The organism is Streptomyces sp. NPDC096012, from assembly GCF_040426375.1.
GTDB lineage: Bacteria > Actinomycetota > Actinomycetes > Streptomycetales > Streptomycetaceae > Streptomyces.
Map to the genome: position 1 here is coordinate 57,672 of NZ_JBEOTD010000023.1, position 56,399 is coordinate 114,070.

General features: G+C 71.7%; 53 protein-coding genes and 2 tRNA genes (2 of these 55 cut by a window edge). 44 read left to right on the forward strand and 11 right to left on the reverse strand.

The window, feature by feature from the left end:
• Window positions 1-258: the 3' portion of a GNAT family N-acetyltransferase gene (locus ABVB68_RS22055; RefSeq protein WP_353602818.1), read on the forward strand. Its footprint begins 567 nt before the window's first position; the window shows 258 of its 825 coding nt (coding positions 568-825); its start codon lies off the left edge, out of view; the stop codon is at window positions 256-258.
• Window positions 259-273: 15 nt separating this feature from the next.
• Here the strand turns inward: ABVB68_RS22055 and ABVB68_RS22060 are convergent, their stop codons facing one another.
• Window positions 274-798: a DsbA family protein gene (locus ABVB68_RS22060; protein ID WP_353602819.1), complete on the reverse strand. Its 525-nt coding sequence runs from the start codon at window positions 796-798 to the stop codon at window positions 274-276.
• Window positions 799-1,056: 258 nt separating this feature from the next.
• Between ABVB68_RS22060 and ABVB68_RS22065 the strand changes: the two genes are divergently transcribed.
• Window positions 1,057-1,500 carry a hypothetical protein gene (locus ABVB68_RS22065; protein WP_353602820.1) on the forward strand — a complete coding sequence of 148 codons (444 nt, stop codon included), beginning with the start codon at window positions 1,057-1,059 and terminating at the stop codon, window positions 1,498-1,500.
• A 155-nt stretch (window positions 1,501-1,655) separates the two neighbouring features.
• Window positions 1,656-1,808 (forward strand): hypothetical protein, encoded by a 153-nt coding sequence (locus tag ABVB68_RS22070; protein WP_353602821.1) that lies wholly within the window; start codon window positions 1,656-1,658, stop codon window positions 1,806-1,808.
• An 87-nt stretch (window positions 1,809-1,895) separates the two neighbouring features.
• On the opposite strand, the gene ABVB68_RS22075 is transcribed toward ABVB68_RS22070, so the two are convergent.
• On the reverse strand, window positions 1,896-2,456 hold the full coding sequence (locus ABVB68_RS22075) for a CGNR zinc finger domain-containing protein (protein ID WP_353602822.1): 561 nt from the start codon (window positions 2,454-2,456) through the stop codon (window positions 1,896-1,898).
• A gap of 318 nt (window positions 2,457-2,774) precedes the next feature.
• Window positions 2,775-3,188: an SsgA family sporulation/cell division regulator gene (locus ABVB68_RS22080; protein ID WP_004002642.1), complete on the reverse strand. Its 414-nt coding sequence runs from the start codon at window positions 3,186-3,188 to the stop codon at window positions 2,775-2,777.
• A 191-nt stretch (window positions 3,189-3,379) separates the two neighbouring features.
• On the opposite strand from ABVB68_RS22080, the gene ABVB68_RS22085 reads away from it, so the two are divergent.
• The 4 genes from ABVB68_RS22085 (at window position 3,380) to ABVB68_RS22100 (ending at window position 5,094) form a co-directional block, all read left to right on the forward strand.
• Complete coding sequence (locus ABVB68_RS22085) at window positions 3,380-3,850, forward strand: TIGR02611 family protein (RefSeq protein WP_353602823.1); 471 nt, start codon at window positions 3,380-3,382, stop codon at window positions 3,848-3,850.
• An 81-nt stretch (window positions 3,851-3,931) separates the two neighbouring features.
• A tRNA-Val gene (locus ABVB68_RS22090) sits at window positions 3,932-4,003 on the forward strand.
• A 524-nt stretch (window positions 4,004-4,527) separates the two neighbouring features.
• Window positions 4,528-4,983: an SRPBCC family protein gene (locus tag ABVB68_RS22095; RefSeq protein ID WP_353602824.1), complete on the forward strand. Its 456-nt coding sequence runs from the start codon at window positions 4,528-4,530 to the stop codon at window positions 4,981-4,983.
• Window positions 4,984-5,022: 39 nt separating this feature from the next.
• Window positions 5,023-5,094, forward strand: a tRNA-Val gene (locus ABVB68_RS22100).
• A gap of 323 nt (window positions 5,095-5,417) precedes the next feature.
• On the opposite strand, the gene ABVB68_RS22105 is transcribed toward ABVB68_RS22100, so the two are convergent.
• The gene (locus ABVB68_RS22105; RefSeq protein ID WP_353602825.1) at window positions 5,418-6,143 is read right to left on the reverse strand and encodes a 3'-5' exonuclease; all 726 of its coding nucleotides are present in this window, start codon (window positions 6,141-6,143) and stop codon (window positions 5,418-5,420) included.
• A gap of 169 nt (window positions 6,144-6,312) precedes the next feature.
• Here ABVB68_RS22105 and ABVB68_RS22110 point away from each other — a divergent pair, with 169 nt between their 5' ends.
• From ABVB68_RS22110 to thrS, 3 genes are all read left to right on the forward strand, one after another.
• The gene (locus ABVB68_RS22110; RefSeq protein WP_353602826.1) at window positions 6,313-6,879 is read left to right on the forward strand and encodes a DUF4365 domain-containing protein; all 567 of its coding nucleotides are present in this window, start codon (window positions 6,313-6,315) and stop codon (window positions 6,877-6,879) included.
• Window positions 6,876-8,120 (forward strand): hypothetical protein, encoded by a 1,245-nt coding sequence (locus ABVB68_RS22115; RefSeq protein ID WP_353602827.1) that lies wholly within the window; start codon window positions 6,876-6,878, stop codon window positions 8,118-8,120. The genes ABVB68_RS22110 and ABVB68_RS22115 overlap by 4 nt, the downstream gene beginning before the upstream one ends.
• 98 nt (window positions 8,121-8,218) lie before the next feature.
• Window positions 8,219-10,195 (forward strand): threonine--tRNA ligase, encoded by a 1,977-nt coding sequence (gene thrS, locus ABVB68_RS22120; protein WP_353602828.1) that lies wholly within the window; start codon window positions 8,219-8,221, stop codon window positions 10,193-10,195.
• Window positions 10,196-10,222: 27 nt separating this feature from the next.
• On the opposite strand, the gene ABVB68_RS22125 is transcribed toward thrS, so the two are convergent.
• The gene (locus ABVB68_RS22125; RefSeq protein WP_353602829.1) at window positions 10,223-10,885 is read right to left on the reverse strand and encodes a potassium channel family protein; all 663 of its coding nucleotides are present in this window, start codon (window positions 10,883-10,885) and stop codon (window positions 10,223-10,225) included.
• A 67-nt stretch (window positions 10,886-10,952) separates the two neighbouring features.
• Between ABVB68_RS22125 and ABVB68_RS22130 the strand changes: the two genes are divergently transcribed.
• Window positions 10,953-11,510 (forward strand): HIT family protein, encoded by a 558-nt coding sequence (locus tag ABVB68_RS22130; protein WP_353602830.1) that lies wholly within the window; start codon window positions 10,953-10,955, stop codon window positions 11,508-11,510.
• Window positions 11,511-11,629: 119 nt separating this feature from the next.
• On the opposite strand, the gene ABVB68_RS22135 is transcribed toward ABVB68_RS22130, so the two are convergent.
• Both ABVB68_RS22135 and ABVB68_RS22140 read right to left on the reverse strand, forming a co-directional pair.
• Window positions 11,630-13,276: an AbeC-like domain-containing protein gene (locus tag ABVB68_RS22135; protein ID WP_353602831.1), complete on the reverse strand. Its 1,647-nt coding sequence runs from the start codon at window positions 13,274-13,276 to the stop codon at window positions 11,630-11,632.
• A gap of 312 nt (window positions 13,277-13,588) precedes the next feature.
• On the reverse strand, window positions 13,589-15,787 hold the full coding sequence (locus tag ABVB68_RS22140; protein ID WP_353602832.1) for an elongation factor G-like protein EF-G2: 2,199 nt from the start codon (window positions 15,785-15,787) through the stop codon (window positions 13,589-13,591).
• 306 nt (window positions 15,788-16,093) lie between these two features.
• On the opposite strand from ABVB68_RS22140, the gene pgsA reads away from it, so the two are divergent.
• The 15 genes from pgsA to relA all read left to right on the forward strand — a co-directional run bounded on the left by pgsA (window position 16,094) and on the right by relA (window position 31,914).
• Window positions 16,094-16,771: a phosphatidylinositol phosphate synthase gene (pgsA, locus tag ABVB68_RS22145; protein WP_503006212.1), complete on the forward strand. Its 678-nt coding sequence runs from the start codon at window positions 16,094-16,096 to the stop codon at window positions 16,769-16,771.
• Window positions 16,768-17,676 (forward strand): phosphatidylinositol mannoside acyltransferase, encoded by a 909-nt coding sequence (locus ABVB68_RS22150; RefSeq protein WP_353602834.1) that lies wholly within the window; start codon window positions 16,768-16,770, stop codon window positions 17,674-17,676. Before pgsA ends, ABVB68_RS22150 begins: the two co-directional genes overlap by 4 nt.
• Window positions 17,673-18,836 carry a glycosyltransferase family 4 protein gene (locus tag ABVB68_RS22155; protein WP_353602835.1) on the forward strand — a complete coding sequence of 388 codons (1,164 nt, stop codon included), beginning with the start codon at window positions 17,673-17,675 and terminating at the stop codon, window positions 18,834-18,836. Before ABVB68_RS22150 ends, ABVB68_RS22155 begins: the two co-directional genes overlap by 4 nt.
• Window positions 18,837-19,117: 281 nt before the next feature.
• Entirely contained in the window at window positions 19,118-19,660 is a 543-nt protein-coding gene (locus ABVB68_RS22160) for a LemA family protein (protein ID WP_353602836.1), read from the forward strand.
• Between the two features lie 302 nt (window positions 19,661-19,962).
• Entirely contained in the window at window positions 19,963-20,868 is a 906-nt protein-coding gene (gene pdxS / locus ABVB68_RS22165; RefSeq protein WP_353602837.1) for a pyridoxal 5'-phosphate synthase lyase subunit PdxS, read from the forward strand.
• Between the two features lie 20 nt (window positions 20,869-20,888).
• Window positions 20,889-21,491 carry a pyridoxal 5'-phosphate synthase glutaminase subunit PdxT gene (gene pdxT, locus ABVB68_RS22170; RefSeq protein WP_353602838.1) on the forward strand — a complete coding sequence of 201 codons (603 nt, stop codon included), beginning with the start codon at window positions 20,889-20,891 and terminating at the stop codon, window positions 21,489-21,491.
• A gap of 52 nt (window positions 21,492-21,543) precedes the next feature.
• Entirely contained in the window at window positions 21,544-22,296 is a 753-nt protein-coding gene (locus tag ABVB68_RS22175) for a YebC/PmpR family DNA-binding transcriptional regulator (RefSeq protein ID WP_353602839.1), read from the forward strand.
• A gap of 128 nt (window positions 22,297-22,424) precedes the next feature.
• Window positions 22,425-22,964: a crossover junction endodeoxyribonuclease RuvC gene (gene ruvC, locus ABVB68_RS22180; RefSeq protein ID WP_353602840.1), complete on the forward strand. Its 540-nt coding sequence runs from the start codon at window positions 22,425-22,427 to the stop codon at window positions 22,962-22,964.
• Entirely contained in the window at window positions 22,961-23,563 is a 603-nt protein-coding gene (gene ruvA, locus ABVB68_RS22185; RefSeq protein ID WP_353602841.1) for a Holliday junction branch migration protein RuvA, read from the forward strand. Before ruvC ends, ruvA begins: the two co-directional genes overlap by 4 nt.
• A gap of 25 nt (window positions 23,564-23,588) precedes the next feature.
• Window positions 23,589-24,692, forward strand: coding sequence for a Holliday junction branch migration DNA helicase RuvB (gene ruvB, locus ABVB68_RS22190; protein WP_353602842.1), 1,104 nt, complete (start codon window positions 23,589-23,591; stop codon window positions 24,690-24,692).
• 187 nt (window positions 24,693-24,879) lie between these two features.
• Window positions 24,880-25,425: a preprotein translocase subunit YajC gene (gene yajC, locus ABVB68_RS22195; RefSeq protein ID WP_353602843.1), complete on the forward strand. Its 546-nt coding sequence runs from the start codon at window positions 24,880-24,882 to the stop codon at window positions 25,423-25,425.
• Window positions 25,426-25,567: 142 nt separating this feature from the next.
• Window positions 25,568-27,343 carry a protein translocase subunit SecD gene (secD, locus tag ABVB68_RS22200; protein WP_353602844.1) on the forward strand — a complete coding sequence of 592 codons (1,776 nt, stop codon included), beginning with the start codon at window positions 25,568-25,570 and terminating at the stop codon, window positions 27,341-27,343.
• 3 nt (window positions 27,344-27,346) lie between these two features.
• Entirely contained in the window at window positions 27,347-28,453 is a 1,107-nt protein-coding gene (secF, locus tag ABVB68_RS22205; protein ID WP_353602845.1) for a protein translocase subunit SecF, read from the forward strand.
• Window positions 28,450-28,989 (forward strand): adenine phosphoribosyltransferase, encoded by a 540-nt coding sequence (locus tag ABVB68_RS22210; protein ID WP_353602846.1) that lies wholly within the window; start codon window positions 28,450-28,452, stop codon window positions 28,987-28,989. The genes secF and ABVB68_RS22210 overlap by 4 nt, the downstream gene beginning before the upstream one ends.
• Before the next feature lie 378 nt (window positions 28,990-29,367).
• Window positions 29,368-31,914 (forward strand): GTP pyrophosphokinase, encoded by a 2,547-nt coding sequence (gene relA / locus ABVB68_RS22215; protein WP_353602847.1) that lies wholly within the window; start codon window positions 29,368-29,370, stop codon window positions 31,912-31,914.
• A gap of 200 nt (window positions 31,915-32,114) precedes the next feature.
• Here the strand turns inward: relA and ABVB68_RS22220 are convergent, their stop codons facing one another.
• Window positions 32,115-33,344: a DUF349 domain-containing protein gene (locus tag ABVB68_RS22220; protein WP_353602848.1), complete on the reverse strand. Its 1,230-nt coding sequence runs from the start codon at window positions 33,342-33,344 to the stop codon at window positions 32,115-32,117.
• 155 nt (window positions 33,345-33,499) lie between these two features.
• The gene (locus ABVB68_RS22225) at window positions 33,500-34,336 is read right to left on the reverse strand and encodes a peptidylprolyl isomerase (RefSeq protein WP_353602849.1); all 837 of its coding nucleotides are present in this window, start codon (window positions 34,334-34,336) and stop codon (window positions 33,500-33,502) included.
• 169 nt (window positions 34,337-34,505) lie between these two features.
• On the opposite strand from ABVB68_RS22225, the gene ABVB68_RS22230 reads away from it, so the two are divergent.
• The 5 genes from ABVB68_RS22230 (at window position 34,506) to rpsD (ending at window position 40,116) form a co-directional block, all read left to right on the forward strand.
• On the forward strand, window positions 34,506-35,213 hold the full coding sequence (locus ABVB68_RS22230; RefSeq protein WP_353602850.1) for an MBL fold metallo-hydrolase: 708 nt from the start codon (window positions 34,506-34,508) through the stop codon (window positions 35,211-35,213).
• Between the two features lie 13 nt (window positions 35,214-35,226).
• On the forward strand, window positions 35,227-36,489 hold the full coding sequence (gene hisS / locus ABVB68_RS22235) for a histidine--tRNA ligase (protein WP_353602851.1): 1,263 nt from the start codon (window positions 35,227-35,229) through the stop codon (window positions 36,487-36,489).
• A 568-nt stretch (window positions 36,490-37,057) separates the two neighbouring features.
• Window positions 37,058-37,714: a vitamin K epoxide reductase family protein gene (locus ABVB68_RS22240; RefSeq protein WP_353602852.1), complete on the forward strand. Its 657-nt coding sequence runs from the start codon at window positions 37,058-37,060 to the stop codon at window positions 37,712-37,714.
• 89 nt (window positions 37,715-37,803) lie between these two features.
• On the forward strand, window positions 37,804-39,159 hold the full coding sequence (locus ABVB68_RS22245; RefSeq protein ID WP_353602853.1) for a replication-associated recombination protein A: 1,356 nt from the start codon (window positions 37,804-37,806) through the stop codon (window positions 39,157-39,159).
• Between the two features lie 342 nt (window positions 39,160-39,501).
• Window positions 39,502-40,116: a 30S ribosomal protein S4 gene (rpsD, locus tag ABVB68_RS22250; protein ID WP_210922051.1), complete on the forward strand. Its 615-nt coding sequence runs from the start codon at window positions 39,502-39,504 to the stop codon at window positions 40,114-40,116.
• A gap of 21 nt (window positions 40,117-40,137) precedes the next feature.
• Here the strand turns inward: rpsD and ABVB68_RS22255 are convergent, their stop codons facing one another.
• A complete protein-coding gene (locus ABVB68_RS22255) occupies window positions 40,138-42,318 on the reverse strand; it encodes an ATP-binding protein (protein ID WP_353602854.1) in 2,181 nt (726 codons plus the stop codon).
• A 163-nt stretch (window positions 42,319-42,481) separates the two neighbouring features.
• Between ABVB68_RS22255 and ABVB68_RS22260 the strand changes: the two genes are divergently transcribed.
• From ABVB68_RS22260 to nusB, 13 genes are all read left to right on the forward strand, one after another.
• The gene (locus tag ABVB68_RS22260; protein ID WP_353602878.1) at window positions 42,482-42,931 is read left to right on the forward strand and encodes a DUF948 domain-containing protein; all 450 of its coding nucleotides are present in this window, start codon (window positions 42,482-42,484) and stop codon (window positions 42,929-42,931) included.
• 7 nt (window positions 42,932-42,938) lie between these two features.
• Window positions 42,939-43,286 carry a hypothetical protein gene (locus ABVB68_RS22265; RefSeq protein WP_353602855.1) on the forward strand — a complete coding sequence of 116 codons (348 nt, stop codon included), beginning with the start codon at window positions 42,939-42,941 and terminating at the stop codon, window positions 43,284-43,286.
• The gene (gene alaS, locus ABVB68_RS22270) at window positions 43,286-45,958 is read left to right on the forward strand and encodes an alanine--tRNA ligase (protein ID WP_353602856.1); all 2,673 of its coding nucleotides are present in this window, start codon (window positions 43,286-43,288) and stop codon (window positions 45,956-45,958) included. The genes ABVB68_RS22265 and alaS overlap by 1 nt, the downstream gene beginning before the upstream one ends.
• A gap of 15 nt (window positions 45,959-45,973) precedes the next feature.
• Window positions 45,974-46,438: a Holliday junction resolvase RuvX gene (gene ruvX, locus ABVB68_RS22275; RefSeq protein ID WP_353602857.1), complete on the forward strand. Its 465-nt coding sequence runs from the start codon at window positions 45,974-45,976 to the stop codon at window positions 46,436-46,438.
• A 123-nt stretch (window positions 46,439-46,561) separates the two neighbouring features.
• Window positions 46,562-48,241 carry an endolytic transglycosylase MltG gene (gene mltG, locus ABVB68_RS22280; RefSeq protein WP_353602858.1) on the forward strand — a complete coding sequence of 560 codons (1,680 nt, stop codon included), beginning with the start codon at window positions 46,562-46,564 and terminating at the stop codon, window positions 48,239-48,241.
• The gene (locus tag ABVB68_RS22285; RefSeq protein ID WP_353602859.1) at window positions 48,238-49,065 is read left to right on the forward strand and encodes a shikimate dehydrogenase; all 828 of its coding nucleotides are present in this window, start codon (window positions 48,238-48,240) and stop codon (window positions 49,063-49,065) included. The genes mltG and ABVB68_RS22285 overlap by 4 nt, the downstream gene beginning before the upstream one ends.
• 164 nt (window positions 49,066-49,229) lie before the next feature.
• A complete protein-coding gene (gene aroC / locus ABVB68_RS22290) occupies window positions 49,230-50,414 on the forward strand; it encodes a chorismate synthase (RefSeq protein ID WP_353602860.1) in 1,185 nt (394 codons plus the stop codon).
• Between the two features lie 32 nt (window positions 50,415-50,446).
• Window positions 50,447-50,929, forward strand: coding sequence for a shikimate kinase (locus tag ABVB68_RS22295; RefSeq protein WP_353602879.1), 483 nt, complete (start codon window positions 50,447-50,449; stop codon window positions 50,927-50,929).
• Complete coding sequence (aroB, locus tag ABVB68_RS22300) at window positions 50,926-52,017, forward strand: 3-dehydroquinate synthase (RefSeq protein ID WP_353602861.1); 1,092 nt, start codon at window positions 50,926-50,928, stop codon at window positions 52,015-52,017. The genes ABVB68_RS22295 and aroB overlap by 4 nt, the downstream gene beginning before the upstream one ends.
• Window positions 52,018-52,362: 345 nt before the next feature.
• Window positions 52,363-53,286 (forward strand): Pro-rich N-terminal domain-containing protein, encoded by a 924-nt coding sequence (locus ABVB68_RS22305; RefSeq protein ID WP_353602862.1) that lies wholly within the window; start codon window positions 52,363-52,365, stop codon window positions 53,284-53,286.
• Window positions 53,287-53,634: 348 nt separating this feature from the next.
• On the forward strand, window positions 53,635-54,741 hold the full coding sequence (locus tag ABVB68_RS22310) for an aminopeptidase P family protein (RefSeq protein ID WP_353602863.1): 1,107 nt from the start codon (window positions 53,635-53,637) through the stop codon (window positions 54,739-54,741).
• A 44-nt stretch (window positions 54,742-54,785) separates the two neighbouring features.
• Window positions 54,786-55,352, forward strand: coding sequence for an elongation factor P (gene efp / locus ABVB68_RS22315; RefSeq protein ID WP_037742222.1), 567 nt, complete (start codon window positions 54,786-54,788; stop codon window positions 55,350-55,352).
• Between the two features lie 2 nt (window positions 55,353-55,354).
• Window positions 55,355-55,783 (forward strand): transcription antitermination factor NusB, encoded by a 429-nt coding sequence (gene nusB / locus ABVB68_RS22320; RefSeq protein WP_353602864.1) that lies wholly within the window; start codon window positions 55,355-55,357, stop codon window positions 55,781-55,783.
• 209 nt (window positions 55,784-55,992) lie between these two features.
• Here the strand turns inward: nusB and bldD are convergent, their stop codons facing one another.
• Window positions 55,993-56,399, reverse strand: partial view of a transcriptional regulator BldD gene (gene bldD / locus ABVB68_RS22325; RefSeq protein WP_014671524.1) — the 3' portion only. Its footprint extends 97 nt past the window's final position; only the last 407 of its 504 coding nucleotides appear in the window; its start codon lies off the right edge, out of view — the gene reads right to left on this strand; its stop codon occupies window positions 55,993-55,995.

Here is a 56,399-nt window from a genome sequence, read left to right on the forward strand (position 1 = left end):
GAGGGCGTCCGCGTGGGCACGCTCTGGGTGGCGCTGGAGGAGACCACGGCCTTCGTCTTCGACGTCGAGACCGACGCGGCCCACCGGGGGCACGGGCACGGCCGTACGCTCATGCTGCTCGCGGAACGCCAGGCGATCGGGGCCGGGCTGCCGGTCCTCGGCCTCAACGTGTTCACGGACAACACCCCGGCCGAGCGGCTGTACGCGTCACTCGGCTACGAGACGGTGACCCACTCCCTCACCAAGCCCCTCCTGTAGGACGTGCCGTCCGGCTCAGGCGTCCTGTCCGGCCAGCAGCCGGTCGGCGATCTCCTCGATCCGCGCGCGCAGCCCCTCCTGGCTCTTGCCGCCGTCGAGACGCTCACCGCCGATGACGTACGTCGGGGTGCCGGTCACGCCGATGGCCTTGCCCTCCGCCTGGTCGGCGTCGACGATCAGGATGTGCCGGCCGTCGATCAGCGCGGTGTCGAACTCCTCGGCGTCCAGGCCCAGTTCGCGGGCCACCTCGATCAGGAGGGCTTCCCCCGCCCGGTCCAGATCCGCGACCCGCTCCAGCACGGCCTCCACGTACGGCCAGCCCTTGCCCTGCTCCAGCGCCTCCTCGGCGGCCTGGGCGGCGGCGAAGGCGTGCTTGTGCTTCTCCAGCGGGAAGTGCCGCAGACGCAGCTCCAGCCGGTCGCCGTAGCGGGCGCGCAGGGCGCGGACGTCGTCCAGGGCGGTACGGCAGTCGGGGCACTGCAGTTCGCACCAGACGTCGAGGACCGGGGCTTCGCTGCGTGCGGGGGAGGAGTCGCTCATGCGCCCCAGTCTTCCAGGCCGGACGAGGGCCACCCAATCGGGACGCCGAGATCGTGTGGGTCCTCCCCGGTCCCGCGCACGCGGGGCGGTCCTCGGTACCCCAGGAGGAGGTGACCCGGAGATGTCCCTGATGTCCGCCGGGAGCGTGGCGTCACCAGGACCGGGCGGTGCAGGATGGAAGGGACGAAGCGCACCTCGTCGGCACCGGGGCGCGCGTCCTCGCCCTTTCGACCGACCGAACCCGCCCAGGAGGACCGGATGATTGCAGAGACCGTCTGTTCCGCCGTGTCCGCGGCGGGCCTGGGCATCGCGGCCGTCACGGCCTACCGCAGGCGCTTCCTGGCGGCGGCCCGTATCGCGGCCTACTCGCTCGTGCCGGTCGGCCTCGTGATGACCGGCGTCGTCGGCTGGCTCGCCGACACCGCCTTCAGCCCCACCGCATGGGCGGGATTCGTGGTGCTGGGCGCGGCCTGGCTGCTGTTCGCCGGCACCCGTGCCGTGGAGCGCCGGCGCGGCGGCAGCGGATCCGGACGCAAGGCGGCCAAGGGCGCGGGGCGGGAGGCGGTGGCACCCGGGGCCTCGGCACCCACCCTGGGCCAGGGGTCCCCGCCGGCGGCGCGACCGTCCGCGGCGCCCCGGTCCTCCGGTCAGGCCGACGACTTCAGCGACATCGAGGCCATCCTGAAGAAGCACGGAATATGACAGTCGCATGACTGGCTGAGACGACACAGTGAGTCCCGGAACGTCCGGAATCGATCACCAGGTGAACGAGAGATCACGGCATTCGGCGAAGACCCGCAAGATCTTCGTGTGTTGATCGCGCCCGGGCCGCCGGGTGGTCCATCATCGGCCGCGAGATGCTGGACACGAGACAGAGCGAGGCCGCGCCGCCGAAGGACGAGCCGCGCGGGTGCCTCTTCGCCCTTTCCCAACCACCGCTGATGATCTTCCTTGCGGTGATCGGGTCTCTGCTCCTCATGGCTGCGCTGCACGATCTGCTGTTGCTGTGAGCCGTACGCGTCCGTCCCGGCGCCACCCGCCGGGACCGACGTCGCCACGACCGGGGGAGTCCCGAGCGGGCCGGGGCGCCGGGGGTGTCAGCCCGTCGCTTCCTTGCGCCGGGCGCGGTAGGCGGCGACGTGCAGCCGGTTCCCGCAGGTGCGGCTGTCGCAGTAGCGTCGCGAGCGGTTGCGGGAGAGATCGACGAAGGCGCGCCGGCAGTCCGGGGCCTCGCAGCGCCGCAGCCGCTCCTCCTCTCCGGCCACCACGAAGAAGGCGAGGGCCATCCCGCAGTCCGCGGCGAGATGGTCGGCCACGGAGGCGCCGGGCGCGAAGTAGTGCACGTGCCAGTCGTAGCCGTCGTGGTCCGTCAGGCGTGGAGTGGTCCCCGCCGCGGCCACCAGTTCGTTGATCAGCGCTGCCGCGGACCGGGCGTCCGGAGCGGCGAAGATCGCCGCGAACCGCCCCCGGACCCTGCGCACCGCCGAGAGGTCGAACTCCGACAGCACACCGACGTCACTGATCTCGTGCTTTCGCACGAAATCGGCGAGAGCCGGGACGTCGGCCAGCCCGTCCGCCGCCGTGTCGTCCTCCGGCACGGTGTTCACCAGATCCACCACGGCATCGAGGGCACACCGGGTGTCGTGGGTGATCAGCACGTTTCGCTCCCTGGCCTGGGGTCGGGCGGACGCCCGCCGATGCTGGCCGATGGTAGCGACAACCGCGCCCACCACACCGGTCCGCGTCCGACCGTGATTGCCGGTACAACGCCTCCGCGCCGCGAGGGGTTCCCGAACCGCGGACACAGGCCGGCCGCCCGCCACCGCCGGGGGGTGCGCGGGCGGCGCGGGGCGTGCCGAGGCCGGCGCTGTCCCGTGAACACTCACGGTGACCGCGCCGGCCCGTGCCCTATGCGGTTGTCTTGGCCCGAGCCGTCTCCCCGAGTGGACGGCGCCGGGCTGCTCGGAAGGGCCGGCCTAGCTCTCCGCCAGGATGTGCGAGAGCTCCTGATCCAGGTCGAAGTGCCGGTGCTCCGTGCCGGGCGGCACGGCGGCGTCGGTTCGCTTCAGGAAGGACTCGAGGGCCCGCGCCGGGGCCTCGAGAAGGGCCTCCCCCTCGGGGGAGCTGAGGGCGATGCACACGACGCCCTGACCATGACTGCGCGATGGCCAGACGCGGACGTCGCCGGTTCCGGTGGGCCGATGGAGGCCCTCGGCGAGGAGGTCGCGGGCGAACACCCACTCGACGGTCTCCTCGGCTCCGGTGTGGAAGGTGGCGTGCACGGCGTAGGGGTCGGCCGTGTCGTACCGCAGGCCTGCGGGGACAGGCAGGGAGGACTCGCTCGACACAACGAGGCGCAGGTGCAGCTCGCAGCTGACCGTGGTGTTCATAAGCGCCAGGGCCTTTCGCTCAGTGTGCGCTCGGGGATTCGCACGTCGGCGAAATCGACATGCCACCTACGGTGCCGTTGTAAACCCCTCTGAGTGTTTTGCGTGCCTTTACGTAACTCTTCCGGCCGAGAACTCGTACCAGACCTACGACCATTCCGGTGACCGGATTCACTCGGGTAGGGTTTGTCCGTATGAATACGGGGAGTGACCAGCCGGGCGAGATCGCCGCGATGCGTGAGACGGACGAGGCGAAGGCGGACGGGCGAGTGGGCGAGGACGGCGCCGGGCGGGGGCTCGGCTCCCGCGCGCCGGAATTCGTCAGGGCCCGCCCGGCCCTGCACCTGAGCTGGCAGGTCGGTGTCTTCGTGGTCGGCCTCGCGGTCGTCGCCGCCGGCATCGTCATGCTGCCGCTGCCGGGACCCGGCTGGGTGGTGATCTTCGGTGGCATGGCGATCTGGGCGACCGAGTTCGTCTGGGCCCAGCTCGTGCTGCGCTGGACCAAGCGCAAGGTCACCGAGGCCGCCCAGCGTGCCCTCGATCCCAAGGTGCGCCGCCGCAACATCATCCTCACCGTGATCGGGCTGGTGATCGTGGCGGCGCTTGCCGGGTTCTACCTGTGGAGGTTCGGCTTCGTCATGCCGTGGAAGATCAAGGACCAGTGATCGGATCCCCGGGGCCCGGCCGCCGGTCCGGCCCCTGGTCGGAGGTACCCCCTGACATGGGGTAATGTTCTTCCTGCGTCCGGGCGATTAGCTCAGTGGGAGAGCGCTTCGTTCACACCGAAGAGGTCACTGGTTCGAACCCAGTATCGCCCACCCGGACCGACGGCCCACCTGCCCGGCAGGTGGGCCGTCGGCGTTGCGTCATCCTTCGTCGGCGGCCCGGCCCCCCGGGGTGCGGGAACGCCCGGACGGGAAAAGTGACGATCAGTCACCCCACCTCGAGGTCAAGACGTCACTTCCGGACGCGGCAATCCTTCCGGGGGAAGTCGCGTACCCGAGCCACCGGCGGAAATCCACCGGACGCTTTTACGGAATGCGCGGGTTTTCTCCGGAAGTACGACAAGAGACGAATTCCACTCGGCCTCAAGCCCCTGCGCGCACGGGCAATCTGACATCCGATCACTTTCACGGGGAGACCGGCGGGCCGACGGCGGGCGTCCGGGAATTCCGCTCGGTTCGGACACCATGGCGCTCGTCGTCCGCGCCCTCGTGAGGGAAGAGGGGGAGAGCGCCGTCGCACGGGCGGCGGCGCCCGCTCCCGAGTCTCGTAGGCCTCTCGGCACGGCACATGAGTACGCGTACTCAGATCCCGGCGCCCGGCCGGGCAGACTCGGCACATGGACTGGAACGACCGGAACCATTACCGCTTCCGCAGCCTGTGGTCCCTGCCGGCCGCGCCGCCCGCCGTCTTCGCGGCGCTGGAGCGGCCCGAGGACTACCCCCACTGGTGGCCGCAGGTGCGGTCCGTGAGCCGCCTCGACGAGCACACCGGCGTGATCACCATCCGGTCGGTGCTGCCGTACGGCATCACCTCCACCATGCGTGAGACCCGCCGGGACCGGGATGCCGGTGTCCTCGAGGTCACGCTGACCGGCGACATCGCCGGCTGGGCCCGCTGGACGGTCACCGCCGACGGCCCCGGCACGCTCGCCCGGTACGACCAGGAGGTCGACGTCCACAAGGCGCTGCTCCGGCGGCTCGCCCTCCCCGGACGGTCGGTCTTCATCCTCAACCACCGCCTGATGATGCGGGCCGGACGGCGCGGGCTGCTGCGTCACCTGCGAGCGGTTTGAACTGACGGTGCCCGGACCTGTATTGTTCAGTGCGTTCCCGGGCGATTAGCTCAGTGGGAGAGCGCTTCGTTCACACCGAAGAGGTCACTGGTTCGAACCCAGTATCGCCCACCGGGAAGAGCCGGTCTGCGCACGCAGGCCGGCTTTCCGCTGTCCGGTCGTGCGACGCGGGGCAGCGACCGCTGCCCCCCGCCACCGCGGGCCCCGGTTCCCGCACCGTCACGCCGACACCGATCTCCGGCTCCCGCGACGTGACGCCATCGCCGATCTCCGGTCCCCGTACCGTCACACCGGCCACCGGCCACCGGCCATCCGCGCCCGTGACGTGGCGCCATCGCCGATCTCGGGTCCCCGTACCGTCACACCGGCCACCGGCTACCAGCCACCGGCCACCGGCTCCCGCGACGTGGCGCCATCGCCGATCTCCGGTCCCGTCACGCCGCCGCCGGCAGCTCCGGGCGCAGTGGCCACTCCGTGCTGACGATCTCCGCCGAGCCGCTGCGCGCGAACCACGCCTGCAGCCCTCGGGCCTGGGCCGCGTGCCAGTTGGCCTGGAGCGTGTGCAGCTCGGCCGGGGAGAGCCGCTCCAGCCGGGTCGCGAAACGCCGGCCCAGGGCCCGTACGACCTCCAGCGCCGCCAGCGCGTCCGCCGCCGCCTCGTGCGCGCCCTCCAGCAGCACGCCGTAGTGCGCGCAGAGATCGGTCAGCGTGCGGCGGCCCTTGCGGTAGCGGTCCAGATGCTTGTCCAGCACGCGCGGGTCCAGCACCCGCAGCGGCACCGACTCGAACCAGCGCCCCAGCGACGACGCCCGGTGCCGGCGCAACTCCCGGTCCAGCAGCGTCAGGTCGAACGGGGCGTTCATGATCACCAGCGGCCGGCCCATCGCCGCGTGCTCCGCCAGCTGCTCGGCTATCTCATACATCACCGGCGCCGGCCAGCGGCCGTTGTGCTGCAGGTACTCCTCCGTCAGCCCGTGCACCGCGGTCGCCGACCCGGGCACCGGCACACCGGGATTCACCAGCCAGCGGGTGATCCGCGGCCGGGTGCCCGGCGCGTCCTGGACGATGACGGCGGCCGACACGATCCGGTCGGTCTCGACGTCCACGCCCGTCGTCTCCGTGTCGAAGGCGGCCAGCGGCCCCTCGTACCAGGTCGTCATCCCCACACAACTCCTCGTTCACCTACCGCAGATGACATTCCGTCTTCTGCCCGTTTGGTGATACCCGGGCCGTTTGCGGCGTACGCCGGAAGGAGACAACAGGAGTGCGGGTCTTTGCAGTTCAGCGGCTCGCAGCGGGGAATCCCTTGGTTCGGAAGGCTGTTGGGTCATGGCCATAGCGCAGCCCGAGCGGGGCGGGCTGCTGCCCGACCGCACGGGCACCCTCCGCGGCACGCTCGCCACCACCGCCTGCATGGAGACACTGCAGGTCGGCTATCTGCACGCGGTCGCCGCCGCGGCCGGCTGCTCGCTGTCCCAGCCCTTCCCCGACAACGGCATCGACTGGCACGTCAGCCACAGCGCGCCCGGACACACCGTCGACGACGAGGTCACCGTCAAGGTGCAGCTCAAGTGCACCTACCAGATCCCGCCGAACCCACCGGGCCGCACCTTCTCCTTCACCCTCGACAACGACCATCTGCGCAAGCTCGCCCGCACACCCGTCTCGGTGCACAAGATCCTGGTCGTCATGCTGGTCCCGCGCTCACAGGACGACTGGCTGCGCGCCGGGCACGACCGGCTCGACCTTCGGCACTGCTGCTACTGGGTCAACCTCGCCGGCCACCCCGTCACCGGCCGGCACCGGACCACCGTGCGGATACCGACCTCGCGCATCTTCGACGACCGGGCGCTGTGCGAGATCATGACGCGGGTCGGGACGGGAGGCAGGCCATGAGGAGCCGTCCGTACGACGGGCCGGTCCGGCAGGTCCGGCCGCACCCCGACGAAGTCCCCTGGAGCCGCACCCCGGCGCCCGCGGAGGTCGACCCGGCGGTGCTCGGTGCCCTGCTGCACCGGCACGGGTGGCAGCGGCGCGGGGGAGCGGCCGGACGCTATGGCCGGTGGACCCCGCCGGGGCCCGCCGGCGGCGGGACCAGCCTGCTCGTACCCGAGAGCCGCGCCTTTCCCGACAGCGACGACCTGCTCGGCGAGGCCCTGGACGCCCTCGCCCGCAGCGAGACGCCCTCCGCCCGCGAGGTGCTGATCTCCCTCGCCGTACCCAGCGACGAGATCCGCTGGTGGCGGGAGACCCCGAGCGGGCCCGTCGGCGCCATGCCCTGGACGACGGACGAGCAACTGCGCACCGCCGCCCGGCAGATGCTGCTCGCCGCCGCGCTCGCCACCCGTGCGCGTGCCGGTTACCACGGCGCCCGGCACCGCCGCCCGGCGGCCGCGCTCCTGGCGGGCGTCCTCGTCGGCCCCGCCGCCGAGGGCCGCACCCTCACGGCCTTCGCGCCGGTGCCCACCGCCCGCCCCCTCGCCGTCCGCTTCCACCAGGCGCTGTACGCCGTCCGCGAGGCCATCGACTACCGGCGGGCGGCCGGCGGCATGGACGCCTTCGACGGCGCCGTCGAGGCCGGCGTCAGCCGCGAGCTGACCGAGGCGCTCAGCGTGCTCGTCCGGGGCACCGAGGGCGCCCGGGTCGCCGTCGCCTGGGCCCCCGGCGCCGGCGTCCCGGAAGGCTGCGCCCCCTCCGCCGAGCCCGTCGAGTTCTCGCCCGGCGACCTGCCCGTGCTCCGCGAGGCCGCGGCCCGCTACCTGCGTGAGGAACCCTCCGTCCCGGCCCACGTCACCGGCGCCGTCGTCCGGATGCGCCGCTCCGGGCCGGGCGGCGAGGGCACCGTGCGGCTGCGCGTCCTCGCCGGTGCCGAGGTCCCGCACATCCGCGTGACCCTGGACGAGGAGGACTACCGCATCGCCGGCCACGCCCACCTCGTCGGCCTGCCGGTGCGGGTGCACGGCCGGCTGGAGCGGCGCGGCGGCTTCCGCAGGCTCACCGGCGCCTCCGGGGTCGTACCCGTGCAGGTGGACGACGCCGAGCGGGACCGGCTGATGAAGTCCCTCCAGGAGAACCTCGACTATGTCGAGGAGGCGTGCGGGGAAGGGGAGCCGGGAGCGTACGGGGACGAGGACTGAGGGTGACCGTTTCGCGGTCGGTGCCGTCGGGTCGGTACGATCGCCTGTGCGCGCGCTCCGGGTATGGCGCCGCACCCACCTTCAGTCAGGAGAGACCGGTGTCAGACGTCCGTGTGATCATCCAACGCGATTCCGAGCGGGAAGAACGCGTGGTGACGACGGGCACTACGGCCGCCGACCTCTTCGCGGGCGAGCGCTCGATCATCGCCGCGCGCGTGGCCGGCGAGCTGAGGGACCTCAGCCACGAGCTGTCCGACGGAGACGAGGTCGAGGGCGTCGAGATCTCGTCCGAGGACGGCCTGAACATCCTGCGCCACTCCACCGCGCACGTCATGGCGCAGGCCGTGCAGGAGCTGTTCCCCGAGGCCAAGCTGGGCATCGGCCCGCCCGTCAAGGACGGCTTCTACTACGACTTCGACGTCGAGAAGCCGTTCCACCCCGATGACCTGAAGGCCATCGAGAAGAAGATGCAGGAGATCCAGAAGCGCGGGCAGAAGTTCTCCCGCCGCGTCGTCTCCGACGAGGCCGCCCGCGAAGAGCTGGCGGACGAGCCGTACAAGCTGGAGCTGATCGGCCTCAAGGGCTCGGCGTCGCACGACGACGGCGCGGACGTCGAGGTCGGCGCCGGCGAGCTGACGATCTACGACAACCTGGACGCCAAGACCGGCGAGCTGTGCTGGAAGGACCTCTGCCGCGGTCCGCACCTGCCCTCGACCCGCCTGATCCCGGCGTTCAAGCTCATGCGCAACGCGGCCGCCTACTGGCGCGGCAGCGAGAAGAACCCGATGCTCCAGCGCATCTACGGCACCGCCTGGCCGACCAAGGACGAGCTGAAGGCGCACCTCGACTTCCTCGCCGAGGCCGAGAAGCGCGACCACCGCAAGCTCGGCAGCGAGCTCGACCTGTTCTCCATCCCCGAGCAGATCGGCTCCGGCCTCGCCGTCTTCCATCCCAAGGGCGGCATCATCCGCCGGGTCATGGAGGACTACTCGCGCCGCCGGCACGAGGAGGAGGGCTACGAGTTCGTCTACACCCCGCACGCGACGAAGGGGAAGCTCTTCGAGACGTCCGGGCACCTGGACTGGTACGCCGACGGCATGTACCCGCCCATGCAGCTCGACGAGGGCGTGGACTACTACCTCAAGCCCATGAACTGCCCGATGCACAACCTGATCTTCGACGCGCGCGGCCGCTCCTACCGTGAACTGCCGCTGCGCCTCTTCGAGTTCGGGACCGTGTACCGGTACGAGAAGTCGGGCGTCGTGCACGGCCTGACCCGGGCCCGCGGCTTCACCCAGGACGACGCGCACATCTACTGCACCCGTGAGCAGATGTCGGAGGAGCTCGACAAGACGCTCACCTTCGTCCTCGGCCTGCTGCGGGACTACGGCCTGACCGACTTCTACCTGGAGCTGTCCACCAAGGACCCGGAGAAGTTCGTCGGCTCGGACGAGGCCTGGGAGGAGGCGACCGAGACGCTGCGCGAGGTCGCCGAGAAGCAGGGCCTGCCGCTGGTTCCCGACCCGGGCGGTGCCGCCTTCTACGGCCCGAAGATCTCCGTCCAGGCCAAGGACGCCATCGGCCGCACCTGGCAGATGTCGACCATCCAGCTCGACTTCAACCTGCCCGAGCGGTTCAACCTGGAGTACACCGGCCCGGACGGCTCCAAGCAGCGCCCGGTCATGATCCACCGCGCGCTGTTCGGCTCCATCGAGCGGTTCTTCGCCGTCCTCCTGGAGCACTACGCGGGTGCCTTCCCGGCCTGGCTCGCCCCGGTCCAGGCGATCGGCATCCCGATCGGCGACGCGCACGTGGAGTACCTGGAGAAGTTCGCGGCGGCCGCCAAGCGGCAGGGCCTGCGCGTGGAGGTCGACTCCTCCTCGGACCGCATGCAGAAGAAGATCCGCAACGCCCAGAAGCAGAAGGTGCCCTTCATGGTCATCGCGGGCGACGAGGACATGTCGGGCGGCTCGGTGTCCTTCCGCTACCGCGACGGCTCGCAGGAGAACGGCATCCCGTTCGACGAGGCCATCGCGAAGATCGCGAAGGTCGTGGAGGAGCGGACCCAGGTCTGAACCGCCGGCGCGTGAGGGCCCCCGGGATCACCGTCCCGGGGGCCTTCGCTCGTCGCCGTGGCGGGAGAAGGACTGCATCAGCCAGGACGAGAACGACCCCGTGACCGCGCCGAGCAGGCCAAGACCGCAGACCATCATCCCGGTCGCGATCACCCGGCCCGTGGGGGTGACCGGGGTGATGTCGCCGTAGCCGACCGTGCTCAGGGTCGAGGCCGCCCACCACACGGCGTCCCCGAAGGTGCGCATGGTGGCGCCGGGCGCCCCGCGCTCCTGCTGGTAGACCGCGAGCGCGCCGGCGAAGCCCAGCAGCAGGGTGGACAGACTCGCGTAGGCGATCACCCGCGCGTGCAGGGAGAGCCGGGGCGCGCCCTGCCGGGGCTGGATGGCGTCGTAGAGCGGGACGATCCGCAGCGGGCGCAGCAGCGGAAGGACGACCACGACCGTGTGCAGGAAGTGCGAGGAGACGAAGCGCAGGAAGCGCTGCCCTCTCAGACGCCAGCGCACCAGGTAGTCCACCACGAACAGCGCCCAGAGGCCGAGCATCACGAGCCAGCACAGCCGAAGCCAGCCGGAGGCCAGGTCCACCGCCAGGACCCGGGTGGCATAGGCGGCCATGAAGGCCAGCGACGCCACGAAGAGCGGGATCTCGGTGCGCTGCTCCCAGCGGGCGTAGGAGGTGTCGTCGTCCACCGGCCAAGCTTGGCCGGGGACGATCGCCGGGGCGCCCCGGCGACACGCCGCGAACGGGCGAAGCCATATGCTGCCTAGCATGACGAGAGAGCCGGAGCAGCAGATCGGGGTGGGGACGCAGGATGCGTTCCAGCGCTTGTGGACGCCCCACCGGATGGCCTACATCCAGGGCGAGAACAAGCCGAGCGGCCCGGGGGCCGGCGACGGTTGCCCCTTCTGCTCGATCCCGGCCAAGTCCGACGAGGACGGGCTGGTCGTGCGCCGCGGCGAGCACGTGTACGCGGTCCTGAACCTGTACCCGTACAACGGCGGTCACCTCATGACCGTGCCCTACCGGCACGTGGCCGACTACACGGACCTGACCGTGGCGGAGACCGCCGAGCTGGCCGAGCTGACCAAGCAGGCGATGACCGCCCTGCGCACGGCGTCCGGCGCGCACGGCTTCAACATCGGCATGAACCAGGGCACGGTGGCGGGCGCCGGCATCGCCGCCCATCTGCACCAACACATCGTCCCGCGCTGGGGCGGCGACACGAACTTCATGCCCGTGGTCGGCCACACCAAGGTGCTGCCCCAGCTGCTGGGGGACACCCGGAAGATGCTGGCGGAGGCGTGGCCCGCCTAGGGCCTGGACGTACGTCGGTGCCGGGACCGCCGCGCTCAGAGTGCGGGCACGGCGTCCGCGGCAGACGGAGATCGTCGGACAGCCCCCGGCGGCACGGTGCCCTCCGCCGGGGGCACCGCTCACGCGTCGTACAGGTCGGCCTTCCGGGGCGTCGGGTCCTGGACGTTGCCGCTGAGGAACGCCGAGCGGGCACCGAACTTCTCCGTGTTCACGCCGTTCTCCTCCAGGACCTTGATCGCCGCGGAGTGCACCACCCGCAGCACCGGGGTGGCCGCGCGCAGCGCGTCGTCGGCCATGAAGCGGTGCCGCCACGGCTGGTCGGCCCAGGCGTGCCGCAGTCCGAACGGCTCGGGCAGGCCGAGCGAGCCGCCCAGCCACTTGAGCAGCGGCGGGTACCAGGTCAGCGGGGCCCGCGCGGCGAGCCGGACCACCTCGTCGGTGCCGACCAGGGGCAGGTTGATCGTCCGGTTCTCCCAGGGCTTGAAGGACTTGGCGACCTCCTTGGTGGGAGCCGCCGGCCTCGTGGTGAACAGCGGGTTCACCGGTCCCAGCGCATGCCCGGTGACCTCGATGCGCAGCGTCTCGTGCAGCACGGTCACCGTGATCAGCATGGTGATGACCAGCTGACCGTCCCACAGCGTCCACTGCACGCCCAGGTAGTGCCGGTCGCCGCTGCCGAACTGCTGCTTGTTGCAGATCTCCTGTATGGCGTGCGTCTTGACCTGGAAGGCCTCGACATCCGTGCCGCCGGGCCGGGAGACCGCGTCGGCCTTCTCGCCGATCGGCGTGACGATCCAGTGCCGTATCGAGGGCTTCGGGAAGCCGCCCGTGTTCAGCGGGCCGCGCTCCAGCAGGGACAGCTGGTCGTGGATCGAGCGTATGACGTCCCAGCTGCGGAAGGGGTGGATCTCGCGCGTGGGGTCGGCGGGCACCAGGTCCTCGGCGAGCTGCCAGGCGCCCCACCGGGTGCCCATGCCGAGTATGCCCTTGGGACCGGCGTAGAAGACCGAGTTGGACTGCTGCTCGGCGCTCAGCCGGGCCAGCGACTGGCGCAGTTCCTCGGCCGCCGTCTGACCGGGGCCGCGCGGCACGGCCTCCGGGACCTTGGCGCCGACGCTGGTGCCGGAGAGCAGACCGTCCCAGCGGCCCCGCAGGTCCTTGGCGGTCCTCTCGCAGATCTGCTTGGCCCAGAACCAGCCGAGCACGGGCAGGACCACGCAGGCCCGGGCGTACCACGCCCAGAATCCGCCGAACGGCATCTTGACCAGGAACAGCGCGGCGAGCACGCCGACTCCGGCCAGCAGCGTGGTGGCCAGCGGCCCGGCACGCCTGTCGTCGCGCTTGGCGACGAAGGCGCGCAGCTGGAAGACGAGCAGCCAGACGAGCAGCCCGGGCAGGAAGAGCAGACCGCACACGACCGTGACGGCGCTGAGCCGGTTGTCGCGTTCCCTGCGGATGTTGTTCGCCGCCAGGCAGTGCTCCACGACGAACTGCGGCTCGGAGCCGAAGGACTGGATGAGCGGCGCCCGGCCTGGGGCGAGCATGCGGTCCACCACGGCCCGCGAGAACGCCTCGCCGAGATTGGGCCGGAACAGCTTGAGCCGGCCGGCCTTCACGGCCGACTGGTGCCACTCGTTGTCGGCCTTCTTGATCTCCTCGACCGGGCTGTCCCGGTAGGCCGCGGAGGCCAGCGCGGACGTCGCCGCCTGCCCCTCGTCGCCCGAGACGGGCACCTGGGGCCCGTCCCACTCCGTTCCAAACGACATTCCCGCCCCCATCACCGCCGGCGTCGCTCCTGCGGCCTTCCCGACTTCCCTGCCCCGCACACCTGTTGGACCGGCCGCAGAACCGATACCACGCCACTACCGGACGGCTGCGGCACCACGTGATCAGGTGATCAGCGTATCCGCCGCCACCGACAACCGGTGGGCGGACGGCCGAAGCCGCCCGCCCACGCGCTGTCGCGCACCGCGGCATCACGTGGTGCCGGGTGCCGCCGGATCACGTGGTGCCGGGGGAACCGCCGGACCGCCGGGTGCCGGGCGCCCCCGGACCGCGTGGTGCCGGGCGCCGCCGGACTACGCGCCGCCCCCGGCCTGTTCGCGGATGCGCTCGGCGATCTGCGGCGGCATCGGCTCGTGCCGGGCGTACGTCCGGTCGAAGCGGGCCGTGCCGTGCGAAACCGAGCGCAGGTCGACGGCGTACCGGCCGATCTCGAACTCGGGCACCTCCGCCCGGATGAGGGTCCGTCCGGAGCCCACCTGTTCGGTGCCGAGCAGCCGGCCGCGCCGGCTCGACAGGTCGCTCATCACAGCGCCCACGTAGTCGTCGCCGACCAGGACGCTCACCTCGGCGACCGGCTCCAGCAGGTGGATCCTCGCCTCGGTGGCCGCCTCGCGCAGCGCCAGCGCGCCCGCCGTCTGGAAGGCGGCGTCGGAGGAGTCCACCGAGTGCGCCTTGCCGTCCACCAGCGTGACCCGGACGTCGATGAGCGGGTAGCCGGCGGCCACGCCCTTGGCGGCCTGCGCCCGCACGCCCTTCTCGACGGACGGGATGAACTGCCGCGGCACCGAACCGCCGACCACCTTGTCCACGAACTCGATGCCCGAGCCGCCCGGCAGCGGTTCCACCTCGATCTCGCAGATCGCGTACTGCCCGTGCCCGCCCGACTGCTTCACGTGCCGGCCGCGCCCGGCGGCCTTGTGCGCGAACGTCTCGCGCAGGGAGACCTTGTGCGGGACGACGTCGACCTGCACGCCGTAGCGGTTGCGCAGCCGTTCCAGGGCGACGTCGGCGTGGGCCTCGCCCAGGCACCACAGCACCACCTGGTGGGTGTCCTGGTTGTGCTCCAGGCGCATGGTGGGGTCTTCGGCCACCAGCCGGCTCAGCCCCTGGGAGAGCTTGTCCTCGTCGGCCTTGCTGTGTGCCTCGATGGCGAGCGGCAGCAGCGGGTCGGGCATCTTCCAGGGCTCCATCAGGAGCGGGTCGTCCTTCGCGGAGAGCGTGTCACCGGTCTCGGCACGGCCCAGCTTGGCCACGCACACCAGATCGCCGGCGACGGCCTGCGGCACCGGCCGCTGCTGTTTGCCGAACGGCATGGACAGGGCGCCGGTCTTCTCGTCGACGTCGTGGTCCTCGTGCCCGCGGTCGGCCAGACCGTGGCCGGAGACGTGCACCGCCTGGTCGGGGCGCAGGGTGCCGGAGAAGACGCGGACGAGGGAGACGCGGCCCACGTAGGGGTCGGAGGCGGTCTTGACGATCTCGGCGACCAGCGGGCCGTCGGTGTCGCACGGCTTCAGCTCGCGCGGCTCGCCGTCGATCGTGGTGACCCCGGGCAGCGGATGCTCGAACGGGGTCGGGAAGCCTCCGGTGATGAGCTCCAGCAACTCGACGGTGCCGAGGCCCTGCTTGGCGCCCTCCGCGGCCGGCGCGGCGGCCAGGACCGGGAAGAAGCTGCCGCGGGCGACGGCCCGCTCCAGGTCGCCGATGAGCGTGGCCACGTCGATCTGCTCGCCCCCCAGGTAGCGGTCCATGAGGGTCTCGTCCTCGCTCTCGGCGATGATCCCCTCGATCAGCCGGTTGCGGGCCTCCTCGATGCCCGGCAGCTGGTCCTCGCCGGGCTCGGACTCCTTGCGCTCGCCGGACGAGTAGTCGAACAGCTTCTGCGACAGCAGCCCGATCAGCCCGGTCACGGACGCGTGCCCGTCGGGGCCCTCCGGGCCGCGCAGCGGCAGGTACAGGGGCAGGACGGCGTCGGGGTCGTCGCCGCCGAAGGCCTCCGCGCAGACGCGGGTCATCTCCTCGAAGTCCGCGCGCGCGGCCTCCAGGTGCGTGACCACGATCGCGCGGGGCATGCCGACGGCCGCGCACTCCTCCCACACCATCCGTGTCGAGCCGTCCACCCCGTCCGAGGCCGAGACGACGAACAGGGCCGCGTCCGCGGCCCGCAGACCGGCCCTGAGCTCCCCGACGAAGTCGGCGTACCCGGGGGTGTCGAGGACATTGATCTTGATGCCCTCCCATGCCACCGGCACCAGGGAGAGCTGTACGGAGCGCTGCTGGCGGTGCTCGATGTCGTCGTAGTCGGAGACGGTGCCGCCGTCCTCCACGCGGCCCGCCCGGTTGACCGCCCCGGCGGTCAGCGCGAGGGCCTCCACCAGGGTCGTCTTGCCCGATCCGCTGTGGCCGACCAGCACCACGTTCCGTACGGACGTGGGTCGGTCGGCCGTCAGAGCCCTGCCGGCGGCTCCGGGGTGTGTCTGTGTCTTGTCGCCCATGATCCTGCCTCCCGTGCACGGTGAGGTCACTGTGGGCGCGGACACGCGGGACCCGCGTGCACTGGCGGCTCCGGCGACGCCCGCGGTTATTCGAGCTTTCCACTCCCGTCACGTCGCGTCCATACGAACGACCACGCGCCGGCGCCCACCGGCGCCGATCACGCCACACCCGCCCCGTGGGCGGCCGTGCGCACCGGTTCCCGGCGCCGGGTGCGGGTGCCCGCCCGTCACGCACGCGTGCGCGTGGCTACGATGGGCCAGCCGGCGACCACCAGGGCCGCGGCGACACCGACCGTCGGGAAGGCCATGCTGAACAAGTACGCGCGTGCATTCTTCACGCGTGTCCTCACACCGTTCGCCACGTTTCTCATCCGCCGGGGCGTGAGCCCCGACACGGTCACGCTGATCGGCACGGCCGGTGTGGTCGCGGGAGCGCTGGTCTTCTACCCCAGGGGCGAGTTCTTCTGGGGCACGGTCGTGATCACCCTGTTCGTCTTCTCCGACCTGGTCGACGGCAACATGGCCCGCCAGCTGGGCCGTTCCAGCCGCTGGGGAGCCTTCCTGGACTCCACCCTCGACCGGGTCGCCGACGGTGCGATCTTCGGCGGCTTCGCGCTCTGGTACGCGGGCAACGGGAACGACAACGTCCTGTGCGCCGTCGCGATCTTCTGCCTCGCCAGCGGCCAGGTGGTCTCGTACACCAAGGCGCGCGGCGAGTCGATCGGGCTGCCGGTGGCCGTCAACGGACTCGTCGAGCGCGCCGAGCGGCTGGTGATCTCGCTGGTCGCCGCCGGCTTCGCGGGCCTGCACAAGTTCGGTGTGCCGGGCATCCAGTGGCTGCTGCCGATCGCCCTGTGGATCGTCGCCGTCGGCAGCCTCGTCACGCTGGTCCAGCGGGTCGTCACCGTCCGCCGTGAGTCCGCCGAGGCCGAGGCGGCCGCGGCCGGGGAGAACGCGTCCCAGGGGAGCGAGGCGGCGAAGTGAGCACCGCCGAACGGCTCACCGACACGCTGTACGGCCTCGGTTGGAGCACCGTCAAGAAGCTTCCCGAGCCCGCCGCGGTCCGTCTGGGCCGGGCCGTCGCGGACCTCGCCTGGAAGCAGCGCGGCAAGGGCGTGCGGCGGCTGGAGGCGAACTACGCGCGCGTGGTGCCCGACGCGGGACCCGAGCGCCTGGCCGAACTCTCCCGCGCGGGCATGCGGTCGTACCTGCGCTACTGGATGGAGTCCTTCCGGTTGCCCGCCTGGAGCGCCGAGCGCGTGCGGTCGGGCTTCGAGGCCAAGGACCTCCACCACCTGACGGACGGGCTCGCCGCCGGCCGGGGCGTGATCCTCGCCCTGCCGCACCTGGCCAACTGGGACCTGGCCGGAGCCTGGGTCACCACCGCGCTCGAAACGCCCTTCACCACGGTCGCCGAGCGTCTCAAGCCCGAGACGCTGTACGACCGCTTCGTCGCCTACCGCGAGGGCCTCGGCATGGAGGTGCTCCCGCACAGCGGCGGCTCCGCCTTCGGCACCCTGGCCCGGCGGCTGCGCGACGGCGGCCTGGTCTGCCTGGTCGCCGACCGCGACCTGTCCGCCTCCGGCGTCGAGGTCGACTTCTTCGGCGACCGCGCGCGGATGCCCGCGGGCCCGGCCCTGCTGGCCCAGCAGACCGGCGCCCTGCTGCTGCCGGTCACGCTGTGGTACGACGACTCACCCGTCATGAAGGGCCAGGTCCACGCCCCGGTCGAGGTGCAGGAATCGGGCACGCGAGCGGAGAGGACGTCCGTCATGACCCAGGCGCTGGCCGACGCCTTCGCCTCCGGCATCGCCGACCACCCGCAGGACTGGCACATGCTCCAGCGGCTGTGGCTCGCCGACCTCGACCCCGCGAAGGGACCCGCGTGAGAATCGGGATCGTCTGCCCGTACTCCTGGGACGTGCCCGGTGGCGTCCAGTTCCACATCCGCGACCTCGCCGAGTACTTCGTCCGGCTCGGCCACGAGGTGTCCGTCCTGGCCCCGGCCGACGACGACACGCCTCTGCCGCCCTACGTCGTCTCGGCCGGCCGCGCGGTCCCGGTGCCGTACAACGGCTCGGTGGCCAGGCTGAACTTCGGTTTCCTGTCCGCCGCGCGGGTGCGGCGCTGGCTGCACGACGGGGCCTTCGACGTGGTCCACATCCACGAGCCGACCTCGCCCTCGCTGGGCCTGCTGACCTGCTGGGCGGCCTCCGGCCCGATCGTGGCCACCTTCCACACCTCCAACCCGCGCTCGCGCGCGATGATCGCCGCGTACGCGATCCTGCAGGCCGCGCTGGAGAAGATCAGCGCGCGGATCGCGGTCAGCGAGTACGCGCGGCGCACCCTGGTGGAGCACCTCGGCGGGGACGCCGTGGTCATCCCCAACGGCGTCGACGTGGACTTCTTCGCCAAGGCCGACCCCAGGCCCGAGTGGCAGGGCGGCACCATCGGCTTCGTCGGCCGCATCGACGAGCCCCGCAAGGGCCTGCCCGTCCTGATGAGGGCCCTGCCGAAGATCCTCGCCGACCGGCCGGGCACGCGGCTGCTGGTCGCGGGGCGGGGTGACGAGGAGGCGGCCGTAGAGGGGCTGCCGCAGGAGCTGCGCTCGCGCGTGGAGTTCCTCGGCATGGTCAGCGACGAGGACAAGGCGCGGTTCCTGCGCAGTGTCGACCTGTACGTCGCCCCCAACACCGGTGGCGAGAGCTTCGGCATCATCCTGGTCGAGGCGATGTCGGCGGGCGCCCCCGTCCTCGCCTCCGACCTGGACGCCTTCGTGCAGGTCCTCGACCAGGGGGCGGCGGGCGAGGTCTTCGCCAACGAGAACGCCGACGCGCTGGCCGAGGCGGCCGTGCGGCTGCTGGCGGACCCGCGGCGGCGGGCCGAGCTGAGCGAGCGCGGCAGCGCCCACGTGCGGCGGTTCGACTGGTCGACGGTGGGCGCGGACATCCTGTCCGTCTACGAGACGGTCACGGCCGGTGCGGCGGCGGTCCGGGCGGACGAGCGGACCACGGGGCTGTGGGCGCGTTTCGGGCTGGCCCGGGACTGAGGACTTCGGGACCGGCCGGGACCGACCACTGGCCCGGGACCGACCACTCCTGGCCGGCCGGGACCGGCGCGTCCGGGTCGGGGCTGACCACTCCGGGTGTGCCCGGACCCTTCGGCCGGCTCGGGACCGACCAATTCGGCGGGCCGGGACCGGCGAGTTCGGGCCGGCTCGGGACTGACCAACTCCGGGTGCCCGGACCCTTCGGCCGACTCGGGACCGACCACTCCTGGCCGGTCGGGACTGACGACAGGGGCGTGTACGAGGGCCGATAGCCTTCGGCCGTGACCGCAACCCTCATCTGGATCCTTGCCGCACTCCTCGCGATCGGCGTGTACCTGAGCTGGACGGCGGGCCGGCTGGACCGGCTGCACGTACGGATGGACGCCGCCCGGGCCGCGCTCGACGCCCAGCTGGTGCGGCGCGCGTCCGTGACGCAGGAACTGGCGACCTCGGGCGTGCTGGACCCGGCCGCCTCGATCGTGCTGTACGAGGCCGCGCACGCGGCCCGGCAGGCCGAGGAGGAGCAGCGCGAGGTGGCGGAGAGCGAACTGAGCCAGGCCCTGCGGGCGGTCTTCGCGGAGCCGCAGCAGGTCGAGGCGGTACGGGCCGCGCCCGGGGGCGAGGAGGCGGCCCATGAGCTGGCCGAGGCCGTCCGCCGGGTGCCGATGGCCCGCCGCTTCCACAACGACGCCGTGGGGGCCGCCCGCCGGCTCCGCGAGCACCGCAAGGTCCGCTGGTTCCGGCTGGCCGGCCACGCTCCGTTCCCGCTGGCCGTGGAGATGGACGACGAACCGCCGGCGGCCCTGGTGGAACGCGTCTCCTGACCGGCTCGGGGAGGCACGCGGGACGGCGCGGGGAGGCGCGCGGGACGGCGCGGGGAGGCACGCGGGACGGCGCGGGGAGGCACGCGGGACGGCGCGGGGAGGCACGCGGGACGGAGCGGGGGTACGGTGCGCGGGGCGGCTCGGGGTGTGCCCGGGGCGGCTCTGGCTGGGCCCGGCGCGGCCCGTATCCGCTCGGCCTGCGAAAACGAGCCACCGGCTTTCCATTGGCCCTTGCTGTGGCCTGGTCGGCTCACGTTTGCTCGGGGAAGCAGAAACCCTCTTCCCCTTCAGCGAGGTCACCCGTGTCCACCATCGACAACCAGGCTCCCGAGACCGGTACCGCCCGCGTGAAGCGCGGCATGGCCGAGCAGCTCAAGGGCGGCGTGATCATGGACGTCGTCACGCCGGAGCAGGCGAAGATCGCCGAGGACGCGGGCGCCGTCGCGGTGATGGCCCTGGAGCGGGTCCCGGCCGACATCCGCAAGGACGGCGGCGTGGCCCGCATGTCCGACCCGGACATGATCGAGGGCATCATCGACGCCGTCTCGATCCCCGTCATGGCCAAGTCCCGCATCGGCCACTTCGTCGAGGCCCAGGTGCTGCAGTCCCTCGGCGTCGACTACATCGACGAGTCCGAGGTCCTCACCCCGGCCGACGAGGTCAACCACTCCGACAAGTGGGCCTTCACCACCCCCTTCGTCTGCGGTGCCACCAACCTGGGCGAGGCCCTGCGCCGGATCGCCGAGGGCGCCGCGATGATCCGCTCCAAGGGCGAGGCCGGCACCGGCAACGTCGTCGAGGCCGTCCGCCACCTGCGCCAGATCAAGAACGAGATCGCCCGGCTGCGGGGCTTCGACAACAACGAGCTGTACGCCGCCGCCAAGGAGCTGCGCGCCCCGTACGAGATCGTCAAGGAGGTCGCCGAGCTGGGCAAGCTCCCGGTGGTCCTCTTCTCCGCCGGTGGCGTCGCCACCCCGGCCGACGCGGCCCTGATGCGCCAGCTCGGCGCCGAGGGCGTGTTCGTCGGCTCCGGCATCTTCAAGTCCGGCGACCCGGCCAAGCGCGCCGCCGCCATCGTCAAGGCCACCACCTTCTACGACGACCCGAAGATCATCGCGGAGGCGTCGCGCAACCTCGGCGAGGCCATGGTCGGCATCAACTGCGACACCCTGCCCGAGACCGAGCGCTACGCCAACCGCGGCTGGTGACCAACCCAGGTACGGATCCCATGAACACTCCTGTCATCGGCGTCCTGGCTCTCCAGGGCGACGTACGGGAGCACCTCATCGCCCTGGCCGCGGCGGACGCCGTGGCCAGGCCGGTGCGGCGCCCCGAGGAACTCGCCGAGGTCGACGGCCTCGTCATACCCGGCGGCGAGTCCACCACCATCTCCAAGCTGGCCGCGCTCTTCGGTGTGCTGGAGCCCCTCCGCGCGCGCGTGCGCGACGGGATGCCGGTCTACGGCACCTGCGCCGGCATGATCATGCTCGCCGACAAGATCCTCGACCCGCGCTCGGGCCAGGAGACCGTCGGCGGTATCGACATGATCGTGCGCCGCAACGCCTTCGGACGGCAGAACGAGTCGTTCGAGGCCGCGGTCGACGTCAAGGGCGTTCCGGGCGATCCTGTGGAGGGCGTCTTCATCCGGGCCCCGTGGGTCGAGTCCGTGGGTGCCGGCGCCGAGGTGCTCGCCGAGCACGAGGGCCACATCGTCGCCGTCCGCCAGGGCAACGCGCTCGCCACGTCGTTCCACCCTGAACTGACCGGCGACCACCGCGTGCACTCCCTGTTCGTCGACATGGTGTACGCGAACCGGGCGACCGAGTCCTAGTAGGATCTCTGGCGTTCGTTGCAGAGATGGGTTACGCGAAGGAGACAGGCAGATGTCCGGCCACTCTAAATGGGCCACGACGAAGCACAAGAAGGCCGTGATCGATGCCAAGCGCGGCAAGCTCTTCGCGAAGCTGATCAAGAACATCGAGGTCGCGGCGCGGATGGGCGGCGTCGACCTCGACGGCAACCCGACCTTGTACGACGCCGTCCAGAAGGCCAAGAAGTCGTCGGTCCCGAACAAGAACATCGACTCGGCGATCAAGCGCGGCGGTGGTCTCGAGGCCGGTGGCGCCGACTACGAGACGATCATGTACGAGGGTTACGGCCCGAGCGGTGTCGCGGTGCTCATCGAGTGCCTCACGGACAACCGCAACCGCGCCGCCTCCGACGTCCGCGTCGCCATGACCCGCAACGGCGGCTCCATGGCCGACCCCGGCTCGGTGTCGTACCTGTTCAACCGCAAGGGCGTCGTCATCGTCCCCAAGGGCGAGCTGTCCGAGGACGACGTGCTCGGTGCGGTGCTCGACGCCGGTGCCGAGGAGGTCAACGACCTCGGCGAGTCCTTCGAGGTGCTCAGCGAGGCCACCGACCTGGTCGCGGTCCGCACCGCCCTGCAGGACGCCGGCATCGACTACGACTCCGCCGAGGCGAACTTCGTTCCGACCATGCAGGTCGAACTGGACGAGGAGGGCGCCAAGAAGATCTTCAAGCTGATCGACGCTCTCGAGGACAGCGACGACGTGCAGAACGTCTTCGCCAACTTCGACGTGAGCGACGAGGTCATGGAGAAGGTCGACGCGTAACGCATCCGGCCGACCACGGGCCGACGGGACACCTCCCGTCGGCCCGTCGCGCTGCCGGGCGTCGGTGCGAGGCGTTGTCGGTGGCACCCGATAGCCTGCACAAACAGGCGATCGATGGGAGGGGCCCGATGCGGGTGTTGGGGGTGGACCCCGGGCTGACCCGGTGCGGTGTCGGCGTGGTCGAGGGGGTCGCCGGGCGCCCGCTGACGATGCTCGGGGTGGGAGTCGTGCGCACGCCCCCCGACGCCGACCTCAGCCACCGCCTGCTCGCCGTCGAGCAGGGCATCGAGCAGTGGCTGGACGAGCACCGCCCCGAAGTCCTCGCCGTGGAGCGCGTGTTCAGCCAGCACAACGTCAGCACGGTCATGGGCACCGCCCAGGCCAGCGCCGTCGCCATGCTGTGCGCCGCCCGGCGCGGCATCCCCGTCGCCCTGCACACCCCCAGCGAGGTCAAGGCCGCCGTCACCGGCAGCGGACGCGCCGACAAGGCCCAGGTGGGAGCCATGGTCACCCGCCTGCTGCGGCTCAGCGCCCCGCCCAGGCCCGCCGACGCCGCCGACGCCCTCGCACTCGCCATCTGCCACATCTGGCGCGCCCCGGCCCAGAACCGGCTGCAGCAGGCCGTGGCCCTGCACACCGCTCACGCAACGAAAGGCCGTACGGCATGATCGCCTTCGTCAGCGGCACGGTCGCCGCACTCGCCCCGGACGCCGCGGTGGTCGAGGTCGGCGGCGTCGGCATGGCCGTCCAGTGCACGCCGAACACCCTGTCCACGCTGCGGACCGGCCGGCCCGCCAAGCTGCACACCTCCCTCGTCGTCCGCGAGGACTCGCTCACCCTCTACGGCTTCGCCGACGACGACGAACGCCAGGTCTTCGAGCTGCTCCAGACCGCGAGCGGCGTCGGCCCGCGCCTGGCCCAGGCCATGCTGGCCGTGCACACCCCGGACGCGCTGCGCCGCGCCGTCGCCACCGCCGACGAGAAGGCCCTCGTCGCCGTACCGGGCATCGGCAAGAAGGGCGCCCAGAAGCTGCTGCTGGAGCTGAAGGACCGGCTCGGCGAGCCCGTCGGCGCCCCCGCGGTCGGCGCCCCGGTGAGCCAGGGCTGGCGCGACCAGCTGCACGCCGCCCTGATCGGCCTCGGCTACGCCACCCGCGAGGCCGACGAGGCCGTGAACGCCGTGGCCCCCCAGGCCGAGGCCGACGGCACGCCCCAGGTGGGCCGGCTGCTGAAGGCCGCCCTGCAGACCCTCAACCGAGCCCGTTGACCCCGACCCCTGACGAGGCACATTCATGAACTGGGACGACACCGGCGACACCCCCGGTGAGGAGCGGCTCGCCGACCCCGCCGGGGAGCGGCTGGTGGGCTCCGTCGCCGACGGGGAGGACCAGGCCGTCGAGGCCGCCCTGCGCCCCAAGGACCTCGGCGAGTTCATCGGCCAGGAGAAGGTCCGCGAACAGCTCGACCTGGTCCTGCGCGCCGCACGCGCGCGCGGCGCCACCGCCGACCACGTGCTGCTCTCCGGGGCCCCCGGCCTGGGCAAGACGACCCTTTCGATGATCATCGCGGCCGAGATGGGCGCCCCCATCCGCATCACCTCCGGCCCCGCCATCCAGCACGCCGGCGACCTCGCCGCGATCCTCTCCTCCCTCCAGGAGGGCGAGGTCCTCTTCCTGGACGAGATCCACCGCATGTCCCGGCCCGCCGAGGAGATGCTGTACATGGCGATGGAGGACTTCCGCGTCGACGTCATCGTCGGCAAGGGACCCGGCGCCACCGCCATCCCGCTGGAGCTGCCCCCCTTCACCCTGGTCGGCGCCACCACCCGGGCGGGCCTGCTGCCGCCCCCGCTGCGCGACCGCTTCGGCTTCACCGCGCACATGGAGTTCTACGAGCCGCACGAGCTGGAGCGGGTGGTGCACCGCTCGGCGAACCTGCTGGACGTCGAGATCGAGCCGGACGGCGCCGCGGAGATCGCCGGCCGCTCCCGCGGCACGCCCCGCATCGCCAACCGCCTGCTGCGCCGCGTCCGCGACTACGCGCAGGTCAAGGCGGACGGCCTGATCACCCGTGACATCGCGGCCGCCGCCCTCGCCGTGTACGAGGTCGACGCCCGCGGCCTCGACCGGCTCGACCGGGCCGTGCTGGAGGCCCTGCTGAAGCTGTTCGGCGGCGGCCCGGTCGGCCTGTCCACGCTCGCCGTCGCGGTGGGGGAGGAGCGGGAGACGGTGGAGGAGGTCGCCGAGCCGTTCCTCGTCCGCGAGGGACTGCTGGCCCGCACCCCGCGCGGCCGGGTCGGCACCCCCGCCGCCTGGGCGCACCTCGGGCTCACCCCGCCCGGCCCGGCGCCGGCGGCGGCCGCCGGAAACGGACAACAGGACCTGTTCGGGACGTGACGGGGAGGCGATGGCTTCCCGGCGGCGCGGGCATTGGCGGGGTCAGGAACCCAGGTGCCATGCTGAGCGTTGTTCCATGCATACGGACTCGCTTAGACTCCGCCGATGCCGCCCTTGCGGGTGGCGCCGACCACACCCCCATCCAAAGGCCGCTCTCCGTCGCGGTCGCGCGAAGGAACCCCGTCCCGTGAATGCCTTTACCCTTCTCCCCTTCATCGTGCTCATCGCGGCCATGTTCCTGATGACACGTTCGGCCAAGAAGAAGCAGCACCAGGCCGCCCAGATGCGCAACGAGATGCAGCCTGGCTCCGGCGTCCGCACGATCGGGGGGATGTACGCGACGGTCAAGGAGGTGAACGAGGACACGGTCCTCCTCGACGCCGGTCCCGGTGTGGACCTCCTCTTCGCCAAGAACTCGATCGGCGCCGTCCTCACCGACGACGAGTACAACCGCATCGTGCACGGCATCGAGCACGACCTGAAGACCGACGCCGACGTCGTCCCGGACGACGCCTCCTCCCTCACCGAGACCGACGAGGCCGCCGCCGCTGCCGCCGCCTCCGACGACAAGATCGACCTCGGCAAGGACCTCGGTGAGAAGGACGCCGCCGAGCGCGCGGACGACGCGATCCAGGCCGCCGAGGACAAGGCCGACGCGGCCGAGGCCAAGGCCGCCGAGGCCAAGGCGGCGGACGAGCCGAAGAAGACCGACGGCGAATCCGGCCAGAAGTAGTCACGCCCCGGGGGGCGCGGCGGCGCCATGACGACGCGCCGCGCCTCCCGGGCGCGTCTGTTTCCCGCAGGGGAGCCCGACACCATGTCATGGCCGACCGCGCCGACCGGGCGCGGGGCGGCCCGAGAGGGAGTACGAGAAGGTGGCAGCACCTAAGAGGGGCCGAAGCGCGAGCGCCCAGAGCAAGCCAGGGCGCTCGCTGGTCCTCATCCTGATCGCCATCGTGGCGCTCGCCGGAGGGATGTTCGCCTCCGGGCACACCACTCCGCGTCTCGGCATCGACCTCGCCGGTGGTACGAGCATCACGCTCAAGGCGAAGGCCGACCAGGGATCCGCGATCAACAAGGCCAACATGGACACCGCGGTCGACATCATGAACCGCCGTGTCAACGGCCTGGGTGTCTCCGAGGCGGAGGTGCAGACCCAGGGGACCGACAACATCATCGTCAACATCCCCAAGGGCACCAATTCCAAGGAGGCCCAGCAGCAGGTCGGCACCACCGCCAAGCTGTACTTCCGCCCGGTCCTGGCCAGCGAGCCCAGCGGCCCCGCCGGGAAGAGCCCCTCGCCGAGCGCGTCCCCCAGCGGCGGCTCCTCGCCGAACCCGAGCGCGAGCCCCTCGGCCGGCGGCTCCTCGAAGCCGAAGGCGTCCTCGGGCTCCACGTCCCCCACGGCCGGCGCGACCTCCCAGGGCCGGGCCGTCACGGACGCGCTGAAGGCCGGCCCGACCCCCTCGCCGAACAGCTCCTCCTCCGGCAGCCCCAAGCCGTCGGGCTCCCCCTCGGCCGGCGGCGCCGACACCTCCAAGATCCAGGCGCAGTACGCGGCCCTGGACTGCACCAAGCCCGCCGACCGCGCCAACGCCGGCAAGAAGGCCAAGCCCGGTGACATCACCCTGGCGTGCGGCAAGATCAACGGCACCTGGTACAAGTACGTGCTCGGCCCGGCCGCGGTGGACGGCACCGAGGTGAAGAAGGCGCAGGCCGTCTTCGACACCCAGGGCGCCTCCGGCTGGCAGGTCCAGATGACCTTCACCGGCGGCGGAGCCAAGAAGTTCGCGGACATCACCGGCGAGCTGGCCAAGAAACAGCAGCCGCAGAACGAGTTCGGCATCGTCCTGGACGGCGAGGTCGTCTCCAGCCCGTTCGTGCAGCAGGCCATCACCGGCGGCCAGGCGGAGATCTCCGGCAGCTTCAAGCAGGACGAGGCGCAGAGCCTCGCCAACGTGTTGTCGTACGGCGCCCTGCCGCTCTCCTTCCAGGAGCAGTCCGTCACCACCGTCACCGCCGCGCTCGGCGGTGAGCAGCTGCGCGCCGGTCTGCTCGCCGGCGCCATCGGCCTCGCGCTGGTCGTGCTCTACCTGGTGGTCTACTACCGCGGCCTGTCGCTCGTCGCCATGGCCTCGCTGCTGGTCTCGGCGATCCTCACCTACGTGATCATGGCGCTGCTCGGCCCGGCCATCCACTTCGCGCTGAACCTGCCGGCCGTCTGCGGTGCCATCGTCGCCATCGGTATCACCGCGGACTCGTTCATCGTGTACTTCGAACGCATCAGGGACGAGATCCGCGAGGGCCGCACGCTGCGTCCCGCCGTCGAGCGGGCCTGGCCGCGTGCCCGGCGCACCATCCTGGTCTCCGACTTCGTCTCCTTCCTCGCCGCCGCGGTGCTGTTCATCGTCACCGTCGGCAAGGTCCAGGGCTTCGCGTTCACGCTGGGCCTGACCACCCTGCTCGACGTGGTGGTGGTCTTCTTCTTCACCAAGCCGCTGATGACGCTCCTCGCGCGCCGCAAGTTCTTCGCCGACGGCCACAAGTGGTCCGGACTCGACCCGAAGGGCCTGGGTGCCAAGCCCCCGCTGCGCCGCACCCGCCGTCCCGCCGGTCCCCTCTCCGGCCCCGTCGACCCGAAGGAGGCCTGAGCGATGTCGAAACTCGGCAACCTGGGCGCCCGGCTGCACCGCGGCGAGATCTCGTACGACTTCATCGGCAAGCGCAAGATCTGGTACGGCGTCTCGATCCTCATCACCATCACGGCCATCGTCGGCCTGGCGGTGCGCGGCCTGAACATGGGCATCGAGTTCCAGGGCGGCGCGGTCTTCACGACGCCCACCAAGATGAGCACGTCGGTCGGGCAGGCCGAGCGGTACGCCAAGGAGGCCTCCGGCCACGAGGCGATCGTGCAGAAGCTGGGCAACGGCAGTCTGCGCATCCAGATCGCCGGCATCGAGACCAGCCAGTCCGACAGGATCAAGCAGGAGCTGGCCAAGGACCTCAAGCTCGACCCCGAGAAGCTCGCCGCCGACCTGGTCGGCCCGAGCTGGGGCCAGCAGGTCGCCAACAAGGCCTGGGAGGGCCTGGCGATCTTCATGGTCCTGGTCGTGATCTACCTGGCGATCGCCTTCGAATGGCGCATGGCCATCGCGGCGCTGGTCGCGCTGATCCACGACATCACCATCACGACCGGTATCTACGCCCTGGTCGGCTTCGAGGTCACCCCCGGCACGGTCATCGGTCTGCTGACCATCCTCGGTTACTCGCTCTACGACACGGTCGTCGTCTTCGACAGCCTGAAGGAGCAGACCAAGGACATCACCAAGCAGACCCGCTTCACCTACAGCGACATCGCCAACCGGTCGATCAACGGCACGCTGGTCCGGTCGATCAACACCACGGTCGTCGCCCTGCTGCCGGTCGCCGGTCTGCTGTTCATCGGCGGCGGCTTCCTCGGCGCCGGCACCCTGAACGACATCTCGCTGTCGCTGTTCGTCGGCCTCGCGGCCGGTGCCTACTCCTCGATCTTCATCGCCACCCCGCTCGTCGCCGACCTCAAGGAGCGCGAGCCGGCGATGAAGGCCCTCCGCAAGCGCGTCCTGGCCAAGCGTGCCCAGGCCGGCGCCGAGGAGGACCGGGTGGAGGAGCGGCCCGTCGACGGCGACGACCGCGACGCCGCCACCGCGGTCGTGGGTCCGCGCAACCAGCCGGCGTCCCGCACCAGGGGCCGCGGCCGACCCTCGGGGAAGCGCCGATGACCGACATCCAGGAACTGCTCCTCAGCCGCATCCGCGACGTCGCCGACTACCCGGAGCCGGGCGTGATGTTCAAGGACATCACCCCGCTCCTGGCGGACCCGGCCGCGTTCACGGCCCTCACCGACGCGCTGGCCGAGATCGCGGCCGGCACGGGCGCGACCAAGGTCGTCGGCCTGGAGGCCCGCGGCTTCATCCTCGGTGCCCCGGTCGCCGTCCGCGCGGGCCTGGGCTTCATCCCGGTCCGCAAGGCGGGCAAGCTCCCCGGAGCCACTCTGCGGCAGGCCTACGACCTCGAGTACGGCTCGGCGGAGATCGAGGTGCACGCCGAGGACCTGACCTCCGGCGACCGCGTCCTGATCGTGGACGACGTGCTGGCCACGGGTGGCACGGCCGAGGCCGCGGTCCAGTTGATCAAGCGCGCCGGGGCGGAGGTCTGCGGTGTCGCGGTCCTGATGGAACTGGGCTTCCTGGGCGGCCGCGGCCGGCTGGAGCCGGTGCTCGGCGAGGCGCCGCTGGAGGCGCTGCTCCGGCTCTGAGCACCCGGACCGACGTACGGAGCGGCCCACGGCGCCCAGCCGTGGGCCGCTCCACGCTTGTCCGCCCGCATCCCCGCCGGCGCGGGCGGACGGCCCCGCATCCACGCGGGCGGACGGCCCCGCATGCCGCCGGCGCCGGCGGACAGCCCACACCTCGCGGGCGCGGGCCGCCGGGGTGCCGCAGGCCACCGCCGGGACACCTGCCGCACGCGCCTACGGCACGCGCGATCCACCCTCGAGGAATCAGAAGGGGGCCTCACGCGTTGCAGGGGTACACGGCCCGCACACCCGCCTGAAGGCGATGACCGGCCGCAGGATCGCTACCATGGGGTCTCCGGAACCTGACCGGGGGACCCGGATCGCGCACGAGGAGCCCTCTTGCCAGACGAGGCCCAGCCACTCACCGCCGCAAAGCCCGAGCCCGGCTCGGCGCCTGCGGCCAAGCCCGCGCCGAGCGCGTCGCACGCGAAGGGCGCGAAGAACGACGCCCGCGGGCCGGTCGAGCACGCCCAGTCCGCGCCCGTCGAGAAGAGTGCCGAGGCCTCGCGCCCCAAGCCCGTCCCCGCCGAGCGCCCGGCCCAGCCCCCGGTGGTGCGCCAGCCCGCCGCCCCGTCGGCCCGCAGCGGCTCCTCCAACCGCGTCCGCGCCCGCCTCGCCCGCCTCGGCGTGCAGCGCGCGAACCCCTACAACCCGGTCCTGGAGCCGCTGCTGCGCATAGTCCGCAGCAACGACCCCAAGATCGAGAACTCCACGCTGCGCCAGATCGAGCGGGCCTACCAGGTCGCCGAGCGCTGGCACCGCGGCCAGAAGCGCAAGAGCGGCGACCCGTACATCACGCATCCGCTCGCCGTCACCACCATCCTCGCCGAACTGGGCATGGACCCGGCCACCCTCATGGCGGGGCTGCTGCACGACACGGTCGAGGACACCGAGTACGGCCTGGAGGACCTGCGCCGGGACTTCGGCGACGTCGTCGCCCTGCTCGTCGACGGCGTGACCAAGCTGGACAAGGTCAAGTTCGGCGAGGCCGCGCAGGCCGAGACCGTGCGCAAGATGGTCGTCGCCATGGCCAAGGACCCCCGCGTCCTGGTCATCAAGCTCGCCGACCGCCTGCACAACATGCGCACCATGCGCTACCTCAAGCGCGAGAAGCAGGAGAAGAAGGCGCGCGAGACGCTCGAGATCTACGCGCCGCTCGCCCACCGCCTCGGCATGAACACCATCAAGTGGGAGCTGGAGGACCTCGCCTTCGCGATCCTCTACCCCAAGATGTACGACGAGATCGTACGGCTGGTGGCCGAGCGGGCGCCCAAGCGCGACGAGTACCTGGCCATAGTGACCGACGAGGTCCAGGCCGACCTGCGTGCCGCCCGCATCAAGGCGACCGTCACCGGCCGCCCGAAGCACTACTACAGCGTCTACCAGAAGATGATCGTCCGCGGCCGTGACTTCGCGGAGATCTACGACCTGGTGGGCATCCGCGTCCTCGTCGACACGGTCCGCGACTGCTACGCCGCCCTCGGCACCGTGCACGCGCGATGGAACCCGGTCCCCGGCCGGTTCAAGGACTACATCGCGATGCCCAAGTTCAACATGTACCAGTCGCTGCACACGACGGTCATCGGGCCCAACGGCAAGCCGGTCGAGCTGCAGATCCGCACCTTCGACATGCACCGCCGCGCCGAGTACGGCATCGCCGCGCACTGGAAGTACAAGCAGGAGGCCGTCGCCGGCGCCTCCAAGGTCCGCACCGACGTGCCGAAGGCGTCCGGCAAGGACAAGGACGCCATCAACGACATGGCGTGGCTGCGGCAGCTGCTGGACTGGCAGAAGGAGACCGAGGACCCCAGCGAGTTCCTGGAGTCCCTGCGCTTCGACCTCTCCCGCAACGAGGTCTTCGTCTTCACGCCCAAGGGCGACGTCATCGCGCTGCCGGCAGGGGCGACGCCGGTGGACTTCGCGTACGCCGTGCACACCGAGGTCGGCCACCGCACCATAGGGGCGCGGGTCAACGGCCGGCTCGTCCCGCTCGAGTCCACCCTGGACAACGGCGACCTGGTCGAGGTGTTCACCTCCAAGGCGGCCGGCGCCGGGCCCTCGCGCGACTGGCTCGGCTTCGTCAAGTCGCCCCGTGCCCGCAACAAGATCCGGGCCTGGTTCTCCAAGGAGCGCCGGGACGAGGCGATCGAGCACGGCAAGGACGCCATCGTCCGCGCCATGCGCAAGCAGAACCTGCCGATCCAGCGCATCCTCACCGGCGACTCGCTCGTCACGCTCGCGCACGAGATGCGCTACTCGGACATCTCCGCGCTGTACGCGGCGATCGGCGAGGGCCACGTCTCCGCGCCGAACATCGTGCAGAAGCTCGTCCAGGCCCTCGGCGGCGAGGAGGCCGCCACCGAGGAGATCGACGAGTCGGTGCCGCCGTCGCGCGGCCGCAGCCGCAAGCGGCGCTCCAGCGCCGACCCCGGGGTCGTCGTCAAGGGCGTCGACGACGTGTGGGCCAAACTGGCCCGCTGCTGCACGCCCGTACCCGGCGACCCGATCATCGGCTTCGTCACCCGGGGCAGCGGCGTATCGGTTCACCGCAGCGACTGCGTCAACGTCGACTCGCTGTCCCGCGAGCCGGAGCGCATCCTCGACGTCGCGTGGGCGCCCACCCAGTCCTCGGTCTTCCTGGTCGCCATCCAGGTCGAGGCGCTGGACCGCTCCCGGCTGCTGTCGGACGTCACGCGGGTCCTGTCCGACCAGCACGTCAACATCCTCTCGGCGGCCGTCCAGACCTCCCGTGACCGGGTGGCCACCTCCCGCTTCACCTTCGAGATGGGCGACCCCAAGCACCTCGGCCACGTCCTGAAGGCCGTACGGGGTGTGGAGGGCGTGTACGACGTCTACCGCGTGACCTCCGGCCGCAGCCGGTCGTAACCCGCATCAGCGCACGCGCGCACCAGCCACGCGCGCGCACCAGCCACGCACGGCGAACCTGCGCACATACGCAGTGCGCACCACCGCGTGTGCAGCGCACCACCGTGTGTGCGCAGGTGCACACGCGCACTGAGCGCCAGGGCGCACGCAAAGGGCCCCGTACGGGTGTACGGGGCCCTTTCGCACTGGCGGCGGGGGGATCAGCCGCCGAACTCGTGCAGTCCCTTCAGAGCCTGCTCCAGGAGCGCCTGGCGGCCCTCCAGCTCGCGCTCCAGCTTGTCCGCCTTCGCGTTGTTGCCCTGGGCGCGCGCCTGCTCGATCTGGCCCCGCAGCTTGTCCACGGCGGCCTGCAGCTGACCGGTCAGACCCTCGGCACGCGCGCGTGCCTCCGGGTTGGTCCGGCGCCACTCGGCCTCCTCGGCCTCCTGGATCGCCCGCTCGACGGTGTGCATCCGGCCCTCGACCTTCGGCCGCGCGTCCCGCGGGACGTGACCGATGGCCTCCCAGCGCTCGTTGATCGAGCGGAAGGCGGCCCGCGAGGCCTTCAGGTCCGTGATCGGCAGGAGCTTCTCGGCCTCCTCGGCCAGCTCCTCCTTGAGCTTCAGGTTCTCCGACTGCTCCGCATCGCGCTCGGCGAACACCCCGCTGCGGGCGGCGAAGAACACGTCCTGGGCGCCGCGGAAGCGGTTCCACAGGTCGTCCTCGTGCTCACGCTGGGCGCGGCCCGCGGCCTTCCACTGCGCCATCAGATCGCGGTAGCTGGCCGCCGTCGGGCCCCAGTCGGTCGACCCGGACAGCGCCTCCGCCTCGGCGACCAGCCGCTCCTTGATCTTGCGGGCCTCCTCGCGCTGCGCGTCCAGCTGCGCGAAGTGCGCCTTGCGGCGCTTGGAGAACGCCGACCGGGCGTGCGAGAAGCGGTGCCACAGGTCGTCGTCGGACTTGCGGTCCAGACGCGGCAGGCCCTTCCAGGTGTCCACCAGCGCTCGCAGCCGCTCGCCGGCGGCCCGCCACTGGTCGGACTGCGCCAGCTCCTCCGCCTCCGCGACCAGGGCCTCCTTGGACCTGCGGGCCTCGTCGGACTGCTTGGCCCGCTGCTGCTTGCGCTCCTCGCGCCGGGCCTCCACGGTCTGCACCAGCTTGTCCAGCCGCTCGCGCAGCGCGGCCAGGTCGCCCACCGCGTGGTGCGCCTCGATCTGCTCCCGCAAGTGACCGATCGCGGCCTGGGCGTCCTTCGCCGACAGATCGGTGGTCTGCACGCGCTTCTCGAGGAGGCCGATCTCGACGACCAGGCCCTCGTACTTGCGCTCGAAGTAGGCAAGTGCCTCCTCGGGGGAGCCTGCCGCCCAGGAACCGACGACCTGCTCTCCGTCGGCCGTACGCACGTACACGGTCCCCGTCTCGTCGACGCGGCCCCACGGGTCGCTGCTCACAGCGCCTCCTCCACATGATGCCTGCGAGGGGCCTCGGCACCCCCTGGCATCGTCCACAGTTTCGTCACGGCCAACATAGGCGAACAGCCGGTTGCCTGTCCGCATCCAGCACGACCGAAATTCGGCAGTCGGCCCTTGTCGGGTTTACGGCGTCGTCAGGACTTCGCGACGGTCGCCCTGTTGATCACCACGGTCGCGTTCGGAGCCGTGTTCTGCGAGGTCGGGTCGGCCGGCTGGGCACCGGCGGCTGCGATCTTCTTCAGCACCTTCATGCCCGCCGCGTCGATCGTGCCGAACGGCGAGTACTGCGGCGGCAACGGGCTGTCCTTGTAGACGAGGAAGAACTGGCTGCCGCCGGTGTGCTTCTGGCCCGTGTTGGCCATCGCCACCGTGCCCGCCGGGTACGTGCCGCCCTTCAGGCTCGTGTCCTTCAGGTTCTCGTCCGGAATGGTGTAGCCGGGACCGCCCATACCGCTGCCCTGCGGGTCGCCGCACTGCAGCACGAAGATCCCCTGGACGGTGAGGCGGTGGCACTTCGTGTGGTCGAAGTAGCCCTTGTCCGCGAGGAAGGCGAACGAGTTCACCGTGTGCGGGGCCGCCGACGTCTTGAGCGCGATGCCGATGTCGCCGCACGTCGTCGCGAGCTTCATCGTGTACTTCGCCGACGTGTCGATCGTCATCGCCGGCTCCTTCTTCCAGCTCAGCTTCTTCACCGAGCCCGCCGCAGGCTTCGCGCAGGGGTCCGGCGCCTTGCTGGGCGGGGCGCTGGGCGAAGCGCCGGGCGTGGTCTGGGCGCCGGCGTCGGTCTTGCCGTCGTCCTTGAGCACCCCGGTCGTGTACAGCGCGACACTGCCGATCACGACCACGCCCAGTACGGACGCGATCACGGAGTTGCGCAGGCGGGACCTGCGCCGTGCCTCGGTGCGCCGCTGCTGCTGCCGCAAGAACTTCTCCCGGGCGAGCTGACGCCGCCGCTGCTCCTGGCTGACCACCGGGTTCTCTCCTCATGCGAGTCGTGTGTCGAGCGGTACGCGTGCGTCCTGACGGGCCCACCGCTGCGTGTAGCCCCGTACCGTATATGGGTTCGCTGAGGAAACGGCAGCGCCGGTAGGCTCTGACTGCTGCTGAAGCCGCCTGCAACCGACACAACGAAGGACGATCGTGCTCATTGCCGGGTTCCCCGCCGGGGCCTGGGGGACGAACTGTTATCTCGTCGCCCCCGCCGCCGGTGAGGAGTGCGTGATCATCGACCCCGGCCATCAGGCCGCCGAAGGCGTCGAGGAAGCACTGGAGAAGCATCGGCTCAAGCCCGTCGCCGTCGTCCTCACCCACGGCCACATCGACCACGTGGCCTCGGTCGTCCCCGTCTGCGGGGCGCACGGCGTACCGGCGTGGATCCACCCCGAGGACCGGTACATGATGAGCGACCCCGAGAAGGCGCTGGGCCGGTCCATCGGCATGCCGCTGATGGGCGAGCTGGCCGTGGGGGAGCCGGACGACGTCAGGGAGCTGGCCGACGGCGCCGCGCTGGAGCTGGCCGGGCTCACCTTCTCCGTCGCGCACGCGCCGGGCCATACCAAGGGGTCGGTGACCTTCCGGATGCCCGAGACGGCCGACATCCCGTCGGTCTTCTTCTCCGGGGATCTGCTGTTCGCCGGCTCCATCGGACGCACCGACCTGCCGGGCGGATCCATGGAGGACATGCTCGAGTCGCTGGGCCGCGTGTGCCTGCCGCTCGACGACTCCACCGTGGTGCTGTCCGGCCACGGCCCCCAGACGACCATCGGCCAGGAGCGCGCCACCAATTCCTATCTGCGGCAGGTGGCGGCCGGCCAGGGAGCCTTCGACGCTCCCCGACGAGGAATGTGACGAGAGAGCTTCCGTGAGCACCTTCAAGGCCCCCAAGGGCACCTACGACCTGATCCCGCCGGACTCGGCGAAGTACCTCGCGGTCCGCGAGGCGATCGCCGCCCCGCTGCGCAATTCCGGCTACGGCTACATCGAGACCCCCGGCTTCGAGAACGTCGAGCTGTTCGCGCGCGGTGTCGGCGAGTCCACCGACATCGTGACCAAGGAGATGTACGCCTTCGAGACCAAGGGCGGCGACAGGCTCGCCCTGCGTCCCGAGGGCACCGCGTCCGTGCTGCGCGCCGCCCTGGAGGCCAACCTGCACAAGGCGGGCAACCTCCCGGTCAAGCTCTGGTACTCCGGCTCGTACTACCGCTACGAGCGCCCCCAGAAGGGCCGTTACCGCCACTTCTCCCAGGTCGGTGCCGAGGCGATCGGCGCTGAGGACCCGGCGCTGGACGCCGAGCTGATCATCCTGGCCGACCAGGCGTACCGCTCGCTGGGCCTCAGGAACTTCCGCATCCTGCTGAACAGCCTGGGCGACCAGGAGTGCCGTCCGGTGTACCGGGCCGCGCTCCAGGACTTCCTGCGCGGCCTGGACCTGGACGAGGACACGCTGCGCCGCGCGGAGATCAACCCGCTGCGCGTCCTCGACGACAAGCGCGAGTCGGTCCAGAAGCAGCTGACGGGTGCCCCGTTGCTGCGCGACTACCTGTGCGACGCCTGCAAGGCGTACCACGAGGAGGTCCGCGAACTGATCACGGCGGCGGGGGTCTCCTTCGAGGACGACCCGAAGCTGGTGCGCGGCCTGGACTACTACACCCGCACCACGTTCGAGTTCGTGCACGACGGTCTCGGCTCCCAGTCCGCGGTGGGCGGCGGCGGCCGCTACGACGGCCTGTCCGAGATGATCGGCGGCCCCGCGCTGCCGTCGGTCGGCTGGGCGCTGGGCGTCGACCGCACGGTGCTGGCGCTGGAGGCCGAGGGCATCGAGCCGGACGTCCCCGCCACCACCAGCGTCTTCGCGGTGCCGCTCGGCGAAGAGGCCCGGCGCGTGCTGTTCGCGAAGGTCACCGAGCTGCGCAAGGTGGGCATCGCCGCGGACTTCTCCTACGGCGCCAAGGGCCTGAAGGGCGCCATGAAGAACGCCAACCGCAGCGGCGCGCGCTTCACCATCGTCGCCGGCGAGCGCGACCTCGCCGAGGGCGTCGTCCAGCTCAAGGACATGGAGTCCGGTGAGCAGACGGCGATCGGCGTGAACGAGGTCGTGGCGGAACTGGAGTCACGTCTCGGCTGACGCGGAGCGGACCACAGGGGCGCCGGGTTCTCCCGGCGCCCCTTCCGCATGAGGCGCGCCTCGAAGCGGCCGAGGCGCCGTGCCGCCTCGCGGGCCGTCGCCGGACCGGGGGGCGCAGGGCCGTGCCGCCTCGTGGGCCGTCGCCGGACCGGCGGGTGCAGGGCCGTGCCGCCTCGTGGGCCGTCGCCGAACCGGCGGGCGCAGGGCCCGGCCACCTCGCCGACCGTCGTCGAACCGGCGGGCGCAGTGCCGTGCCGTCTCGCAGGCCGTCGCCGAACCGGCGGGCGCGGGGCCCTGCCGCCTCGCCGGCCGTCGTCGAACATGCGCACCCAAGCGCCGCGCCGCCTCGCGGGCCGTCAACTCGGCGGGTGCGGATTCGTCCTGCCGGACGATTCCCGCACGGGACCGCTCACGCGTGTGACATGCCCCCGGACATCGGCCGGAACCGAGCGATCCGGGCCCCTCGCGCGTACCTCCTTATGTCCACCGAACGGTGGACGGACAGCTCTGTGCGGCACAATGGCCCTGCCCGAAGATGGTCCAACTCTCAAGTGACGGAATCGGCGTGATGAGCAAGACGACAGTGAAAGACGTCTCCACGGAGCCCGGTCCCGAGCGTTCCGCCGACGCCCCGCGCGCGGAGGGCGGCAGCCGTGCCTTCGCCCTGCTGCTGGTGATCACCGGCGCTGCCGGACTGCTGGCCGCCTGGGTCATCACGATCGACAAGTTCAAGCTCCTGGAGGCCAAGGTCGCGGGCAAGACCTTCACCCCCGGGTGCAGCCTCAACCCGGTGGTCTCCTGCGGCAGCGTCATGGAGAGCAAGCAGGCCGCCGCCTTCGGCTTCCCGAACCCGATGCTCGGCCTGGTCTGCTACGGCATCGTGATCTGCGTCGGCATGAGCCTGCTGGCCCGGGCCCGCTTCCCGCGCTGGTACTGGCTGACCTTCAACTTCGGCACGCTCTTCGGCGTCGGATTCTGCACCTGGCTGCAGTTCCAGTCGCTGTACCGGATCAACGCGCTGTGCCTGTGGTGCTCGCTGGCCTGGGTCGCCACGATCCTCATGTTCTGGTACGTCACCTCGTTCAACGTCCGCAGCGGCTTCCTGCCGGCCCCGCGCCCGCTGAGGTCCTTCTTCGGCGAGTTCACCTGGGTGCTGCCGGTGCTGCACGTCGGCGTCATCGGGATGCTGGTGCTGACCCGCTGGTGGGACTTCTGGACCAGCTGACGGCTTCGCCGCGGAGCCGGCCGGCGGTCCCGAGGGCCCCGGCCGAAGGCCCGGCGCCGACTGTCAGTGCCGTGTTCTAGGGTTTCAGCGTGGAACCCGACCTCTTCACCGCCGCGGCGGAAGAACGCCAGGAGAAGGACCCGGCAGCCAGTCCTCTGGCGGTGCGGATGCGCCCGCGCACGCTCGACGAGGTCGTGGGCCAGCAGCATCTGCTGGGACCCGGTGCCCCGTTGCGGCGGCTGGTCGGCGAGGGCGGGGGCGGCCCCGCCGGACCGTCCTCGGTGATCCTCTGGGGGCCGCCCGGCACCGGCAAGACGACACTGGCGTACGTCGTGTCCAAGGCCACCGACAAGCGGTTCGTGGAGCTGTCCGCGATCACCGCCGGGGTCAAGGAGGTCCGCGCGGTCATCGACGGCGCCCGCCGCGCCACCGGCGGCTTCGGCAAGGAGACCGTCCTCTTCCTGGACGAGATCCACCGCTTCAGCAAGGCCCAGCAGGACTCCCTCCTCCCGGCCGTCGAGAACCGCTGGGTCACCCTCATCGCGGCCACCACGGAGAACCCGTACTTCTCGGTGATCTCCCCGCTGCTCTCCCGCTCCCTCCTGCTCACCCTCGAACCGCTCACCGACGACGACGTCCGGGGCCTGCTGCGGCGGGCGCTGAGCGACGAGCGCGGTCTGAAGGAGGCCGTCGGCCTCCCGGAGGAGACCGAGGAGCACCTGCTGCGGATCGCCGGCGGCGACGCCCGCCGCGCACTGACGGCCCTGGAGGCCGCCGCCGGGGCCGCCCTGGACCAGGGCGAGGCCGAGATCAGTCTCGCGACACTGGAGCAGACCGTCGACCGGGCCGCGGTGAAGTACGACCGCGACGGCGACCAGCACTACGACGTCGCCAGCGCCCTCATCAAGTCCATCCGCGGCTCCGACGTCGACGCGGCCCTGCACTACCTGGCCCGCATGATCGAGGCCGGCGAGGACCCGCGCTTCATCGCACGCCGCCTGATGATCTCCGCCAGCGAGGACATCGGCCTGGCCGATCCGAACGCGCTGCCCATCGCGGTCGCCGCCGCCCAGGCCGTCGCGATGATCGGCTTCCCGGAGGCCGCGCTCACGCTCAGCCACGCCACCATCGCGCTCGCGCTCGCCCCCAAGTCCAATGCCGCGACCACGGCCATCGGCGCCGCCATGGAGGACGTCCGCAAGGGCTTGGCCGGCCCGGTCCCCCCGCACCTGCGCGACGGGCACTACAAGGGCGCCGCCAAGCTCGGCCACGCCCAGGGGTACGTGTACCCCCACGACCTGCCCGAAGGCATCGCCGAGCAGCAGTACGCCCCGGACGCCCTCAAGCAGCGCGAGTACTACACCCCCACCCGCCACGGCGCCGAGGCGCGGTACGCGGACGCGGTCGAATGGACCCGGCAGCACCTCGGTCGCAAGCGCTCCTGAGCACCCTGTAGAATCCTGCGCAGTGCTGAGTCCCGTGCCCGGACCTCCGCAAGGAGAACCGGCACCACCAGAGCGGGACATCCAGCCGGAACGTCACGACCGCGAGGACGCGAGGTTCCAGGAGCGTCGCGCACCGTCGAACGGTGTCGCGGGCAGCCCACCACCACCCGGTGTCCCGGGACAGGTCGGTGGGCCACTCGCGTGCTGCACGTATGTGCCCAGACCAGGGAGCGGCTGCCCGGCTCGTCCCACGGGACGAAGAGGGTTTCCCCGGCTGCGGATGCGACCTCCCCTAACCCTGGTGAAGCCGTATTCAGACTGATGAACGAGGTGTTCGGTTCCATGGCGAACCAGTCCCGCCCCAAGGTGAAGAAGTCGCGTGCCCTCGGCATCGCGCTGACCCCCAAGGCCGTCAAGTACTTCGAGGCCCGCCCCTACCCGCCGGGTGAGCACGGCCGTGGCCGCAAGCAGAACTCGGACTACAAGGTCCGTCTGCTGGAGAAGCAGCGTCTGCGCGCGCAGTACGACGTCTCCGAGCGCCAGCTCGTCCGCGCCTACGAGCGTGCCTCCAAGGTGCAGGGCAAGACCGGTGAGGCCCTGATCATCGAGCTCGAGCGCCGTCTCGACGCGCTGGTCCTGCGTTCGGGCATCGCCCGCACGATCTACCAGGCCCGCCAGATGGTCGTCCACGGCCACATCGCGGTCAACGGCCAGAAGGTCGACAAGCCGTCCTTCCGCGTCCGCCCGGACGACGTCGTGCAGGTCCGCGACCGCTCCAAGGACAAGACGCTCTTCCAGATCGCCCGTGAGGGTGGCTTCGCCCCCGACGGTGAGACCCCGCGCTACCTGCAGGTGAACCTCAAGGCCCTGGCGTTCCGCCTGGACCGCGAGCCGAACCGCAAGGAGATCCCGGTGATCTGCGACGAGCAGCTCGTCGTCGAGTACTACGCCCGCTGATCCCAGCGCCGGCGCAGCACCTCAGCCCGCCGTCTCGCCGCCCTTCCGGGTGGGCGAGGCGGCGGGTTCGCGTTTCCCGGTCTCCGCGTGCTCCTGCGGCACCCGGCCGCGCGGGGCCGGCAGCGCGTGCAGCGCCCGGCCGCCGTCCTGCCCCAGCGCCCGGGCCACGGCCGCCGGCCGGTCCAGCAGCGCCCCCTCGCGCAGGCCCTCCTCGTACCGCGCGTCGCCCAGCGCGTGCCGCGCGGTCGCCTCGCACTGCTCGTGCGGGGCGTTGTAGTACGCCGAGCCGAACAGCGGCAGCCCCACCGACGGCCACAGCCGGCCCGCCGCGCCCTGCAGCACCGCGGCCTCGGCCGGGTCGCCCTCGGTCGCCGTCACCAGCGCCAGCAGCTCGATCGCCAGCACCGAGCCCAGCAGGTCGTGGAAGGCGTGCGCATGGCCCAGGCAGTCCGCCAGCAGCTCCCGGGCCCGCTCCGCGGCGCCCTCCAGCCAGGCCGCGTACGCGAGCACGTAGAGCGCGTACGACCTCGCCCAGCGTTCCCCGTGGTCCTCGCACACCCGGCGCACGTCCTGGCACAGCCGCACCGCGTCCGGCAGGTCCCCCTGGAAGGCGCGCGTCATCGCCAGCTCCACCTGGCCCATCAGGACGTTGCTGTTGAGTTCGCCGATCTCCCGATAGCGGTCGAGCGCCGACCGCAACAGCGATTCCGCGCGGGCCATGTCATCCGTGACCAGCGCCAGACAACCGGTGCGGTGCTCCGCGTACGCCACCGCCGCCGGGTCGGCCGACCGCTCCGCCTGCTCATGGCACTCACGCAGCGCCTTCAGCGCGGGCACGGTGTCGCCCTGCAGGATCGCCACGTAGCCGAGCACCCACAGCGCCTTCAGCCGGGACTGCTCGTAGCCCGACTCCAGCTCCGCGCTGCGCTCCAGCCAGCGCCGCCCCTCCGCCAGCCGCCCGCAGCCCACCCAGCAGAACCACAGTGACCCCGCCAGGTACTGGGCGAGGTGGGCCTCCGCCGGCCCGGTCAGGCAGCACTCCAGCGCGGCCCGCAGATTCGGCAGCTCCGCCTCCACCCGGTCGGCCACCTCCCGCTGCCTGGGCGAGAACCAGTCCAGCTCGCACCAGGTCGCCAGACCGAGGTACCAGTCGCGGTGCCGCCGGCGCAGCCGGTCCGCGTCCCCGGTCGCCTCCAGCCAGTCGGCGCCGTAGGCGCGCACCGTGTCCAGCATCCGGTAGCGGGGGCCCGCCGGGGTCTCCTCGCGGGAGACGACCGACTGGGCGAGCAGCTCCGACAGGACGTCCAGCACGTCCTCGGCGGCCAGCCCGTTCCCGCTGCACACGTACTCGGCCGCCTCCAGCTCGAAGGTCTGCGCGAACACCGACAGCCGCGCCCACAGCAGCCGTTCCGCGGGTGTGCACAGCTCGTGGCTCCAGCCGATCGCCGTGCGCAACGCCTGGTGGCGGGGCAGGCCGTCCCGGCCGCCGCCGGTCAGCAGCCGGAACCGGTCGTCGAGGCGCTCCAGCAGCTGGGCGGGGGACAGGGCCCGCAGCCGGCCCGCGGCCAGTTCGAGCGCCAGCGGGATCCCCTCCAGGCGGCGGCACAGCTCACGCACCTCGGGCCCGTCGGCCACCCGCAGCCCCTGGGTCAGCGCCCGGTCGGTGAACAGCTCCACCGCCTCGTCCTCGGGGAGCGGCGCCAGCGGGAACAGCCGCTCCCCGGCCAGCCCCAGCGGTCGCCGGCCCACGGCCAGCACGCGCAGCTCCGGCAACTGCCGCAGCAGCTGGGCCGTCAGCTCGGCGCAGGCGTCCACCAGGTGCTCGAACCCGTCCAGCACCAGCAGGGCCGGGCGGCCGGCCAGGTGCTCCAGCAGCGTCTCCCGGGGCAGCCGGGCCGTGTGGTCGGTCAGGTCCAGCGCCTCCAGCACCGCGTACTCCACGAACTGCGGATCGCTCACGGGCGCCAGCTCCACCCGTCCGTGCAGGACGCCGCCCGCCGGGCCGGCGGACGCCCGGCGCCGCACCGCACGCGCGGCGAGCCGGGACTTGCCGACGCCGCCGACCCCCGTCACGGTCACCAGCCGGAACCGGTCCAGTGCCGACGCCAGTTCGGCGAGCTCGGCCGAGCGTCCGACGAAGGCGGTCAGTTCGAGGGACGGATCGGCGTCCGCCCGGGGGCCGGGGCTCTGAGGACCTCGCATGGGACACGGAGCGTACTGAAGTGTGTTCATTCCGTACAATCGCTTCCCGCGACTCCGTCCCCGGCACCGGGGAATCCGGTACGGAGCCGCGGCCCCGGCGCGATAGGCTCGGAGCACTGCTTTTTTCATGGTTCCGATGTTCAGAGCACGTTTCAGGGAGCGGGTGCACACAGTGTCCGGTGGAGAGGTGGCCGGGATCCTGGTGGCCGTCTTCTGGGCGATCCTGGTCTCCTTCCTCGCCGTCGCACTGGCGAGGCTGGCCCAGACGCTCAGGGCGACCACCCAGCTCGTGGCCGAGGTGACCGATCAGGCGGTCCCGCTGCTCGCCGACGCCTCCACGGCCGTGCGCTCCGCACAGACCCAGATCGACCGGGTCGACGCGATCGCCAGCGACGTCCAGGAGGTCACGTCGAACGCCTCGGCGCTGTCGACCACGGTCGCCTCCACCTTCGGCGGCCCGCTGGTCAAGGTCGCGGCCTTCGGCTACGGGGTGCGCCGGGCACTGGCCGGCCGCAAGGACGGCGTGCCGGCGAAGCCGCCCCGGCGCACCGTGATCGTGGGCCGCACCGTTCCCGCCGCCCGACGCAAGCGAGACCGCGGGAAGAGGGACTGACCGAGCGATGTTCCGCCGTACGTTCTGGTTCAGCACGGGTGTCGCCGCCGGTGTGTGGGCCACCACCAAGGTCAACCGCAAGCTCAGGCAGCTGACGCCGGAGAGCCTGGCCGCCACCGCGGCGAACAAGGCCCTGGAGACCGGTCAGCGGCTCAAGGACCGCGCGGTCGGTTTCGCGCTCGACGTCCGCGACAACATGGCCCAGCGGGAGGCCGAGCTGGGGGAGGCGCTGGGCATCGACACCGACCCCGCACTCCCCGCGCCCCGGCGGTACCCCGCCATCGAGAACGACCGCAGCAACCCGAAGTACATCGAGAACACGACGTACTCGCACAACCGGAATGAGGACCACTGATGGAGTCGGCTGAGATCCGCCGCCGCTGGCTGAGCTTCTACGAGGAGCGCGGGCACACCGTCGTGCCTTCGGCGTCGCTCATCGCGGACGATCCGACTCTGCTCCTCGTGCCCGCCGGCATGGTGCCCTTCAAGCCGTACTTCCTGGGTGAGGTCAAGCCGCCCTTCGCGCGCGCCACCAGCGTGCAGAAGTGCGTGCGCACGCCCGACATCGAAGAGGTCGGCAAGACCACGCGCCACGGCACCTTCTTCCAGATGTGCGGCAACTTCTCCTTCGGCGACTACTTCAAGGAAGGCGCCATCAAGTACGCCTGGGAGCTGCTCACCACGCCCCAGGACGTGGGCGGTTACGGCCTGGAGCCGGAGAGGCTCTGGATCACCGTCTACCAGGACGACGACGAGGCCGAGCGCATCTGGCACGAGGTCGTCGGGGTGCCGAAGGAGCGCATCCAGCGCCTCGGCATGAAGGACAACTACTGGTCCATGGGCGTCCCCGGCCCGTGCGGCCCCTGCTCCGAGATCAACTACGACCGCGGCCCCGAGTTCGGCGCCGAGGGCGGCCCCGCCGTCAACGACGAGCGGTACGTGGAGATCTGGAACCTCGTCTTCATGCAGTACGAGCGCGGCGAGGGCATCGGCAAGGACGACTTCGAGATCCTCGGCGAGCTGCCGAGCAAGAACATCGACACGGGCCTCGGCCTGGAGCGCCTCGCCATGATTCTGCAGGGCGTGCAGAACATGTACGAGATCGACACCTCCATGGCCGTCATCAAGAAGGCCACCGAGCTGACCGGCGTGGCCTACGGCGACGCCCACGACTCGGACGTCTCGCTGCGCGTGGTCACCGACCACATGCGCACGTCCGTGATGCTCATCGGCGACGGCGTCACCCCCGGCAACGAGGGGCGCGGCTACGTCCTGCGCCGCATCATGCGCCGCGCCATCCGCAACATGCGCCTGCTCGGCGCCACCGGCCCGGTCGTCAGGGAACTCGTCGACACCGTGATCGGCATGATGGGCCAGCAGTACCCCGAGCTGGTCACCGACCGCGAGCGCATCGAGAAGGTGGCGATCGCCGAGGAGAACGCCTTCCTCAAGACGCTGAAGGCGGGCACCAACATCCTCGACACCGCCGTCACCGAGACCAAGCAGTCCGGTGGCACGGTCCTCTCCGGCGACAAGGCGTTCCTGCTCCACGACACCTGGGGCTTCCCGATCGACCTCACCCTGGAGATGGCCGCCGAGCAGGGCCTGTCCGTGGACGAGGACGGCTTCCGCCGCCTGATGAAGGAGCAGCGGGAGCGCGCCAAGGCCGACGCCCAGGCCAAGAAGACCGGCCACGCCGACATGGGCGCCTACCGCGAGATCGCCGACGCCGCCGGCGAGACCGACTTCATCGGCTACACCGACACCGAGGGCGAGTCCACGATCGTCGGCATCCTGGTCGACGGCGTCTCCTCCCCGGCCGCCACCGAGGGCGACGAGGTCGAGGTCGTCCTGGACCGCACCCCGTTCTACGCCGAGGGCGGCGGCCAGATCGGCGACACCGGCCGGATCAGGGTCGACACCGGTGCCGTCATCGAGGTCCGCGACACCCAGAAGCCGGTCCCGGGGGTGTACGTCCACAAGGGCGTCGTCCAGGTCGGCGAGGTCACCGTGGGCGCCAAGGCGCACGCCTCCATCGACGGGCGCCGCCGCACGGCCATCGCCCGGGCCCACTCGGCCACGCACCTGACCCACCAGGCGCTGCGCGACGCCCTCGGCCCGACGGCCGCCCAGGCCGGTTCCGAGAACCAGCCCGGCCGCTTCCGCTTCGACTTCGGCTCCCCGTCCGCCGTGCCGACGGCCGTGATGACCGACGTCGAGCAGAAGATCAACGAGGTGCTCGCCCGCGACCTCGACGTGCACGCCGAGGTCATGGGCATCGACGACGCCAAGAAGCAGGGCGCCATCGCCGAGTTCGGCGAGAAGTACGGCGAGCGGGTCCGCGTGGTCACCATCGGCGACTTCTCCAAGGAGCTGTGCGGCGGCACCCACGTGCACAACACTGCCCAGCTGGGCCTGGTGAAGCTGCTCGGCGAGTCCTCCATCGGCTCGGGTGTCCGCCGTATCGAGGCCCTCGTCGGGGTGGACGCCTACAACTTCCTCGCCCGTGAGCACACGGTCGTCGCCCAGCTCCAGGAGCTGATCAAGGGCCGGCCGGAGGAGCTGCCGGAGAGGGTCTCCGCGATGCTCGGCAAGCTGAAGGACGCCGAGAAGGAGATCGAGAAGTTCCGCGCCGAGAAGGTGCTCCAGGCCGCCGCCGGTCTCGCCGACTCCGCCAAGGACGTCAGGGGCGTCGCGCTCGTCACCGGCCAGGTGCCGGACGGCACCACGGCGGACGACCTGCGCAAGCTGGTCCTCGACGTACGCGGCCGCATCCGGGGCGGCCGGCCCGCCGTGGTCGCCCTCTTCACGGTCGCGGGCGGCAAGCCGCTGACGGTCATCGCCACCAACGAGGCGGCGCGCGAGCGCGGCCTGAAGGCCGGTGACCTGGTCCGTGCCGCCGCCAAGACCCTCGGCGGCGGCGGTGGCGGCAAGCCGGACGTCGCCCAGGGCGGCGGCCAGAACCCGGCCGCCGTCGGCGACGCCGTCGAGGCCGTCGAGCGCCTCGTCGCCGAGACCGCCAAGTAGGAAGCGGTCCCGGACATGCGCAGAGGACGCCGACTCGCGATCGACGTCGGGGACGCCCGGATCGGGGTCGCCTCGTGCGACCCCGACGGGATCCTCGCCACCCCGGTGGAGACCGTTCCCGGCCGGGACGTCCCCGCCGCGCACCGCCGGTTGCGTGACCTGGTGGAGGAGTACGAACCGATCGAGGTCGTCGTCGGCCTCCCCCGCTCCCTCAAGGGGGGCGAGGGCCCGGCCGCGGTCAAGGTGCGCGCTTTCGCGCAGGAGCTGGCCAAGGGCATCGCGCCCGTGCCGGTCCGGCTGGTCGACGAGCGGATGACGACGGTGTCGGCCAGTCAGGGCCTGCGGGCCTCGGGGGTGAAATCGAAGAAGGGCCGCTCGGTCATCGACCAGGCGGCGGCCGTCATCATTCTGCAGCAGGCCCTGGAATCCGAACGGGTGTCAGCCACACCACCCGGCGAGGGCGTCGAAGTGGTCATCTGATCGCGATACGGTAACGTTCCGCGCGATGCGGCGGTGTTCGAACAGCCGCCGCACAGCAAGAGGCGGAAGGGAAGCCGGCCCGCCGGCCGGGTGACCCGTCGGCTTCGCGGCTCTAGGGGATCGATGACTGAGTATGGCGGGAGCCCGGGCTCCGAACCGTGGCATCCGCAGGACCCGTTGTACGGGGACGGCGGATGGGAAGGGCAGCAGGCGCACGTCGCCCAGCAGTCTGCCTACGGCGGCCAGCCGCAGCAGCAGTACCCGCAGCAGCCGCAGCAGCCGCAGTACGGTGACTGGAACCAGCCGCAGCAGCCCGGATACGACGGACAGCAGCACCCGTACTACGAGGGACAGGGGCACCCGCCGTACGAGCAGCAGTTCGCCGGTCACGGCCAGCAGCACGTCCACCAGGGCGAGTGGGGCGCGGCCGGCGGCTACGGCCACGTGCCCTACGCCGCCGATCCGGGTGATCCCCACAACCAGCAGCCCGTGGCCTACGGCGGTCAGCAGCCGGACCTCTACGGCACCGAGGACGCCTACCCGCCCCCGCAGCCGCCCGGCCGCAGGCGTCCCGATCCGGAACCGCAGACGGAACCCGCGGCCGACGAGGAGGAGCACGCCTTCTTCGCGGGAGGCGGTGACGACCCGGACGGCGAGGAGCACGAGCTCCAGAGCCGGCGCGAACGGCGCGGCAAGGGCCGCAAGCCCGTCAAGGCGAAGAAGGGCCGCACCGGCTGCGCCTGCATGGTGGTCGTGCTCGTCTTCGGCGGCGGCCTCGGCGGAGTCGGATATTTCGGCTACAAGTTCTACCAAAATCGTTTCGGCGCGGCCGCGGACTACGCGGGCAGCGGCAACGGCGAGCAGGTGACGGTCGAGATCCCCAAGGGTGCCGGCGGCTGGGCGATCGGCCAGAAGCTGAAGGAGTCGGGCGTCGTGGAGAGCGCGGCGGCGTTCGTCTCCGCGCTGCAGGCGAACCCCGACGGAAAGTCCCTCCAGGACGGCGTCTACACCCTGGAGAAGGAGATGTCCGCCGCGAGCGCGGTGGAACTGATGCTCAGCCCGAAGAGCCGCAGCAACCTGATCATCGCCGAGGGGCTGCGCAACACGGCGGTCTACGCCCTGATCGACAAGCGCCTCGGCGTGGCGGCGGGCACCACGGCCCGTACCGCCAAGAAGGAGTACAGGCACCTGGGCCTGCCCGCCTGGGCGATGAACCACGCGAGCCTGAAGGACCCGCTGGAAGGATTCCTCTACCCCTCCAGCTATGCCGTCACCAAGGGACAGAAGCCCGAAGCCGTCCTGAAGGACATGGTGTCCCAGGCCACCGCCAAGTACCAGGAACTGGGCGTGGAGAAGAAGGCCAGGGCGCTCGGTCTCGACGGGCCCTGGCAGCTGCTCACCGTGGCGAGCCTGGCGCAGGCCGAGGGCACGAGCCACGACGACTTCCGCAAGATGGCCGAGGTCGTCTACAACCGCCTCGAGCCGGACAACCCGCAGACCTACGGGCGGCTGGAGTTCGACTCCACGTACAACTACGTGAAGAACCAGAGCAAGATCGACCTGAGCATCGGCGAACTGCGCAGGTACGACAACCCGTACAACACCTACTTCTCCAAGGGCCTGCCGCCGGGCCCCATCGACAACCCCGGCGAGGAGGCGCTCAGGGGCGCGCTCGACCCGTCCCACGACGGCTGGTACTACTTCATCTCGATGGACGGCAAGACCAGCAAGTTCACCAAGACGCTCGAGGAACACGAGAAGCTGGTCGAGGACTGGAACGCGTCGAGGAAAAAGAACCGATGACCGTGACACACCGGGCCGCCGTGCTCGGTTCGCCCATCGCCCACTCCCTCTCCCCGGTGCTGCACCGGGCCGCCTACGGCGAGCTCGGGCTCACCGGCTGGACGTACGACCGCTTCGAGGTCGACGAGGCCGCACTGCCCGCGTTCCTCGACGGGCTCGGGCCGGAGTGGGGAGGGCTGTCGCTGACCATGCCGCTGAAGCGGGCCGTCATCCCGCTGCTGGACGAGATCAGCGACACGGCCGCCTCCGTCGAGGCGGTCAACACGGTCGTCCTGGGCGAGGACGGCCGCCGGTCCGGCGACAACACCGACATCCCGGGCATGGTGGCCGCCCTGCGCGAGCACGGCATCGAGGAGGTCGACTCCGCGGCGATCCTCGGCGCCGGCGCCACCGCCTCCTCCGCGCTCGCCGCACTGGCGCGGATCTGCACCGGCGAGGTCGTCGCCTACGTCCGCAGCGAGGCTCGCGCCGCCGAGATGCGCGAATGGGGCGAGCGCCTGGACGTCGACGTGCGCACGGCCGACTGGTCCCACGCGGCCGAGGCCCTGCGCGCCCCGCTGGTCGTCGCCACCACGCCGGCCGGTGCGTCCGACGCCCTCGCCGCCGCCGTACCCGAACGCCCCGCCACCCTCTTCGACGTGCTGTACGACCCCTGGCCCACCGAGCTGGCCGCCCGCTGGTCCATGTTCGGCGGCGCCGTGGTCAGCGGCCTGGACCTGCTGGTCCACCAGGCCGTCCTGCAGGTCGAGCGGTTCACCGGCCGCTCCCCGGCCCCGCTGGAGGCCATGCGCCACGCGGGCGAGCAGGCACTCGCCGCCCGCTGAACCGCCGCCGCCCCGTCCGTCTGCTGGACCGGCGGCCGGACACCCGCACCGGACGTGGGAGGATCGGAGGTGGCGTACCGGGGTCGCGCACCCGGTCGCGCCGTCGCCGTACGCGGGTCGCGCGTACACGGGGCAGTACCGGGCGCGAACACGGAGGAGCACCGTTGAGCAGGCTGCGTTGGCTGACCGCGGGGGAGTCCCATGGTCCGGCACTGGTCGCGACGCTGGAGGGCCTTCCCGCCGGCGTGCCGATCACCACGGAGATGGTGGCGGACCACCTGGCACGGCGACGGCTCGGATACGGCCGTGGTGCGCGCATGAAGTTCGAGCGCGACGAGGTCACGTTCCTGGGTGGTGTGCGCCACGGACTCACCCTCGGCTCCCCGATCGCCATCATGGTGGGCAACACCGAGTGGCCCAAGTGGGAGCAGGTCATGGCGGGCGACCCGGTCGACCCCGAGGTGCTGGCCGGTCTCGCCCGCAACGCCCCGCTGACCCGGCCGCGCCCCGGTCACGCCGACCTCGCGGGCATGCAGAAGTACGGCTTCGACGAGGCCCGCCCGATCCTGGAGCGCGCCTCCGCACGGGAGACCGCGGCCCGCGTGGCCCTCGGCGCCGTCGCCCGCTCCTACCTGAAGGAGACGGCCGGCATCGAGATCGTCTCCCACGTCGTGGAACTGGCCGCGGCCAAGGCGCCCTACGGCGTCCACCCCACCCCGGCCGACGTCGACAAGCTCGACGCGGACCCGGTGCGCTGCCTGGACCAGGACGCGTCGAAGGCGATGGTCGCCGAGATCGACCAGGCCCACAAGGACGGCGACACCCTGGGTGGCGTGGTGGAGGTCCTGGCCTACGGCGTACCGGTCGGCCTGGGCTCGCACGTGCACTGGGACCGCCGCCTGGACGCCCGGCTGGCCGCCGCCCTGATGGGCATCCAGGCCATCAAGGGCGTGGAGGTCGGCGACGGCTTCGAGCTGGCCCGGGTGCCGGGCTCGAAGGCGCACGACGAGATCCTGACCACCCCCGACGGCATCAAGCGGGCCACCGGCCGTTCCGGCGGCACCGAGGGCGGCCTGACCACGGGCGAGCTGCTGCGGGTCCGGGCCGCGATGAAGCCGATCGCGACCGTGCCGCGGGCACTTAGGACCGTGGACGTCTCCACCGGCGAGGAGGCCCAGGCCCACCACCAGCGCTCGGACGTCTGCGCGGTCCCGGCCGCCGGCATCGTCGCCGAGGCCATGGTCGCGCTCGTGCTGGCGGACGCGGTCGCGGAGAAGTTCGGCGGCGACTCGGTACCCGAGACCCGCCGGAACGTGCGGTCCTACCTCGACAACCTCCGGATCCGGTGACCGCCGTGCCTGCGGTCGTACTCGTCGGCCCGATGGGCGTGGGCAAGTCCACCGTCGGCCGGCTGCTGGCCGAGCGGCTCGGCACCGGCTTCCGGGACACCGACGAGGACATCGTCGCCGTCGAGGGCCGCGCCATCGCCGACATCTTCGTGGACGAGGGCGAGCCCGCCTTCCGGGCGATCGAGAAGCGCGCGGTGCGCACCGCGCTCGCCGAGCACGAGGGCGTCCTCGCCCTCGGCGGCGGCGCGATCCTCGACGCGGACACCCGTGCGCTGCTCGCCGGGCACCCGGTGGTCTACCTCTCCATGGACGTCGAGGAGGCCGTCAGGCGCACCGGCCTGAACGTGGCCCGCCCGCTGCTCGCGGTCAACCCGCGCAAGCAGTGGCGCGAGCTGATGGAGGCCCGGCGCCACCTGTACGAAGAGGTCGCCTCCGCCGTCGTACCGACCGACGGGCGCACCCCCGAAGAGGTCACCCGAGCAGCCCTGGACGCACTGGAGTTGAAGGAAGCATGAGCGAGGCAGTCACCCGGATCCAGGTCGCCGGCACCGCGGGCACCGACCCGTACGAGGTGCTCGTCGGCCGGCAGCTCCTGGGCGAGCTGCCCGGGCTGATCGGGCCGAGGGCCAAGCGGGTCGCCGTGATCCACCCCGAGGCCCTCGCGGAGACCGGCGACGCCCTGCGCGCCGATCTCGCCGAGCAGGGCTACGAAGCGGTGGCGATCCAGGTGCCGAACGCGGAGGAGGCCAAGACCGCCGAGGTCGCCGCCTACTGCTGGAAGGCGCTCGGGCAGTCCGGCTTCACCCGCACCGACGTCGTCGTCGGCGTCGGCGGCGGGGCGAGCACGGACCTGGCCGGTTTCGTCGCCGCGACCTGGCTGCGCGGTGTGCGCTGGATCGCCGTCCCGACCACCGTGCTCGCCATGGTGGACGCGGCGGTCGGCGGCAAGACCGGCATCAACACCGCGGAGGGCAAGAACCTGGTGGGCGCCTTCCACCCGCCGGCCGGTGTCCTGTGCGACCTGGCGGCGCTGGACTCCCTGCCGGTCAACGACTACGTCTCCGGGCTGGCCGAGGTCATCAAGGCCGGCTTCATCGCCGACCCGGCGATCCTGGACCTCATCGAGTCCGACCCCGAGGCGGCCCGGACCCCGGCGGGTCCGCACACCGCCGAGCTGATCGAGCGGTCGATCCGGGTGAAGGCCGAGGTCGTCTCCTCGGATCTGAAGGAGTCCGGTCTGCGGGAGATCCTCAACTACGGCCACACGCTGGGCCATGCGATCGAGAAGAACGAGCGCTACAAGTGGCGGCACGGCGCTGCCGTCGCGGTCGGCATGCACTTCGCCGCCGAACTGGGCCGTCTGGCGGGCCGGTTGGACGACGCGACCGCGGACCGGCACCGGACGGTCCTGGAGTCCGTGGGCCTGCCGCTGCACTACCGGCACGACCAGTGGCCCAAGCTGCTGGAGGCCATGAGGGTCGACAAGAAGTCCCGCGGCGACCTGCTGCGCTTCATCGTCCTCGACGGCCTGGCCAAGCCGACCGTGCTGGAGGGCCCGGACCCGGCCGTCCTCCTGGCCGCCTACGGAGAAGTGGGCCAGTAGCTCCCGCACCGCTCCGTACGTCCGCTTCCGCACTGTTTCCGCACTGTCGAATTCGCCGAGCGGAACGGGCACTTCGGGCCGCCCCCGGCCGTTTCACCAAACGACGGCCGGGGACGGTACCGTTCGGTAGGGAGCGGGGCCCAGCCCTGCTCCCGGTGCCAACTGCCTGCCGCGAGTGAGCCGGAGGGGCGGGTCGGAGACGACAGACCATGGGGTGCCCTCGCCCCGGCGGAGCCGGGAGGGAGCACGGCACGGGACCGAAGGGCCGAGCGCCACCCGGCTGTCGGCACCGACTCAGGCGCCCCGAGGCGGACGAGCCGAACAGACGAGACGGAGTGGCAACGGATGCAGCACGCAGTGGGTTCGCCGCTGCCGCCGCCCCACCGGCCGGGGCAGGGACCGCAGCCCGGCTGGGCGCCGGCCGGACACCACCCGGGTCCGCCTCCGGGAGCCGCCGGCCCGGCCGGGCACCGTGCGGGCCCCCACCCGGGAGCCGCCCAGGGCCCTGCCCCCGTCCCCCCGCCACCCGCCGCGCCGGGCTTCCCGGCCCCGCCCGGTGCCGTGCCGCCGGGACCCCCGCAGCCGCCGGCCGCGCAGCACGCCCCCGTCCAGCCGGCCCCCGATAGCACCGGTCACGTGGCGCTGCCACCCGGCGGTCCCGTCGGAGTCCCGATGGCACCGCCCGCCGTGGCCGCGGTCCCCGACCCGACGTCCACCACGCTGGCGGTCCTGCTGATCGGTCCGGCGGGGGCGGGCAAGACGAGCGTCGCCAAGTACTGGGCGGACCACCGGCGCGTGCCCACGGCCCACATCAGCCTGGACGACGTCCGCGAGTGGGTCCGCTCGGGCTTCGCCGACCCCCAGTCCGGCTGGAACGACAGCTCCGAGGCCCAGTACCGCCTCGCCCGCCGCACCTGCGGCTTCGCCGCCCGGAACTTCCTGGCGAACGGCATCTCCTGCATCCTCGACGACGCCGTCTTCCCGGACCGCCCGGTCGTGGGCCTCGGCGGCTGGAAGCGCCATGTGGGCCCCGGTCTGCTCCCGGTCGTCCTGCTCCCGGGCCTGGACGTCGTCCTGGAGCGCAACGCCGAACGCACCGGCAACCGCCGCCTCACCGACGAGGAGGTGGCCCGCATCCACGGCCGCATGGCCGGCTGGTACGGCTCCGGGCTGCCCATCATCGACAACTCCCAGCTCGATGTCCCGGCGACGGCGCGCGTCCTCGACGAGGTCCTGGCCAGGGCGATAGCGAGCCCGCCGAGCTGGTGAGCGGGCCGGCAGGCGGGTGAGCGGGCCGGCAGGCGGTAGGTCGGCGGGTGAGCGGGCCGGCAGGCGGTAGGTCGGTGGGTGAGCGGGTCGGCAGGTGGCAGGTCGGTGGGTGAGTGGGCCGGCAGGTCGGACGGTGAGCGGGGCGGCCGGTCGACAGGGGAGCGGGTGCCCGGTGGGGCGAGCCCGCGCAAGGGGGAACTGGCCGGTCGATCCCGCGGGCCACACCGGGGGAACGGACCCGGCGCTCCCCGCTCGGCGGCGTCCGGAACACCACCGAGCCACTCCCCGCGGACCCCACTCGGCCCCTGCCAACCGGCACAAATCGCTCGAAACTCCTACGCTCGTCTCATGTCAGAGGTGTACGCGAACCGCCGATCCCGGCTGAGGGAACACTTCAACGCGACCGGTGCCGCGGCAGCGCTCGTCACCCGCCCCGCCAATGTGCGCTACCTCGCCGCCGCCGCCCCGCAGGGCTCCGTCCTGCTCCTCGGCAGAGGCGAGGACCTGCTCGTCTGCCTCGGGCCGCCCGAGGACCGCCCCCACGAAGGCCGGCCCGACGAGAACCTGCGGCTGCACATCCTGCCCGCGCCCGACGGCGACCCCTCGGCCGTCGCGGCCGGCCTCGCCGTGTCCCAGGGCGCCGATTCCCTGGCGGTGGAGGAGCACCACCTCACCGTGGCCCGCCATCGCGCCCTCGCCTCGGCCGCCCCCGGACTCCGCCTCGCCGATCTCGGCGCCGCCGTGGAGCAGCTCAGGGTCGTCAAGGACGAGGAGGAGATCTCCTGCCTGCGCATCGGCGCGGAGATCGCCGACCAGGCCCTCGGCGAGCTGCTGGAGTCCATCCTGGTCGGGCGCACCGAACGGCACCTGGCACTGGAGCTGGAGCGGCGCCTGGTCGACCACGGCGCCGACGGGCCCGCCTTCGCCACCTCCGTGGCCACCGGGCCGCACTCCGGGCGGCGCGGCCACCGCCCCACCGACCGGCGCGTGGAGGAGGGCGACTTCCTCTCCGTGTGCCTCGGCGCCACCTACCGCGGATACCGCTGCGAGATCGGCCGCACCTTCGTCATCGGCACCTCGCCCGCCGACTGGCAGATCGAGCTGTACGACCTCGTCTTCGCCGCCCAGCGCGCCGGACGCGAATCCCTCGCGCCCGGGGCCAGCTACTGCGACGTCGACCGTGCGGCACGGCAGGTCCTGGACTCGGCGGGCTATGCGGAAGCCCTCTCACCGCTGACCGGACACGGTGTCGGACTCGAAATCGACGAGGACCCGCAGCTGGCCCCCGCAGCCATGGGTAAACTGGACGCTTGCGTGCCGGTCACCGTCGAACCGGGGGTCCACCTCCCGGGCCGGGGCGGTGTCCGGATCGATGACACGCTCGTCGTGCGCCCCGAGGCGGACGGCGGACCCGAGCTACTCACCATCACGACCAAGGAGCTGCTCGCGCTGTAGCGCGTGACCCGGGGTCGTACGTCAGTCCAGGAGATTCCGCAACCGTGGCTTCCACGAACGACCTCAAGAACGGCCTGGTGCTCAAGCTCGAAGGCGGCCAGCTCTGGTCCGTCGTCGAGTTCCAGCACGTCAAGCCCGGCAAGGGCCCCGCCTTCGTGCGCACCAAGCTCAAGAACGTGCTCTCCGGCAAGGTGGTCGACAAGACCTTCAACGCCGGTGTCAAGGTCGAGACGGCCACTGTCGACAAGCGCGACATGCAGTTCTCGTACATGGACGGCGAGTACTTCGTCTTCATGGACATGGAGACGTACGACCAGCTGATGGTCGACCGCAAGGCCGTCGGCGACGCCGCCAACTTCCTGATCGAGGGCTTCACGGCCACCGTGGCGCAGCACGAGGGCGAGGTGCTCTTCGTCGAGCTGCCCGCCGCCGTCGAGCTCGTCGTCCAGGAGACCGAGCCGGGCGTCCAGGGCGACCGCTCCACCGGTGGCACCAAGCCCGCCACCCTGGAGACCGGCCACCAGATCCAGGTCCCGCTCTTCATCACGACCGGTGAGAAGATCAAGGTCGACACCCGCACCAGCGACTACCTCGGCCGGGTGAACAGCTAACCGTGGCTGCCCGCAACACGGCCCGCAAGCGCGCCTTCCAGATCCTCTTCGAGGGCGACCAGCGCGACGCCGACGTCCTGACGGTCCTCGCGGACTGGATCCGGCTCTCCCGGTCCGACTCGCGGCAGCCGCCGGTCAGCGAGTACACGATGCAGCTCGTCGAGGGCTACGCGGAGCACGCCAACCGCATCGAGGAGCTGATCGCGCAGTACGCGGTGGGCTGGACGCTCGACCGGATGCCGGTCGTGGACCGCAACATCCTGCGGCTGGGCGCGTACGAGCTGATCTGGGTCGACGAGACCCCGGACGCCGTCGTCCTGGACGAGATGGTGCAGCTGGCGAAGGAGTTCTCGACCGACGAGTCGCCCTCGTTCGTCAACGGTCTGCTGGGCCGGCTGAAGGAGCTCAAGCCGACGCTGCGGCGGGCCTAGCCCGCCGAACGAGGGGCGCCGTGGGACTGCGGTGGCACGGCGGCTGAGGGTCGTCCGTGGCCGCTCACGCAGTTCCCCGCGCCCCTTCGGCGTGTGCGCCCGCCCGCGTCGACAGGCGCGGCGGGACCCGTCGCAAGAACCGCCGGGGCGGCCGGAACCGTACGGTCCGGCCGCCCCGGCGGCACGTTTCTGCTGGGTCTTCGGGCGGATCAGGCCTCTTCGTGGGTGGCCACGGCGCGGCGCGCGTCCGCGTCCAGGACGCCCCAGCTGATCAGCTGCTCGGTGAGGACCGAGGGGGACTGGTCGTAGATGACGGCGAGCGTGCGCAGGTCGTCCTGGCGGATCGACAGCACCTTGCCGTTGTAGTCACCGCGCTGGGACTGGATCGTCGCCGCGTAGCGCTGCAGGGGGCCCGCCTTCTCGGCCGGCACGGTGGCCAGCCGCTCCAGGTCCAGGACCAGCTTCGGCGGCGGCTCGGCGGCGCCGCCCGGCGTGGTGCCCGGCAGCAGCTCCTGCACGGGAACGCCATAGAAATCGGCCAGCTCGGCAAGGCGCTGCACGGTCACGGCACGGTCACCGCGCTCATACGAACCGACCACCACGGCCTTCCAGCGCC

Excerpts from the sequence above, each read along its gene's own strand:
- ABVB68_RS22060 (WP_353602819.1), bottom strand. The coding sequence starts at position 798 with ATGAGCGACTCCTCCCCCGCACGCAGCGAAGCCCCGGTCCTCGACGTC.
- ABVB68_RS22065 (WP_353602820.1), top strand. The coding sequence starts at position 1,057 with ATGATTGCAGAGACCGTCTGTTCCGCCGTGTCCGCGGCGGGCCTGGGC.
- ABVB68_RS22070 (WP_353602821.1), top strand. The coding sequence starts at position 1,656 with ATGCTGGACACGAGACAGAGCGAGGCCGCGCCGCCGAAGGACGAGCCG.
- ABVB68_RS22080 (WP_004002642.1), bottom strand. The coding sequence starts at position 3,188 with ATGAACACCACGGTCAGCTGCGAGCTGCACCTGCGCCTCGTTGTGTCG.
- ABVB68_RS22085 (WP_353602823.1), top strand. The coding sequence starts at position 3,380 with ATGAATACGGGGAGTGACCAGCCGGGCGAGATCGCCGCGATGCGTGAG.
- ABVB68_RS22095 (WP_353602824.1), top strand. The coding sequence starts at position 4,528 with ATGGACTGGAACGACCGGAACCATTACCGCTTCCGCAGCCTGTGGTCC.
- ABVB68_RS22105 (WP_353602825.1), bottom strand. The coding sequence starts at position 6,143 with ATGACGACCTGGTACGAGGGGCCGCTGGCCGCCTTCGACACGGAGACG.
- ABVB68_RS22110 (WP_353602826.1), top strand. The coding sequence starts at position 6,313 with ATGGCCATAGCGCAGCCCGAGCGGGGCGGGCTGCTGCCCGACCGCACG.
- ABVB68_RS22115 (WP_353602827.1), top strand. The coding sequence starts at position 6,876 with ATGAGGAGCCGTCCGTACGACGGGCCGGTCCGGCAGGTCCGGCCGCAC.
- ABVB68_RS22130 (WP_353602830.1), top strand. The coding sequence starts at position 10,953 with ATGCTGCCTAGCATGACGAGAGAGCCGGAGCAGCAGATCGGGGTGGGG.
- ABVB68_RS22135 (WP_353602831.1), bottom strand. The coding sequence starts at position 13,276 with ATGTCGTTTGGAACGGAGTGGGACGGGCCCCAGGTGCCCGTCTCGGGC.
- ABVB68_RS22140 (WP_353602832.1), bottom strand. The coding sequence starts at position 15,787 with ATGGGCGACAAGACACAGACACACCCCGGAGCCGCCGGCAGGGCTCTG.
- pgsA (WP_503006212.1), top strand. The coding sequence starts at position 16,094 with ATGCTGAACAAGTACGCGCGTGCATTCTTCACGCGTGTCCTCACACCG.
- pdxT (WP_353602838.1), top strand. The coding sequence starts at position 20,889 with ATGAACACTCCTGTCATCGGCGTCCTGGCTCTCCAGGGCGACGTACGG.
- ABVB68_RS22175 (WP_353602839.1), top strand. The coding sequence starts at position 21,544 with ATGTCCGGCCACTCTAAATGGGCCACGACGAAGCACAAGAAGGCCGTG.
- ruvC (WP_353602840.1), top strand. The coding sequence starts at position 22,425 with ATGCGGGTGTTGGGGGTGGACCCCGGGCTGACCCGGTGCGGTGTCGGC.
- ruvA (WP_353602841.1), top strand. The coding sequence starts at position 22,961 with ATGATCGCCTTCGTCAGCGGCACGGTCGCCGCACTCGCCCCGGACGCC.
- ruvB (WP_353602842.1), top strand. The coding sequence starts at position 23,589 with ATGAACTGGGACGACACCGGCGACACCCCCGGTGAGGAGCGGCTCGCC.
- secF (WP_353602845.1), top strand. The coding sequence starts at position 27,347 with ATGTCGAAACTCGGCAACCTGGGCGCCCGGCTGCACCGCGGCGAGATC.
- ABVB68_RS22210 (WP_353602846.1), top strand. The coding sequence starts at position 28,450 with ATGACCGACATCCAGGAACTGCTCCTCAGCCGCATCCGCGACGTCGCC.
- ABVB68_RS22240 (WP_353602852.1), top strand. The coding sequence starts at position 37,058 with ATGAGCAAGACGACAGTGAAAGACGTCTCCACGGAGCCCGGTCCCGAG.
- rpsD (WP_210922051.1), top strand. The coding sequence starts at position 39,502 with ATGGCGAACCAGTCCCGCCCCAAGGTGAAGAAGTCGCGTGCCCTCGGC.
- ABVB68_RS22255 (WP_353602854.1), bottom strand. The coding sequence starts at position 42,318 with ATGCGAGGTCCTCAGAGCCCCGGCCCCCGGGCGGACGCCGATCCGTCC.
- ABVB68_RS22265 (WP_353602855.1), top strand. The coding sequence starts at position 42,939 with ATGTTCCGCCGTACGTTCTGGTTCAGCACGGGTGTCGCCGCCGGTGTG.
- alaS (WP_353602856.1), top strand. The coding sequence starts at position 43,286 with ATGGAGTCGGCTGAGATCCGCCGCCGCTGGCTGAGCTTCTACGAGGAG.
- ruvX (WP_353602857.1), top strand. The coding sequence starts at position 45,974 with ATGCGCAGAGGACGCCGACTCGCGATCGACGTCGGGGACGCCCGGATC.
- mltG (WP_353602858.1), top strand. The coding sequence starts at position 46,562 with ATGACTGAGTATGGCGGGAGCCCGGGCTCCGAACCGTGGCATCCGCAG.
- ABVB68_RS22285 (WP_353602859.1), top strand. The coding sequence starts at position 48,238 with ATGACCGTGACACACCGGGCCGCCGTGCTCGGTTCGCCCATCGCCCAC.
- ABVB68_RS22295 (WP_353602879.1), top strand. The coding sequence starts at position 50,447 with ATGGGCGTGGGCAAGTCCACCGTCGGCCGGCTGCTGGCCGAGCGGCTC.
- aroB (WP_353602861.1), top strand. The coding sequence starts at position 50,926 with ATGAGCGAGGCAGTCACCCGGATCCAGGTCGCCGGCACCGCGGGCACC.
- ABVB68_RS22305 (WP_353602862.1), top strand. The coding sequence starts at position 52,363 with ATGCAGCACGCAGTGGGTTCGCCGCTGCCGCCGCCCCACCGGCCGGGG.
- ABVB68_RS22310 (WP_353602863.1), top strand. The coding sequence starts at position 53,635 with ATGTCAGAGGTGTACGCGAACCGCCGATCCCGGCTGAGGGAACACTTC.